Source organism: Paenibacillus senegalimassiliensis (assembly GCF_001486585.1).
GTDB lineage: Bacteria > Bacillota > Bacilli > Paenibacillales > Paenibacillaceae > Fontibacillus > Fontibacillus senegalimassiliensis.
Genome location: NZ_LN909044.1, coordinates 669,529 through 727,199, shown reverse-complemented (window position 1 = coordinate 727,199; position 57,671 = coordinate 669,529). Strand labels below are relative to the sequence as shown.

General features: G+C 49.2%; 38 protein-coding genes and 2 riboswitches (2 of these 40 only partly in view). Of the genes, 18 read left to right on the top strand and 20 right to left on the bottom strand.

All coding sequences use genetic code 11. From position 1 onward, the window contains the following. The 4 genes from BN3279_RS09095 to BN3279_RS09080 all read left to right on the top strand — a co-directional run. Positions 1–789 carry the 3' portion of an SMI1/KNR4 family protein gene (locus BN3279_RS09095; protein WP_059050294.1) on the top strand. 168 nt of this gene lie to the left of the window's left edge, so only the last 789 of its 957 coding nucleotides appear in the window; its start codon lies beyond the left edge, outside the window; its stop codon occupies positions 787–789. Positions 790–819: 30 nt separating this feature from the next. Then, positions 820–1,548: a GntR family transcriptional regulator gene (locus BN3279_RS09090; protein WP_059050293.1), complete on the top strand. Its 729-nt coding sequence runs from the start codon at positions 820–822 to the stop codon at positions 1,546–1,548. Positions 1,549–2,018: 470 nt separating this feature from the next. Beyond that, complete coding sequence (locus tag BN3279_RS09085; RefSeq protein WP_198343574.1) at positions 2,019–4,403, top strand: phosphoketolase family protein; 2,385 nt, start codon at positions 2,019–2,021, stop codon at positions 4,401–4,403. A 157-nt stretch (positions 4,404–4,560) separates the two neighbouring features. Continuing rightward, positions 4,561–4,938, top strand: coding sequence for an iron-sulfur cluster biosynthesis family protein (locus BN3279_RS09080; protein WP_059050292.1), 378 nt, complete (start codon positions 4,561–4,563; stop codon positions 4,936–4,938). Positions 4,939–5,108: 170 nt separating this feature from the next. On the opposite strand, the gene BN3279_RS09075 is transcribed toward BN3279_RS09080, so the two are convergent. The 9 genes from BN3279_RS09075 to BN3279_RS09035 all read right to left on the bottom strand — a co-directional run bounded on the left by BN3279_RS09075 (position 5,109) and on the right by BN3279_RS09035 (position 15,484). Then, a complete protein-coding gene (locus tag BN3279_RS09075) occupies positions 5,109–6,560 on the bottom strand; it encodes a M20 family metallopeptidase (RefSeq protein ID WP_082672993.1) in 1,452 nt (483 codons plus the stop codon). A gap of 2 nt (positions 6,561–6,562) precedes the next feature. After that, the gene (locus BN3279_RS09070; protein WP_059050291.1) at positions 6,563–7,132 is read right to left on the bottom strand and encodes a cysteine hydrolase family protein; all 570 of its coding nucleotides are present in this window, start codon (positions 7,130–7,132) and stop codon (positions 6,563–6,565) included. A gap of 31 nt (positions 7,133–7,163) precedes the next feature. Then, positions 7,164–7,736, bottom strand: a complete 573-nt coding sequence (locus tag BN3279_RS09065) for a cysteine hydrolase family protein (RefSeq protein ID WP_059050290.1) — start codon at positions 7,734–7,736, stop codon at positions 7,164–7,166. Between the two features lie 103 nt (positions 7,737–7,839). After that, a complete protein-coding gene (locus tag BN3279_RS09060) occupies positions 7,840–8,919 on the bottom strand; it encodes an ABC transporter substrate-binding protein (protein ID WP_059050289.1) in 1,080 nt (359 codons plus the stop codon). Positions 8,920–9,019: 100 nt separating this feature from the next. Next, on the bottom strand, positions 9,020–10,393 hold the full coding sequence (locus BN3279_RS09055; RefSeq protein WP_059050288.1) for an MATE family efflux transporter: 1,374 nt from the start codon (positions 10,391–10,393) through the stop codon (positions 9,020–9,022). After that, positions 10,380–11,183, bottom strand: coding sequence for an ABC transporter ATP-binding protein (locus tag BN3279_RS09050; RefSeq protein WP_059050287.1), 804 nt, complete (start codon positions 11,181–11,183; stop codon positions 10,380–10,382). The genes BN3279_RS09055 and BN3279_RS09050 overlap by 14 nt, the downstream gene beginning before the upstream one ends. Positions 11,184–11,201: 18 nt before the next feature. Then, a complete protein-coding gene (locus tag BN3279_RS09045) occupies positions 11,202–12,005 on the bottom strand; it encodes an ABC transporter permease (protein WP_059050286.1) in 804 nt (267 codons plus the stop codon). A gap of 37 nt (positions 12,006–12,042) precedes the next feature. Beyond that, a complete protein-coding gene (locus tag BN3279_RS09040) occupies positions 12,043–13,680 on the bottom strand; it encodes a PucR family transcriptional regulator (protein ID WP_059050285.1) in 1,638 nt (545 codons plus the stop codon). A gap of 67 nt (positions 13,681–13,747) precedes the next feature. After that, entirely contained in the window at positions 13,748–15,484 is a 1,737-nt protein-coding gene (locus BN3279_RS09035) for an allophanate hydrolase (RefSeq protein WP_059050508.1), read from the bottom strand. Between the two features lie 527 nt (positions 15,485–16,011). Continuing rightward, a riboswitch (guanidine-I (ykkC/yxkD leader) is annotated at positions 16,012–16,111 on the top strand. Between the two features lie 100 nt (positions 16,112–16,211). Between BN3279_RS09035 and BN3279_RS09030 the strand changes: the two genes are divergently transcribed. The 3 genes from BN3279_RS09030 (at position 16,212) to BN3279_RS09020 (ending at position 18,216) form a co-directional block, all read left to right on the top strand. Next, the gene (locus BN3279_RS09030; RefSeq protein WP_059050284.1) at positions 16,212–16,928 is read left to right on the top strand and encodes an urea amidolyase associated protein UAAP1; all 717 of its coding nucleotides are present in this window, start codon (positions 16,212–16,214) and stop codon (positions 16,926–16,928) included. Positions 16,929–16,958: 30 nt separating this feature from the next. Next, positions 16,959–17,618, top strand: coding sequence for an urea amidolyase associated protein UAAP2 (locus BN3279_RS09025; protein WP_059050283.1), 660 nt, complete (start codon positions 16,959–16,961; stop codon positions 17,616–17,618). Positions 17,619–17,736: 118 nt separating this feature from the next. Then, positions 17,737–18,216, top strand: a complete 480-nt coding sequence (locus tag BN3279_RS09020; protein WP_059050507.1) for a pyridoxamine 5'-phosphate oxidase family protein — start codon at positions 17,737–17,739, stop codon at positions 18,214–18,216. A gap of 107 nt (positions 18,217–18,323) precedes the next feature. Here BN3279_RS09020 and BN3279_RS09015 read toward each other — a convergent pair whose 3' ends face one another. The 3 genes from BN3279_RS09015 to BN3279_RS09005 all read right to left on the bottom strand — a co-directional run bounded on the left by BN3279_RS09015 (position 18,324) and on the right by BN3279_RS09005 (position 21,030). Beyond that, positions 18,324–19,256, bottom strand: coding sequence for a GGDEF domain-containing protein (locus tag BN3279_RS09015; RefSeq protein ID WP_059050506.1), 933 nt, complete (start codon positions 19,254–19,256; stop codon positions 18,324–18,326). Positions 19,257–19,340: 84 nt separating this feature from the next. Further along, positions 19,341–20,198, bottom strand: a complete 858-nt coding sequence (locus BN3279_RS09010) for an EAL domain-containing protein (protein WP_059050282.1) — start codon at positions 20,196–20,198, stop codon at positions 19,341–19,343. Positions 20,199–20,364: 166 nt separating this feature from the next. Further along, positions 20,365–21,030, bottom strand: coding sequence for a TetR/AcrR family transcriptional regulator (locus BN3279_RS09005; RefSeq protein WP_059050281.1), 666 nt, complete (start codon positions 21,028–21,030; stop codon positions 20,365–20,367). 155 nt (positions 21,031–21,185) lie between these two features. Between BN3279_RS09005 and BN3279_RS09000 the strand changes: the two genes are divergently transcribed. Together BN3279_RS09000 and BN3279_RS08995 are read left to right on the top strand one after the other, a co-directional pair. Further along, positions 21,186–22,046 (top strand): SDR family NAD(P)-dependent oxidoreductase, encoded by an 861-nt coding sequence (locus tag BN3279_RS09000; RefSeq protein ID WP_059050280.1) that lies wholly within the window; start codon positions 21,186–21,188, stop codon positions 22,044–22,046. A 147-nt stretch (positions 22,047–22,193) separates the two neighbouring features. Continuing rightward, entirely contained in the window at positions 22,194–23,039 is an 846-nt protein-coding gene (locus tag BN3279_RS08995; RefSeq protein ID WP_059050279.1) for a sugar phosphate isomerase/epimerase family protein, read from the top strand. 78 nt (positions 23,040–23,117) lie between these two features. On the opposite strand, the gene BN3279_RS08990 is transcribed toward BN3279_RS08995, so the two are convergent. From BN3279_RS08990 to BN3279_RS08965, 6 genes are all read right to left on the bottom strand, one after another. Beyond that, positions 23,118–24,335 (bottom strand): VWA domain-containing protein, encoded by a 1,218-nt coding sequence (locus BN3279_RS08990; protein WP_059050278.1) that lies wholly within the window; start codon positions 24,333–24,335, stop codon positions 23,118–23,120. A 2-nt stretch (positions 24,336–24,337) separates the two neighbouring features. Next, the gene (locus BN3279_RS08985) at positions 24,338–26,674 is read right to left on the bottom strand and encodes a DUF5682 family protein (protein WP_059050277.1); all 2,337 of its coding nucleotides are present in this window, start codon (positions 26,672–26,674) and stop codon (positions 24,338–24,340) included. Further along, a complete protein-coding gene (locus BN3279_RS08980; RefSeq protein ID WP_059050276.1) occupies positions 26,675–27,778 on the bottom strand; it encodes an AAA family ATPase in 1,104 nt (367 codons plus the stop codon). Then, positions 27,775–29,586, bottom strand: a complete 1,812-nt coding sequence (locus tag BN3279_RS08975) for a HEAT repeat domain-containing protein (protein WP_059050275.1) — start codon at positions 29,584–29,586, stop codon at positions 27,775–27,777. Before BN3279_RS08975 ends, BN3279_RS08980 begins: the two co-directional genes overlap by 4 nt. Positions 29,587–29,612: 26 nt before the next feature. Continuing rightward, entirely contained in the window at positions 29,613–31,046 is a 1,434-nt protein-coding gene (locus BN3279_RS08970; protein WP_059050274.1) for an SWIM zinc finger family protein, read from the bottom strand. A gap of 356 nt (positions 31,047–31,402) precedes the next feature. Next, on the bottom strand, positions 31,403–33,514 hold the full coding sequence (locus tag BN3279_RS08965) for a TerD family protein (protein WP_059050273.1): 2,112 nt from the start codon (positions 33,512–33,514) through the stop codon (positions 31,403–31,405). Positions 33,515–33,934: 420 nt separating this feature from the next. Between BN3279_RS08965 and BN3279_RS08960 the strand changes: the two genes are divergently transcribed. Then, positions 33,935–34,264: a nucleotide pyrophosphohydrolase gene (locus BN3279_RS08960; protein WP_059050272.1), complete on the top strand. Its 330-nt coding sequence runs from the start codon at positions 33,935–33,937 to the stop codon at positions 34,262–34,264. Positions 34,265–34,319: 55 nt separating this feature from the next. Further along, a complete protein-coding gene (locus BN3279_RS08955; protein ID WP_198343573.1) occupies positions 34,320–36,143 on the top strand; it encodes a DUF2075 domain-containing protein in 1,824 nt (607 codons plus the stop codon). 89 nt (positions 36,144–36,232) lie between these two features. Here BN3279_RS08955 and BN3279_RS08950 read toward each other — a convergent pair whose 3' ends face one another. Continuing rightward, positions 36,233–36,577 (bottom strand): helix-turn-helix domain-containing protein, encoded by a 345-nt coding sequence (locus BN3279_RS08950; RefSeq protein WP_059050270.1) that lies wholly within the window; start codon positions 36,575–36,577, stop codon positions 36,233–36,235. Positions 36,578–36,743: 166 nt separating this feature from the next. Here BN3279_RS08950 and BN3279_RS08945 point away from each other — a divergent pair, with 166 nt between their 5' ends. After that, positions 36,744–38,141: a helix-turn-helix domain-containing protein gene (locus BN3279_RS08945; protein WP_059050269.1), complete on the top strand. Its 1,398-nt coding sequence runs from the start codon at positions 36,744–36,746 to the stop codon at positions 38,139–38,141. A gap of 187 nt (positions 38,142–38,328) precedes the next feature. On the opposite strand, the gene BN3279_RS08940 is transcribed toward BN3279_RS08945, so the two are convergent. Further along, positions 38,329–38,745, bottom strand: coding sequence for a hypothetical protein (locus tag BN3279_RS08940; RefSeq protein WP_059050268.1), 417 nt, complete (start codon positions 38,743–38,745; stop codon positions 38,329–38,331). A 145-nt stretch (positions 38,746–38,890) separates the two neighbouring features. On the opposite strand from BN3279_RS08940, the gene BN3279_RS08935 reads away from it, so the two are divergent. The 6 genes from BN3279_RS08935 to BN3279_RS08910 all read left to right on the top strand — a co-directional run. After that, positions 38,891–39,079: a hypothetical protein gene (locus tag BN3279_RS08935; protein ID WP_059050267.1), complete on the top strand. Its 189-nt coding sequence runs from the start codon at positions 38,891–38,893 to the stop codon at positions 39,077–39,079. A 255-nt stretch (positions 39,080–39,334) separates the two neighbouring features. Further along, a riboswitch (cyclic di-GMP riboswitch) is annotated at positions 39,335–39,432 on the top strand. A gap of 43 nt (positions 39,433–39,475) precedes the next feature. Beyond that, positions 39,476–43,525: a fibronectin type III domain-containing protein gene (locus BN3279_RS08930; RefSeq protein WP_059050266.1), complete on the top strand. Its 4,050-nt coding sequence runs from the start codon at positions 39,476–39,478 to the stop codon at positions 43,523–43,525. A 21-nt stretch (positions 43,526–43,546) separates the two neighbouring features. Then, on the top strand, positions 43,547–46,840 hold the full coding sequence (locus BN3279_RS08925; RefSeq protein WP_059050265.1) for a fibronectin type III domain-containing protein: 3,294 nt from the start codon (positions 43,547–43,549) through the stop codon (positions 46,838–46,840). Positions 46,841–46,990: 150 nt separating this feature from the next. After that, positions 46,991–47,824 (top strand): hypothetical protein, encoded by an 834-nt coding sequence (locus BN3279_RS08920; protein ID WP_148466820.1) that lies wholly within the window; start codon positions 46,991–46,993, stop codon positions 47,822–47,824. Between the two features lie 13 nt (positions 47,825–47,837). Beyond that, positions 47,838–48,584: a hypothetical protein gene (locus tag BN3279_RS08915; protein WP_059050263.1), complete on the top strand. Its 747-nt coding sequence runs from the start codon at positions 47,838–47,840 to the stop codon at positions 48,582–48,584. A 42-nt stretch (positions 48,585–48,626) separates the two neighbouring features. Continuing rightward, positions 48,627–57,671, top strand: the 5' portion of a protein-coding gene (locus BN3279_RS08910; protein ID WP_059050262.1) for an RHS repeat-associated core domain-containing protein. The gene runs 666 nt beyond the window's last position; 9,045 of the gene's 9,711 nt are visible here — the first part of the coding sequence; its start codon is at positions 48,627–48,629; its stop codon lies beyond the right edge, outside the window.

The window sequence follows — 57,671 nt, the reverse complement described above, 5'->3', positions numbered from 1 at the left end:
CAATTTCTGACGGTAGTCCATGAGGGTGCGCAAGATGCGCTGTGGCATTATCGGCTGGGACTCGCTTATTACTATCTGGAGAAGTACGATAAGGCGCGTCAAGCATTCCAGGCGGCTGACCGCTTGGAGCCCGGGGATGAAGATACGCTGGAGTTCCTTCGCTGGATTGAGGAAAAAGAGGCCGAAGCCGCAGAAGCTGGAGAAAATCAGGCTGCAGGTTTAGACAAGGCGCAGGAGGTGATGGGGAGCGATGTTGAGTCCGGCACTCAGGGGAATTCAGCTTCGGTCTTATCAACCTATGAAGCCAGTCTTGATTCAAGCGGGTTTTGGGACGATGCTAATCCTGCGGCAGAGAAGTATGTATCGACTCCCGCTGCGGATGAACTGGTGGTCTCGCTGGAGGAAGAGCTGGTGTTCCGCCTGCCTGCTTCTTATGTTAGCCTGATGAAGACCCATAATGGTGGCATTCCGCGCCGCAGATATTATCCTGTAACGGATGTTCCGGCGTCCAAGATTGAAATCCTGGGAATTTTGGGCATCGGGCGGGACAAGCCGCACTCCTTGGGTGGAGCGGCTGGCAGCCGGGCTACGATTGAACGGGACGGATACCCGGAATTTGGCGTAGTTCTGTGCGACACTCCATCCGATACGGGAGTGGTCATGCTTGATTATCGCGAATTCGGAAATGATGGGGAGCCGGAGGTCGTCTATGTGGAGAAGGCGAGCAAGCAGGTGACGCGGTTAGCGGCAAGCTTTGCAGACTTTATCCAGGGATTAACGGAAGAGTAAGCTAATCGCAGACCTGAGAAGGGATAGGACATGGCACAATTAGTGTATAAGCAGATCATCGATGATCTGAAGAAGAGAATCTTTGCGGGCGAATATCCCAATATGAGATTGCCGGATGAGCGGAGCTTAAGCGAGACGTACCAGGTGAGCCGTAGCTCCGTGAAGCGGGCGTTGATGAAGATGGAGCATGACGGCATTATTTTCAAGAAGCGCGGATCGGGCACATTCATTAATCCTCTATACATCAAGAATGAATCGATCTTCAATTATGAAGGATCGAATCTGGGCGTGACCGACAATTTTCAGATGCATGGGCAGAAGCCAAAGGTAAAGGTATTGAGCTTCGAGGTGATTCCGCCAACAGAGGAGTTACAGCGTGATTTGTTCCTGGAGCCCCATGATTTTGTTTATAAAATCGTGCGGTTGCGGTTGTTTGATGATGAGCCCTTTATGATCGAGACCGGTTATATTCCCATCAAGATTGTACAGGATCTGAACCAGACCATCATTGAAGGTTCCATCTTCAATTACTTGGAGGATTCACGGAATTTGGCGGTCACGAAGTCGTTCCTGTCCATCTCCGCAGAGCCATCCCGTGCAGAAGATCGCGAATTACTTCGTCTGACGGAGCATGAGCCGGTCAGCATCATGGAAGGTGTATTCTTTCTGGATAACGGGACGCCATTTGAATATTCCCACATGCGATTCCATTACAAATATATGAAATTTAATACGTTCGTATCGGTTCAAGAGCGATAGGAGGCTATCCATTCGGAGGACTTGGAACCGAGCGAAAACGACAGAAGCGATGTCAGGGTCAAGGTGCCCAGGCATCGCTTCTTTACTGTTGTTCAGGGCACAAACTGCAATTTTCTCCAGTCGGGATAAGCGCAAGCTTTCTGGAGGATGTTAAGCCTAAGGTGAGAAGCTATACTGCTGCTTGGAAGATATTTTTTACACACCGTTGGGTCGGCCTTCGCTTGCTATGCTGGTGATTGGGGGCCAGGATACCCGGGTAAAAACAGATAAGCAATAATGTTGATTTAATCAGCAATGGCATGCTGCTTGGAGTAACCCTGCGAAATAAGTCCGTACAAATTTCATATTATGTTCATCATTTATTTAAATTGGACCGTATCAATTTTTGAAAAGGATTGCTATTATAATTATAGTACAGGTGAAAATTTTCACATAAACAGAGATGAACCTACTTTAAGGGAGTGGAGAGCATGGCATTATCCATGACAGATGTCGATTATTCTTCGCCAGCGTATATGTCCAAGCTGGACGCATACTGGCGCGCAACAAACTATATTTCGGTTGGACAATTATATTTGAAGGACAACCCATTGCTTCGCGAGCCGCTGACCGATGCTCATGTCAAAGTCAAGCCGATTGGACATTGGGGCACGATTTCCGGACAGAACTTTATCTATGCGCATTTGAACCGGGTCATCTGCAAATATGATCTGGATATGTTTTATATTGAAGGGCCTGGGCATGGCGGCCAAGTGATGGTGTCCAACTCCTATCTGGATGGCACCTACACGGAGATTTATCCGAAGATTACGCAAGACATTGCGGGGATGAAGAAGCTGTTCAAGCAGTTCTCCTTCCCGGGTGGCATTGCATCCCATGCAGCACCGGAAACACCAGGCTCCATTCATGAAGGTGGAGAGTTAGGTTACTCTCTGTCCCATGGCGTAGGAGCGGTGCTGGATCATCCCGATCTAATCGCTGCTATTGTTGTAGGAGATGGGGAAGCAGAAACAGGACCACTCGCGGCTTCCTGGCTGTCCAATCGGTTCATTAATCCGATTACGGATGGAGCGGCATTCCCGATCTTGCACTTGAATGGCTTCAAGATTAGCAATCCTACCATCTTGTCGCGAATGAGCCATGAGGAATTGACAGCTTATTTCAAGGGAATGGGCTGGGAGCCGTTCTTCGTGGAAGGGGAAGACCCGGCAGTCATGCACGTAGCTATGGCGAAGACGCTGGATGCCATCGTGGAAAGAATCCGCGAAATCCAGCAGCATGCACGCACAACCGGTGATACAACGCGTCCGGCATGGCCAATGCTCGTCTTCCGTTCTCCAAAGGGTTGGACTGGACCAAAGGAATGGGGAAATGTGCCGAACGAGAACTCCTTCCGCGCACATCAGGTGCCAATTCCGGTCGATCAGAAGAACATGCAACATGCGCCAGCTTTACTGGAATGGATGAACAGCTACCGTCCGGAAGAGCTGTTTGACGAGAAGGGGCAGTTAAAGGCTGAACTGGCTGCTATTCTGCCGAAGGGCAATCGCCGCATGGGAATGAACCCGGTGACCGATGCCGGGAAGCTGGTTAAGGAGCTACATTTGCCGGATTTCCGTCAATATGCGCTGGATAATGCCGTGCCAGGTGAGATTATCGCCCAGGACATGCTGGTATTGGGTAAATATGTGGCTGAGGTTGTGCGTTTAAATGAAGAGAACCGGAACTTCCGAATTTTTGGACCGGATGAGACGATGTCTAACCGCTTGGGTCCTGTATTTGAGGTCACAAAACGCCAATGGCTGGATACCGTGAAGGAACCTTATGATGAATTCTTGGCCCCTTATGGTCGTGTCATCGATTCGCAATTATCCGAGCATCAAGCAGAGGGGCTGTTAGAGGGTTATGTGCTGACAGGGAGACATGGATTTTTTGCCAGCTACGAAGCCTTCCTTCGGGTAGTTGATTCTATGATCACCCAGCATTTCAAATGGCTGCGCAAGGCGACCGATCAAGGCTGGCGTGCTGACATTCCTTCCTTGAATGTGGTGGCAACCTCCACCGTGTTCCAGCAGGACCATAACGGCTATACGCACCAAGATCCGGGACTGCTAGGCCATCTGGCTGACAAGAAACCGGAATTCATTCGCGAATATTTGCCAGCGGATGCGAATTCTCTGCTCGCTGTCTTTGACCAAATCCTGAATGACCGGCAGAAGATTAACCTGATCGTGTCCTCCAAGCATCCGCGTCCGCAATGGTTCACAGCAGATGAAGCGGCAGAGCTGGTAGAGAAAGGCCTGAAGATCATCGATTGGGCCAGCACCGATCAAGGTGGGGAACCGGACATCGTGATTGCTTCCGCAGGGACGGAGCCTACTATGGAGAGCCTGGCGGCGATCAACATTTTGCATGACAAGCTACCGAATTTGAGAATCCGTTATATCAATGTGGTGGATTTGCTTAAGCTTAGAAGCCAGAAGCTGGACCCACGCGGATTATCGGATGAGGAATTTGATGCCTTCTTTACGAAGGATAAACCGGTGGTCTTTGCCTTCCATGGCTATGAGGGCCTGATCAAGGACTTGTTCTTCGACCGTCATAACCACAACTTGCATGTTCACGGCTACCGGGAGAACGGGGATATCACCACACCATTTGATATGCGTGTGCTGAATCAAATGGACCGTTTTGATCTGGCCAAGGAAGCTGTCCTCAGTCTGCCGCAGCCTGAGCAATATGCTGCCATTGTAACGGAGATGGAGGCCATGGTGAACAAGCACCACGCCTACATTCGTGAGGAAGGCGTTGACCTGCCTGAGGTGGAGAACTGGGTTTGGAAGCCTTTGAAATAGGTGGTAAAAAGGATCGGCCGGGATAATCCCGGCTGGTCCTTTTTTATGTGTCGATCACACGGCAGGACAAGGTTCTGTAGTAGGATAACATCATAAGCTGTAGACTATGAGGATTTGAAGTTGGCATCAACATTCATACAACTGGGAGGCCAAGTCCATGAAGATTGAATTGAACGCCGTAACCGAAGTGCGGCTGCGTGAGCTGAAGGGCGAGCAATCGGGCTGTTATAAGCTTTATTATGATACGGAAAGCTGTGGCTGCAACGGGGTGCTGACCCTCCAGCTTCGGACGAAGCCGCTGGACACGGATATCGTCGTGCAGGAGCAGCCATTTGTGTTTGCGGTGGATCGCCAGCAACAGCAGCAGTTCGACCAGACGATGAAGATTGAAGCTGATCCGGCATACCCTTCCTTCAAAGTCACTGGTGATAGCGGGCTGTTCAGTTCCAACGTGCGCGTCCAGGATGTGCGCGGTGGTAAGGCGGCCGACGCTGACGGAGCGGCACAATGCGAAATACAGAACAGAACTCTTTGAGCTAGGCCCTTCCCTCTGAGCTTTTATCTTGGGGGCACGCTGGTTAGCGAGTGCCCGTAAACGTAGCAAAACCAGCAAGTGCCGGGGGGACGCTTGCTGGTTTTGCTGTGGGGGTGTCTGCGCTGGATCCGCAGGTCAGCGCGCAGACAATGGTATGGCATTCGCGGCGGTTAGACGCGCGATGAGGGATGTACCGGGGGAAGCACATCCCCCGGGATCGGGCAGGCATAGCCTTCGATGCCGCCCCGGCGGCGCAGCTCCTGCGTCGCTTCCAGCACGGCCGATGGCTCTGCCATCAGGGCTGCTGCGGTGGCCGCCATGACTTTGGCGGCGTGCAGCATGCCCTTGTGGGCGGCGCTCGACCGCCCTTGGGCCACCATCTGCCACGAGTGGAACGGTGTGTCACGAGTGAAGCACACGGTTTCGAGCTGGGCCGTGGGGATGATCCAGCTCACGTCCGCCACATCAGTGGAGCCTAGCATGCTGCCGGCTTCTGGCTCGTAGACATCGAGCGTCTCCGGCAAGGGCGGAGGGATGGGACTGCTCCCTCCCGATGGTTCCGCGAGCGTGGCGGAGATGGCGGCAGCGTAACGTTGTTCTCTCTCTGTAAACGCAGGTACGCCAAGCTGCTCGAAGCAGCGCTGCATCATCCGCTCCAGCGTAACGTTCGGAATGAGATTGGAGCAGGCCTTCTCGAAGTGGATGTGTACCTCGGTGCCGGTCATTAGCGCCGCCCCTTGGGCAATGTCGTTGATTCGGGCGTAGACGGCCTCGACATCGCGAACCTCGGGAGCGCGAATCAGGTACACGACCTCCGCCTTGGCCTGGACGACATTGGGGGAGAAGCCACCGGTATTGGTCACGGCGTAGTGAAAGCGGACGCTCTGCGGCACATGCTCGCGCAGGTAGTTCGCGCCCACGTTCATAAGCTCCACCGCGTCCAGCGCGCTCCGTCCCGTGTGCGGACTGGCGGCGGCGTGAGAACTGCGCCCCTCAAAGCGGTAGCGCACCTGGTAGTTCGCCGCCGATGTCATGGACACGACGGCATTGCCGTAGCCCGGGTGCCAGGTCAAGGCGGCATCGACGCCGTCGAAGGCCCCTTCCCGCACGAGGAAGGTTTTGCCGGAACCACCTTCCTCGGCGGGACAACCATAGTACCTGATGGTACCGGGAAGCCCGGTCTCGCTCAGGTACTCCTTCAATGCGATGGCGGCGGCCAGTGAGCCTGTCCCCAGCAGATGGTGACCGCAGCCGTGGCCATTCCCTTTATCATTGCCGGAGCCGTCTAGCAGCGGTTCGGGGTGGTCCACCCCATCCCTCTGGCTCAGCCCGGGTAAGGCATCATATTCGCCTAGCAGGGCGATGACCGGACCATCACCCTGCCCAAATGAAGCCATAAAGGCAGTCGGCAGCCCGCCGATTCCATGGCTGACATCAAAGCCCGCTTCCTCCAGCCTATCGGCCAAGAGCCGGGCGGAGCCAAATTCCTCAAATTTGGTCTCTGCCAGCTCCCAGATGCGGTCGCTCAGGGCGGTGAGCTGTGGGCTCAGCCGATCGATGCTGGACGCTATTCGTTGCTCGCGGGAGTTCTCCTCCTCAGGGGGGTGAGCATTTGCCATCATCGTTAGCGCGTCAGCGCCAGCACTTCTTCGGTCGTCATGTTCGCCCCGATTTGCAGATATTCCATGTTCAGCAGCGCCATATTGTGAGCCTGCCGACTAGTGCCGATCACTGCATCGGATACGACGTGGAAGTGATAGTCATGCTGATGGGCATCTACTGCCGTGAAGCGTACGCAGATATCGGTCATGCCGCCGATCAGGTACAGGCGTTTGACGCCCAGGCAGCGCAGAAGCAAATCAAGCTCTGTGGCAAAGAACGCGCTATACCGACGTTTTGTAATAATATATTCGCCCTCAATCGGGGCGGTCAGCGGATGGAATTCCTCCGCAGGCGTTCCTTCCAGACAGTGAACCTTCTCCACACCGTCAAGCTCGCGACCGAAATCGCTATGATCAGCACGGTGCAGCTCGCGAATCTGAATCACGGGCAATCCCAGCTTGCGGAAATGACCAATGACCTTCGGCGAGTTGAGCATACACGTGCCGCCTTCCATGATCGGAATAGCATCGCTCTCCGTGTCATTCTGAATATCGATAACTAGCAATGCGCTATTTTCGGGAATTTGGGTCATGGGGAATCTCCTCCTTTTTTTATACAAGCTCTTACCGGAACAAATCTTCCACAGAAATGATCGAACCAGCCTGATGGTACTCGATATTATCCAATGCTGCTTGAGCCACTTCATCACTGCTTGGCGTGCCGCAGGCTTCCTTGAACACATGAACGTGATAGTTGTACTGGTGCGCATCGATAGCGGTGTAATGGACGCAAATATCGGTCATACCACCGACCAGGAACAGATGCTCAGCCTTCAAGCCGCGAAGCAGAATCTCCAGGTCAGTTCCGAAAAAGGCGCTATATCGGCGCTTATCCACCGTATATTCCCCTTCAATGGGAGCTGTAGGCTCATAGTAGGTCGCCTCAGGCGTACCCTCCAGGCAGTGAATGTTCTCTGCTCCTTCCAACTCGCGGCCATAGTCGATCCGGTCCTTCCGGTGAATTTCCCGGATATGGACAATGGGCACATCCCCGCGTTCGCGGAAATATTCGGTTACACGCTCGACGTTCTTCAAGTATCGGTCCCGTTTGTCCGAGTTGCCACGAGGCTCCTTCGCCGGGTCTGAGTTCTGCACATCTACCAGAATGTACACGCTGTTCTCGGGAATCGTAATCATCAAAGCATCGCCTCCGTATTAGAAAATCGTAGAGTGTGCCGGACGGAGAGTCCCCGCCCGGTTCAAAGTCTGTATTAAGGTATAGCGCGAAGTGATTCTGCTACTACCAGAGAATATCGGCTATCACAAGCTGCTTCACGTCAAAGGGTTCTGCGATAATTCCGATGGAATGATAGAATTCAACCACATCCTCCATCGTGCTGTACAACCAGCCGCCTTCATCCATGCCTTCATGGTTATCGGCCAGGGTATAGAGGTGAACGGTCGGGAACATTTCCTTAACCTCAGCGGCGCTTACTTGCAGATCATCTGCTGTCAATTCTGCGGCAGCGGACAGGTCACTGTTAACGTATTGGGTTGCGTCCTCCACGGCCTTGAGTGTGTTTTGCAGCCAAGCTGGCTTCTCTTCCGCGGTCTTGGCGGAGACGACGATGACGTCGAGAATGGTGTTCTCCAGATCCGCCGTAGAGATGATGATGTTCCCTTTGCGGGAAGTGACGCCTTGCGACAAATAAGGCTCAAACGTTGTAGCGGCATCAACACTACCGGCCACGAAGGCGGCTCCGCCTTTACCTGGCCCCATATCCACCAGCTTGACATCGTCGATGGTTAAGCCCACTGTGTCCAGAGCTTTGGCCAGCATGTAGTGGGTAACATCACCGTATTGTGCGGATACGGTCTTGCCCTTCAGGTCAGCCACGGTCTGAATGCTGGAGTCCGAGACGATTCCGTCCGCTCCGGTGGAGGAATTATGCAGGTACACGATCTTTGGCAAGGTCGTGATATCCGAGCCTTCTTCCATTAATGCATTAATAGAAACGAGATAGGATTGCAGCGTGGTGAACGCGATGTCTACGTCCCCCGTCATGATGCTCATCAGCGGTGAGGTGGAACCGAAGGCTCCGATCTCCACATCCACTCCGTTCGCAATATCAAACTCCTTGTCAGCGAGGGCGTATACGCCAATGCCGCCGATAAATGGGGCATACGCCGTTTTGACTGGAACGGGAGCGGTCGAGGTTGCTTCATTTCCCCCGGCTCCTGCCGTGTTATTTCCATTTGCCGAGCCTGCTGAATTGGCTCCGCCGTTATTGCCGCAAGCAGCCAGTACGGATAGCATAGCCGTCATTAGCAGTAGTGTGACCCCTAGCTTCATCAACCCGCGTTTCTTTTGTTTCATCATGATTTCCCGCCTCCAATGCATTTTTTTGTATTTGATCAAAACCTGGCAGGGACTAGGGCATGTCTGAAAATGAAGTATTCATGCGTTTTTCAGAGACGCCTTAGTTGACCAGATTGCGAATCCATTTATTGCTCCGGATGCGAAGCCGGACGAGCACGTACTTGCAGATGTCGTCGATGATGACGAACAGGAACACGATGCCGATCGAAAGGTCCAGGAAATATCCTGTGAGGAAGGTCAATGGCAGCGAGACGCACCATAAGGTGACGTTATCGATAATGAAGCACATTCTGGTGTCGCCACCGGCGCGAAGCGTGCCCATAATGTGTACGAAGTTCATGCCTTTGATCGGCATAATGATCGCCAGATAGATCAGGAGCAGCGTGACCGTGCTGCGCACTTCCTCGGAGATGCCTTGATACATGCTTAGCAGTAGCGGTGATCCGGCAATGAGCAGAATCCCGGTGAAAATACCAAATAGTGCGGTGTAGGCTTCCATGCGCTTAACGAGATAGGGTGCCTTATCCTGCTTGCCTTCTCCGATGGTCTGCCCCAGGATAATCGCGGAGGCTTGCCCAGTGCCGATAAAGAAGGCGATCAGCAGTTGTTCCAGCACCTTGGCAATCCCGACAGCAGCACCTACGGTGTAGCCCATATGGTAGAAGACCACGTTGTACAGGGCGTAGCCGATACTCCATACGGTCTCATTGATGATGACCGGGAAGGAGGTTCTGAAGAAGATAGCCAGGAACTCTTTGCGAGCAGCCAGCAGATGGCGGGGGCGGGGAGCGAACTCGCCGAACTTGCCATACAGCATGAAGGCCATGATCCCCATCTCAATCAGGCGTGCCACTACAATGGCATAAGCGGCCCCTTGGACACCGAATTCGGGAAAACCCAGCTTGCCAAAGATGAATCCGTAGCTAAGGATGACATCTACCACAATGGTCAGTACCGTAACCCGCAGCGGGAAGCCAGGCCGGCCGATATTGCGGAACACCATCGTACAGGCCAGCGAAATCCCGGTAGGGAGATAACTGAGGCATACAATCTGTAAATAGGGGGCAGCCATGGCAATGACTTCACTTTCTCGCGAGAAGATTCCCACTACCTGCTCCGGCCAAAGAAGTCCAATCAAGGTGAACAGGAAGCTGACCGCAACAATCAGCGCGAAGGCCAGGGCGGAGGCGACATTCAGATGCTGACGGTCCCCCTTGCCGTAAAACTGAGAGACAAAAATAGTTGCCCCGCTAACAATCCCAACGATCATCAGATTGAGGATGAAGAAGACTTGTCCTGCCAGACTGGTGGCCGATACCTGAAGATCCCCAAGCTGTCCGACCATCAGCGAACTGAAGGTGTTAGTAATGCTGGTAATCATGCTCTGCAAGCCGATTGGCAGCGACAGCAAGAGGAAGCTCTTCAGGAAGGGGGTATCCTGGCGAAAGGTAGAGATCAGGCTAGTTGGCTGCATGGAGATCCATTCCGAAATCTCCGGAGTGCAGCAGTCCGTGAATCTTTTTGCGAATTTGAATGAATTCCGGCGTATCCTTCAGCTCCAGATCGCGCTTCGCGGGAAGGTCAATAGGAATGTCGGCAATGATCCGGCCTGGGCGTGCGCTCATAACATACACCCGCTGGGACAGGAACACTGCTTCCTCGATATCATGGGTGATGAAGATTACCGTGTGCTTCTCCTTCTCCCACAGCTCGCGGAGTTGAAGCTGCATATTGCCCTTGGTGTCGGGGTCCAGAGCGCCGAAGGGCTCGTCCATTAACAGAACCTCCGGATTGTTGGCCAGAGCCCGGGCGATGGCAACGCGCTGCTTCATCCCCCCGGACAGCTCCTTGGGCAAGCGGTCACGGAAATCGCTTAGGCCTACAAGGCCCAGGTATTTCTCTACGATCTGGTCAGCTTCACTCTTAGGCAGATTCTTGAGCTTGAGTCCGAAGCGGATGTTGTTCTCCACCGAAAGCCAGGGGAACAGGGTATAGGCCTGGAAGACCATGCCGCGATCGGCTCCCGGTCCAGTCATGATGCGATCATCCAGCAGAATGTCTCCCGACGTCGCTTCATCCAGTCCGGCGAAGATGCGCAGGAGCGTAGACTTTCCGCAACCGGACGGACCTACCACGCAGATGAATTCATTGTCGGCAATGTCCATGTTGATGTCTTGGAGCGCGAACGTTTCCGAACGCTTGGAACGGTAGATTTTGTTCAGTTGCTTACAGGAAATTTTCGGACCCATCGTGGCTTGCTGCATGGCTAAACCCCTCCTTGGTTAGATATCCTCGGCCCAGTGGAACAGGCGCTTATTAATGATGGCGAAGATCCGGTCGAACAACAGCCCGAGCAGGCCGATGACGAAGATGCCGCCAAAGATGATATAGGTCTTCATGAACCGTTCGGCAATCATGATGCTGTAGCCCAGCCCGGAACTGGAGGCAAGCATCTCTGCCATGATCAGGTAGGTCCAGGCCCACCCCATGACCATTCGCATCGTATCCATGACGCTAGGCATCATGGCCGGAATGATGACGTTCTTGATGACTTGTCCTTGGGAGGCGCCGAGCGTGTAGGCGGTGTTAATCAGGTCAATCTGGATGCCCTTGACGATATCGGCGATCATGGCGGTCATGGAGAACACGGCGCCTACGACGATGATGGTAATCTTGGCCGTTTCCCCTACCCCCGTCCATACCATAATCAGTGGAATCAGGGCGGATACCGGCAGGTAACGGAAGAACTCGATCAGCGGCTTCATAATCGCCCCGATGATCTTGTAGGCTCCGGAGAGCAGCCCCAGGGGAACGCCGATAATGACAGCGATCAGGAAGCCCATAAGCACGCGGTAGCAACTGATGGCGATGTCTTCCCATAAGCTGCCATTGCCGAGCGCTTGCCCTAAATAGGAGAAGGTGGCTTGAGGCGTTGGCAGAAAAATCGGATTAATGCCGGAGAAGTTGCTGCCCACGTACCAGAACGCGATGAGCAGCATAAAGGTGACGAGCATAATGGTGTTGAACAGCCGCGGATGAATATCCCGCCGGATGCGGAACAGGCTGCGCCGAGTTCGTGGCTTCATGTTTTTATTCCCCCTTTAAAATGGCCTTACATTTGCGTTATTCCCCCATCTCATGAATTTTCATGACGATCTGGAGCGTTAAGCGTGCTTCCGGGTCGTCGAAGGAAATGCCGAGCAGGGATTTGATTTTATCGAGACGGTAGACGATGGTGTTGTAATGGGTGTACATGGCTCCGGCTGTAAGCCGAATATTGCAGCCGCATTGGAAGTACAGCTTCAAGGTCTGAACGAGACTGGCATGATGCGCTTCATCATACTCGACCATCGGCTTCATGTAGCGGTTCAGGAACTTGTCGACATTGGCATGCTTGGGGAGCAAGCTCAAGATGGCATAGATTCCAAGCTGTTCCCAGGTGATCACTCGCGAGCTTGTCCTGCTGACGCAGGAAGCGGTGAAGAGGTTCTCGGTATCGATGTAACCCTGATGCACATCCAGAGCGGAACTGACCTCGCCAATACATAGGGAGAATGCATCCGTCCCGCATATTTGGGCCATTTGCCTGCACAGCGGCTCTACATTTTCCGGGGATAACATATCTTGATTCCGGTCTGTAGCTTGGGGGAGCAGGGCAACGATCTTGCCGCCAATTCCCGTGTAGAGCCCTCTGCCAGGGGCCAGCCGGTTCAATTCGGTAATCCAGGCGCTATCCGGTGCCGGGGGTGTATCTGCATGGAATTTAAGAATGGCCATGCGATAATCGCTGGAAGATAAGGCTTCATAGCCGTATAGCCTGCCTTTGATATCCAATTCTTCAGGACCGGGTATGACGCCGGCCAGCCAATCCTTCAGGAAGTCGTCGAAGTATTTGGCCTTGACCAGCTTGTAAGTGTTCTCCCCACTAATTCGGATGTTCAGTAGCGGCAGGATGCGAGAGATCGTGGACAGAACCAGTCCATCGCAGGGAGCGTAGGCTTCCGCTAGCAATACGAGGATAGGGTCTCGCTCCGTCTCCCACAGGTTGAAGATGTGGAGCTGAATGCCTCCGCCCGGCGCGTCGTGATCGACCCATTGAAGCTCACTATGTCCCGGTGAAGAACGTGAATCGAAGTCGCGCAGCCGCTCTGGAAACGGACGGAAGTAGGCTTCATGCCGAGGAGAGGCAATTAATTGCCCGAAGGCATCCAGAATAGCGAGCGGGTTACCAACCATGTCTTCAATGCTCTCAATAATCTGCGGCATATCGTGGCCGTGGAGCATCAGCTCGGATACTTGCTCCAGCCGATGCTGGAGTAGCATGACGGTTCTTGTCTCCAGCGAAATGACTCTCTCCATGACTTCGCGAACAACATTGGAGAAGATGGTTGATTCGGGAAGCTCGAATAGTGGCAATCCACAGGCCTCAGCGCAATCAATAATCTGCCGTGGAACCTCGGTAATGAAGCGTTTGGGCTTGATGCCCAGTGCAGCTACACCCCGGTCTACGAGCTTCGGAATAATCTCCAGGAACGCATCCATATTGTGGTGATGTGAGTAGCCGGTCGTTAGCAGCAGTTCGCTCTCTTGAGCCCAATTCTCAATATCCGGAACCTCCATAATATTGACGCGGCTAATAGTATTGTTCAGCCCTCTTTCTCCAGCCAGCAGTCTCAGGCCCGGAAGAGAAGTCATTTGGAACAGATCGTTGCAGCGAAAAGAAAGTGCGGCTGATTCCAGGGAATGTTCGGTCTTGTCCATCGCGTTCGCTTCCTTCCTATATAGGCTGAGTGAGCAGGGCTTAACATTTAAGGTAGAAGAGTTAACGTTATCCCTTCACCGGGTTCTCGTCTCGCTCTTTGTGCTGCTCGGCAAGGGCCCATCCTCCGTAACGGGTGATATCCTCGCTCTCTTGCTGAGCATAGGGTTCGCAGATGAAGCCGGTCACTTCTGCGCCACTCCGAAGCTTCACCTTGCCCAGACCGAGCGGAGCCGGCACTTGTCGTAGCAGATCGCCTAGGCGATGTAGCGGAATGCTCCATATCTCCAGGTCAATCGAGCTTCCCGGCTCGGAGCGAATCAGGCCCGGCTTGGGAGGTAAGGTGCCCAGCCGAATCAAGCGATAGCATGGCGCTGTCTGATCGGCACGAACGAAGGAGGCACCGCAGTCCAGCAACTGCTTCTCTAGCGGAAATCCGCGCATATGCAGTCCGCAGACAGCCAGTTCTATTGCTTCGGTGTTAAGGAAGGCTGAGGCAGCCCCTTTCAGGAAATGATCCTGACCGCGCAGGGAGAACATGGTGATGCCGAAGGGCAGATCATCATCCGCAAAGTCGGAAGGCAAGGCGATGGCGCTAAGATCCAGCAGGTTGCAATGGTTCGTATAACGTCCCATATCGCTGTTCGTAGACACCGGAGAAGCAGCAACCTGGGCACGGGTATAGGTCCCGCCACAGGTTGGCATCACGAGGATGGCATCCTGCATCAAGGCGTCAGTCTGTGCCTTGTAGCCCCGCAACTGGTGTAGTGCGGTGAAGACGGAAGCCGCATCGTAGCCCCGTTCCTGGGAGGAGCGAAGAATCTGCTCCGTAACCGGGAATATTTGTCCCGGGTGCGCTTCAACAAATTCACCCAGATCGGCCCAGCGCTCGGCAATCCAGGGACCGTCGTACAGGATGCTGGAGACTTGCCCGAAGATGTCGGTATCAATGTATTCAATCGGAATGCCCGATCGCTCCAGCCGTTGTACAGCCTGCTCCCATGCCTTGCGGTAGGCATCCTGGTAATCGCCGTAGAAGCTTAGCGGCTCCCCCGGGAGCAGCAGCTTTCGCGGGGGACTGGCCGGAATAGCTGACGGGGGAAGCGGACTGTAGCCCTGTGGGGAGCTAAGCGGCTTGCCGCGAATGACGGAGTCGATCAGGTAAACGTCGTCCAGTGCCGAAGCAAATACGGTGACACAGTCCAGACTGGCACAAGCCGGGATGACGCCGTCTACGGGCCAATCGCCAATGGAGGCTTTGTAGCCGATCAGATTATTCAGCGCAGCAGGCACACGGCCCGAGCCTGCGGTATCGGTCCCCAGGGAGAAGATCGCTTGCCCACGGGCCACGGCTACCGCAGAACCACTACTGGAGCCGCCGCTAATCAGCTCAGGCTTCAGCGAATTATGCGTTTCGCCATAGGGACTGCGTGTGCCCACAAGTCCGGTGGCGAACTGATCCAGATTTGTCTTGCCTACCGGGATGGCTCCGGCGGCGATCAGTCTGTCGACTGCTTCGGCGCTTTGCTCCGGGTTGTAAGTGTAAGAGGGACAGGCGGCTGTCGTAGGCAGCCCATCCAGGTCGATGTTGTCTTTAACAGCGAAGGGAATCCCCCATAACGGATATTGCTCCGGCTTCTTCTCCGCCAAGCGGTCAAGGTAAGGCTGAATAAAGGAAAGGGAAGGGGGGACAATCCAGATGTTCATGGCTTGATCGCGCTCTGCCCGTTTAATGATGGTATGAATCAGCTTTTGCGGCGTCATGGTTCCGCTTTGGTACATGGCCTTTAATGTGGCAATCGTCATTTTCTCCAAGTGGCAAAACCCCTCTCTGTCCAAACCTGCACATGGGTTTCTCAGGCAGTAGATGTATTTAAATAATTTCTTGAAAACGAATTAACTTTAAATGTTATATACATGTAAGTTATTCTGAATATAAGCTATTTTTGTGTCATGTAATTTGACATTTAAATTGTTGGCTCTAATTATCCTTCCGTTTGTCGAAACCTGTCAAGATGCCGAAGAGGCTTGAATTTATTTTCATGAATGCTTACTAGAATGGCTAAGTATTCCCGTTCGTATTTTGTGAACTCTTCACAAAAGAAAGAGTCTTTTATTGTGTAAACACTTGATAAATCAAGGTTTTTTATGTTGGGGTATAGCCGAAAACAGAGGTTTAGCTTCTAAGTAATAACGCTTTCAAATTGCGGGTGATTATTCTGAAAATGATTAGAAACAAACATAAAAAATATTTTCCGAATATTTTTTCGTTTGACAACATTCAAAATATGGCGTTATATTATCTAACATAAAAACTTCGACAACTGAATAACTTTGGAGTTTACTAGGGTTCCGTCTGGCAACAGAGTCTGGTCCGAGAGTAAACGGTCCCGCACGCCGGGGACTACACGGAAGGATAAAAACCTGGGAGATGTCGTAGAGTTGCCCCTATTTTAGGAGCGCCTTGAGATATCTCCTTCTGTTATATCTTCCTCACATCAGGCGAATACAAAGGGAACAGGAGTGAACGGCCATGAATATTCTCTGGAGCGAAACGATGCATCCGGGAGGCAAATGGTCCGGTGTGATTGGCAAGGGTAAGCTGATCCGCCTGACGGCGATGGAAGAAGGGGCCAACGTGACGATGCTGATGTATCACGCTGCAGATTTGACGGAGCGCTACAATATGCCCGATACGTTGAAGGCGCAGCATACCGCCCATTTGACCAAGGGGCATGTGCTGATGAGCGACAATGGCCGAGCGCTGGCCAGTATTGTTCAGGATGACTTGGGCTGGCATGATCCGCTGGGCGCCTATACGACTCGTGAGTCGACGGATGAGAAATACGGTGTCAGCCGTTATCAGGAGCGGCGCAATGACTGGCTGCGCAGCGGACAGGAGAACTTGGCAGTAGAACTGACCCGCTGTGGTCTGGGTAATCGTGATTTGTCTCCTGCGGTCAACTGGTTCTCCAAGGTTTACTGTGATGAGGAAGGTAATATGCATTTTGCCGAGGGTCATTGTAAGGCGGGACAAGTAGTCACGTTGCGTACCGAAATGGATATTTTGCTGGTTCTCTCTAATACGCCGCATTTGCTTAATCCGAGTAAGGTGTATCCCTCGGTTCCGGTCAAGCTGGAAGTATTGCCGGCCTTACCTGTCGATTCGCAGGATTATTGCGTGAACTACCGCCCCGAGAATCGCCGGTCGTTCAACAATACCTGGAACTATTACGCGCTGCAAGGCTAAAATACGCATACTTGAAGGAGGTTGAAGACGATGATAAAGGCATTTAATCACGTGGAGAGCCCAAGGACTGCTGAGGCGGCGGTCTATGATCGGGTCGTTCCGGCCGGAGAGGGCTGGATGCATGAGTTGAAGCCGGGGCAAGTGCTTCGTATCGTCGATATGGAGGGGAATCAGGCGGCGGATACGTTATTTTACGATGCGGATAACCCGGAGGATCACTATAGTGCCGTGCGGACAATTCATGGGCAGAACAACCTATATTTGACCACGGGCTCGAGGTTGCTGGCGGAATCCGGCAAGGAGTTGGTAACCATCGTTGCTGATACCTGCGGTCGCCACGATACGGTGGGCGGGTCCTGCTCTTCCCAGAGCAACACGGTCCGCTACGCCCATGAGAAGGGGTATATGCACAATTGCCGGGATACCTTCATGCTGCAATTGTCCAAGCATCCGGAAGGACATTTGTATAGCAAACGGGATTTGTCGCCCAATATCAACTTCTTCATGAATGTGCCAGTCACGCCGGAGGGTGGACTCACCTTCGCGGACGGCGTCTCGGCGCCAGAGCGTTATGTCGAAGTCCAGTCCAGTTGCCGTTCCATGGTGCTCATCAGCAATTGTCCGCAGTTGAACAATCCGTGCAACGCCTATAACCCTACGCCGATTCGCGTTTTGATCTGGAACGAGTAGCACGGTCCCTTGCCGCCTTGCCTGGTCTATTTTCTCACCAGAGATGGTTAATTATGCTGCATTTTGTTTAATCTATAGGATGAAATGCACATACCTTTGCTGGGGAGGGAACATCATGATGAACAATCAAGAGCATCGCGAGGCCGTGGAAACGGTCAGACATTTGATTAAAGGTATTGAGATTGCCATGCTGACAACGGTGACGGACGAGGGGCTTGTGTCGCGTCCCATGAAGACGCAAGAGGTTGAATTTGACGGAGATCTCTGGTTCCTCACCAAGTCGGACACGGATAAATATGGTCAGTTGCAGCAGCATCCCGAAGTGAATGTCTCTTATGTGGGCAAGTCCTACGTATCCGTTCGCGGAAAGGCCGAATTGGTCTATGATCGCGAGAAAATCAAGCAATTCTGGAATCCGGCATATGCGAGCTTTCTGCATACGACCAGTGATGATCCGGAGTTGGTGCTGATCAAGGTGAAGGCGGAAGCCGCGGAATACTGGGAGACGGGCAATGTGGTCAAGATGGTCAAGCGGATGTTCTCCCAGATCACCGGGAAAGAGAGCCGGGAGGAATTGAACAAAACCGTGGAGCTGTAAGTAAAGAAAGCTGACCTTGGGGTCTTTCCGATTTGGAGAGACTTTCAGGGGCAGCTTTCTTTTTTGTGATAAAAAAAGGATAGTCTCACGTTCATACTCCAGGGCTGCTAATTCGCCATGCTGATGCTACCTGGACGTGCCTTGCAAATCTTCTTCATACGAGTCGCTTCCTCAACAATCTCGTCCATGTTATGGAACTGGCGGCTTTGATTCGTGACGATGGCAATTGAGATAGCTACGAGCGGAATCGGGCCGTATTTGCCAGAGCGTCCATCGCCCATAACAAAGTTGTTCTTCAAATCTTCCTTGCTGTAGAACTCCTTCTTAAGTAGCTCAAACCCCTCAATAACCTTGCTACAACCAAACTCATAATTATAATGGTGGAGAATAACGATATAATCATCTCCGCCGATATGTCCGAGGAAGGAGCCAGGTGAGGAGAACTGTTCCCGCAAGAGGGATGCTGTAGCTTGAATAAGTAGATCCCCTCGTTTGAAACCGTAGCTGTCATTATACGATTTGAAGTTATCCAGATCGACATACAATACACTGAATTGCTCCTGACGAGCGGCCTGCTGTAATCGGTCATCAATAATTCGGTTGCCAGGCAAGCCGGTTAATGCATTGAGGAAGATGGCCATTTCTGCCCTAACGTTCGCGACCTCCAGCAGTAAGCGCCGAATGCTGACAAATCCGTAAAGGAGTCCTTCCTCAACGACCAGGACACCGTCGTACAATTCTTCTTCGGCGCGGTTCATGGCGCGGATGCTGATGTCGGTAATTGGCTCGTTTCGCTCTACGATGAGTGGCTGATTGTTCATTACCAGGCTGACGGGCCGTCCCATATATAAGTTGAATCCATATTGCGTAGCCAGCAGTTGATAGAACCGTGTACGCATCAGTATGGACAGGCTACCGCCTTCACCTACAACCGCGATTCCCTCCAGCTTGGGATTTTGCTTAAACAGAGTGTTGATTGTTCCGCATTTGGTTTCTGGCTCGACCACGGGGACCATCTCCGCAATTTCGCCGATATTCATCAACAACACGTCCGACCTCCTATAAGTGCAAGTTCAAAAAGCCAAGTTTTTAGCACCAAGAAGCCTGGATGCCATTATCCCCCCCTACATGGGCAGGGGAGGTGTGCTACCCATTTCTGTAGCTGGTCTTCCCAGGGCATAACCTTGTCCATAATGAATACCTCTTTGGTGAAGGAAAGCTAGTTCTTCGCGTTCTTCAATTCCCTCGGCGATAATATGTGTGCCGGATTCATTGGCAAACTCTTGCAGCAATTGCACGATTCGCTGTTGATTGGCATTGAGGTGAATGGAGCGGATGAGCGATTTATCCAGCTTGATGAATTCGGGTCTAAGGCTAACGATGGCCTTGAGGCTGTTATAGCCGGAACCGGCATCATCGATGGCGATGCGGAATCCCTGCGCACGGTAGTGGGATACAATGCTCTGGAAAGCAATATAGTCCTGCACCGCCTGCTTCTCTGTGAGTTCAAACACTACCTGCTGCGGAGACAGGCCATACCGGGCTAGCAGATGAATCGTCTCTCCGCTCCGGTAGCTTGGGTCCGAGAGCACCTGTGGATGGACGTTGACAAATACGACCGTATCCGCCGGTTTGTGCGCTAACAGCAAGGCCAGGCGAAAACGATTAAAGGAAATATCGCGGCAGAAGCGCTCGAAGGCAAAGGCTTGATCCGTATGCCCGATAAAGTCGTAGAAGGCTTCTGTATGTGGGAACAAGGAGGATACGGGCGGGCGGTTAAGTACCTCATAGCCAAGGCAACCGCCTCCTTGTAAGTCCAGGATGGGTTGGAAGTAAGTCGTTAAGGTCTGATGACGAATAATTTTTTGCAAGGCGTGGTATTTTCTACAGGACAGCCAATACTGCCGGGTAGAGCGTGAGAAGTAGGTCATGTAATTGTACAGCCCGCGGTTGTCCGCCGCGGTTGGGAGCGGCAATTTCATGTCGGATTCATCCTTTATGCCCAAGAATTCGGGGAATGGCATACCTAAGGCCCGTCCCTATAGTCCCATCGTAACACTACCTGGCATAATCGGTATCAACGTAGCGTTAACTTCAAGTAAAATCTACAGTTATATCCGCTCCCTCAGTAAAGCGATGTCTGATTGGTCAGTATAAATTTTGCGTAATCTTCTGTGCCATGTACTCTATTCTCGGAATAATTCGGGTGTCATCGACCGTTTGCAGCCGATCGGGCTTGAACAGTTGATATTTTTTTAGCTGATAATACTCAAATAATGCTTCGTAAACGGTCAAATGATGTTCCATCAAGTATTTAACGTCCAGCAGGCTTTGTAACATCCGGTCTTGTAAAACAATCAAATTACCGTTGATAGGATTGAAAACTCCCTCGCGTATGCCCTCTTCATAGAACTCCAGAACCTGGCGATCCCATTGCCTCATGGCGCTTCTGAGCTGTTCCCCGCTCCCTGAAGAACTAAGGTCCAATTCCTTGAGAAATGTATCGGTGATGGATTCAAGCAGCAGTACCGATTGTTCGAAGATCTGCTGGAATCGATCCGCGAACATCTTCTCCCGATCTGAACTAACAGTCACCTCTTGAATGTATTGCACCATCACTTCCACAACATAGGAGATGAGGTCTTCTTTAGTTGAGAAATACTTGTATAAAGTCGCGCGGCTTACACCCATAATCTTGGCGGCCTCGTCCATACGCAGTGAGTGCACCCCGTTTTTTCTAACATATGGAAGTAACTTCGTAATAAGCTTACGTCTGGCTTGGTCCTGTTTGTCTTGAATAGAAGCGTTACTCATCAGATGCTCTCCCTTTACTTTTTATTTGATTATACCTTTTTTTGAGCTTGAGTACACAAAGTAAACAAAAAGAACGTTTTTTGTTTACTTTGTATTATTTATTGTGCTAACATAACATTAATTTGGTGGTGGATAAGAAAAGGAGGAGATCAATAATGAGTAAAAATAAGAAGGTAGTAGTCATTACGGGGGCAAGTGACGGCATAGGGGCAGCCGCAGCTCGGAAGCTTACGGATAACGGCCATACTGTAATTGTGGTGGGCCGATCGCCGGAGAAGACCCGTGCGGTTGCAAACGAACTTCATGCTGATAGTTACGTTGCCGATTTCACCCGGTTTGAAGACGTGAAGAGACTTGCTAATAAACTCAAGGAGCGATATCCCCGCATCGATGTGCTGGCCAATAATGCCGGTGGAGTGTTTGGCGAGCAGATCAAGACGATTGATGGATTCGAGAAGACCTTTCAGGTCAATCATCTAGCACCATTCCTGCTCACCCGTCTGCTACTCGATACCTTGATCACATCCCGGGCAACGGTGCTTCAAACTTCCAGTACCGTACGGTTTACCAAAGAAATCGATCTCAATAACCTAGATCATGATGGGAACTATGACCCGGTGCGAGCCTATGGTGCGGTTAAGCTAGAGAATATTCTTTTCACGATGGAGTTACATCGACGCTATCATGATGCAGGAATTTCCACAGCGTCCTTTTACCCTGGGAATGTGGCAACCAATTTCGCCTCCGCAACGACCAGTCCCATCATGCGCACGGTTCGATTCTTTGGCTTACTGCCAGGCCTTGGTAGGCTTATTCTCTCTACACCGGAGCAGGGAGCGGACCAAATTGTCTGGCTGACAGAAGGCACTCCTGGCGTGGACTGGCGCTCCGGGGCTTACTACTATAAACGCAAAGAAAGCGTCCCTAACAATCCGCAAGCGACGGATGCTAACCTCGCTAAGTTATTCTGGGAACGCTCTGAGAGCCTCCTGGGTGATCATCTTAAGGGGTACTGATTATCATTGGAGCTAGTAAAACTGAAAAGCTCGCACGGGCAGGAAAGTCATCGATTTCCTGCCTGATGCGGGCAGCTATTGTGCTATCTTGCTACATCTACTATTGTTTTGCTTATATAGTAAATTTTTAACGAAGGAGGAGTAGGTGTGTCGGCAGGTATTCTAGCGCATTTATTAGGGAAGCAACCCTACCGGGAATTGGCAGCCAAGGTAGCTGCTTACGAATTTCCGTATGTACAGTTAGCCTTGTCCAAGGCCATTTCGGATGTGGATTGCTCACTGGGCAAGCTGAGTCCGGGACTGGCTGCTGAGATTGGAGGGGCTTTTGCCGATCGCGGCGTGAACATTGCGGTGCTCGGCTGTTACGTTAGCCTGATTGAACGGGAGGAAGACACCTGGCGGCATAATGTAGAGTGGTTTAAGGAGCATTTGCAGCATGCCCGGCAATTTGGTGCACCGATTGTGGCTCTTGAGGTGGGGAAGCCAACGGATCAGGATCATATGGCGGAAAATTGGAAGCGGCTTCATCGGGCGCTCGCGGAACTGGTAGAGGAAGCGGAACGCTGGGGCGTCACGATTGGCCTGGAAGCGGCTCAAGGGCATCTGATTGATTCACCGGAATCTATGGCTGCTACGCTGGAGCATTATCCGTCCTCGTGTGTTGGGGTGCTTCTGGACCCCTGCAATCTGATGAATGCCGGGAACTTTGCCCGCCAGGACGAGATTATCCGTAGCTCCTTCGACCTCTTTGGCTCCCGGATTGTAAGTAGCCATGCGAAGGATGTAAAGTGGGAAGCGAATGGTGAATTATCGGGTACTGCCGCAGGACTTGGCCAGTTAAACTACCCGCTGTTCTGGAAGCTGCTGGAGCAATACAAACCGCACGGCTTTGTAACGCTGGAAGGGGTGGAGGAAGCACAATGTGGAGCGGTTGCCAGCTTTGTTCGGGAGAGACGGGCTGCCGCGAGAACGGAGTTATTGATAGGTAAATAAAAAGACAGCCAGCAGGGGAGGGAGTTCGTCACCCTGCTGGCTGTTGCTATGATTTCCGACATGCCTAAGCTCAGCAAGCTATACAGCGCCTTGCGTATTGCTGATTCGCTTCGACAGCTCGCCCAGGTCCATGCCCTTCAGGGCACCTTCGACCAGCTCCGGCAATAACGCAGGCGTACACGCGAAGCAAGGTGTGCCGTCCCTGCCAAGCTGGCGGGCGATTTGCTCATCGTAAGAGGGCTTGCCTTGATCGGACAAGGCCAACAAACACATGGTTTGCACGCCTGCTTCTTTGAGCTCACGCATCCGCCGAACCAGCGCCGCTCGATTGCCGCCTTCGTAGAGGTCGGATACGATAATCATGATCGTTTTTTTCGGCTCCACAATAAATTGCTCGCAGTAGTTCACTGACTTGTTGATATCGGTTCCACCGCCAAGTTGGACGCCGAACAGCATATCAACCGGATCATTGGCGCATTGCTCTGTCAGGTCGACGACTTCGGTATCGAACACCACGACACGGGTATCCAGCGAAGGCATACTGGCAAAGATCGACCCGACCACAGACGCCCAGATGACCGAATCGGCCATGGAGCCGCTTTGGTCGATGTCGACGATGACGGTCCATTCCTTACTCTTGCGACTACGGTCAAAGTAATAGAACTTTTCCGGAATCAGTTGCTTGCGCTCTGCATTGTAATTTTTCAAATTCCGCTGGATGGTGCGTTTCCAATCGATCCCGCTTAGCGAAGGCAGGGGAGAATGCTGCCTGCGGTTCAGGGCTCCGGTCACCGCCCGGCGCAGGTCGCTGTCGAGTCGCTTAATCAGGTCATCTACTACGCTTTGGACAAGTAGGCGGGCCGTCTCCTTGGTCTTCTCCGGAATTTTGCCCTTCAAGGAGAGCAGGGTGCCCACAAGTTGAATATCCGGTTTCACCGCAGCGAGTAGCTCCGGCTCCAGCAAAAGCTGACTCCAGCCTCGACGCTCCATCGCATCGTTCTGAATAATGGATACGATGTCGTCCGGGAACAGGGAGCGCACATCTCCTAGCCAGCGGGACAACACAGGAGCAGAGGGTCCTCGTCCTCCCTGGCCTTTGCCGCTTCCACCAGCCCCCCGGCTATCGGCCTCGCCTTGTGTGGTCTCATCATAGATTGCGGCCAGGGCTTCATCCATTACTTGATCCTCACCCTGAAGGGCCGCGCCAGATCCATAGCCTTCGAGCTGTGCTTCCGCTGATTTGCCCAGGATGAGACGCCAACGTTTCAGATCATGTTGCTGCACGTGATTACTCATCGTTATATATCCTCAAAATCAAAATCGTTTAGTTCGTCCAGCATACTCTGTTCTTCCTCCTTCAGGTCGCCGGTCAGCACCTCGGCGGCTTGCTCGGTATTGACTCCCCATAGCTCGCCCAGCAGCTCTGCGACCATGTTCTTCTCATGGACGGTGAAGACGCTGAACGCCCGGCGCAGAAATACCAGGGAACGCTTGAATTCCTCATCGTCCAGGCTGCCGATGTAGGCGTGAAGCTGCTCCCATAAGCTCATGCGGGACAGGAGGGCATAGCGGTTGCGCATCGCCAGCCCCTCGAACCAGCCTGCGCCAAGATCCGCGGGAATCCCCGGCGACAGTCGGCGGGATACCTCTGCTCCAGCCTCGCTGGCGGTAAGCTGTCCTCTCTCTAGCAGAATGGCACAGGCCAGCCCGGACAGCTTGGGATTACGATCATCCCGCTCAGCCAGATCCCGCAGTTGATTCAGCCATAGCTCCTCATCGACCTGCTCGTGGTGATCGAGTGCTATGGCATTGAGTTCGTGGATGGCTGCGGCCATCGGTGTGGCCGCTTCATCATTACACTGGCTGGCCTCCACGAGGAACAAGGCGCCGCGCATGAACAACTGCTCCAGCAGTGGGATGAGCGGATCGGTATCGACCTGTCTCAAGCCGCTATAGCTGATAATGATAGATAATTCCCGAGCGGCTGCGGCGATTTGAATGACATCCCGGCTGTCGGCGGCCAAATGCTGGAGCGTCATCTGGGCGGCCTCCATCTGCTTGGTCATCGAGCACAGGCAGGCTACTTTGATCAGCGTTGCTGCATCAGCTATGCTGGTGCAGGCCTCCAGCTTCTGCTGTAAGGTGTAGGCACAAGCAAGCTCTACCGTCTCGCCCAGCAAGGTGGACTCGACGACGGCAATCTCCGTCTCCGGGGTCCACTGAACAACCCATTCCTCCTTCCAAGAGGCATCTGTTTGGGGTCTGGGCAACTCCTTGGCAAATGGAACGGACAGTAGAACCAGCCGGTGAAGCAGGGTGGAGCGGTGTAAATCGAGAAAAGCAGCCGCAGCCGAGCTTACCCTGCGGTTCTCACGCAAATCCAGCGATAGATTGGTGGCTACCGGCGTTTTGTACTTATCCAGCTTCAATTGCTTGAACAAGCGGTTAAGATCCTCCTGGACCGGTGTCTGACTGACACCTTCGGCTAATTCACCGACAGCGGTTCCTACATCCAGCCGGGCCAGAGGTTCGGCCACGACGGCCAAGTCGCCATGCCCCAGCAGGGTACGGGCGGCATCACGCAGATCGTGCAGCGTAGGCGCTGTTCCGCCATGCAGGGAGGCCAGCGCCTCTGCCAGCCGTACCGCCTCGATGACCTCTGCTGTGGAGCGGTGAGTTCCCCGCTTACGCAATAATCGTGCTGCCGTAGATAAATAACGATGGGGCAACTCTGCCAAGCTGTCCGAGCTCATCGCTTCCCACATCATTTGATAATAGTTAGGTGCTGTATTGCCCGCGCCGTACCCCGACATGGAAGATAGCTTGTAATAGGTGTACGGCATCAAGGTCAGCTTCGTGCTGCGGGCCGGGAGTGCGGCCAGTTCTTCATCGGTCATGACATTACCGGTCTGCCGAAGGGCAGAGGCATGATAGGCACCGCAGATGACCACAATGCGCTCCGGAGCGTGGCCAGATGCCATCGCGGCCTGAATTTGGCGAGCCATATAGGCCTCGCGAATGGCATTATAAGCGTACTCTCCGGCACGTTCCTCGCGTTCCCTTCCTTCAGACCACTCGCGCAAGGAACCGGACAAGGTTAAAATAGCTGCTTGGTAAGCGTCAGGGTTCATATTGTGCTCGTAATGCCGTTCCCAGTACATATCGTAATCGGCTTCTCCGGCCAACTCGGCAATTGACTGATACAGGGCATGGTGGTCCGATAAATAGCTGCTGCCTGGGTCCGCAGTTGCTTCCTGCTTGAAGAGTGCATCTTGGAGCCCCAAGGTTATTGCCGATGGCAAATCGATAAAAGAAGCCTCCGCTCCGTGCTGCTGCGCCCATTTCATCGCCTGCAATTCTGGTGAATATTCGGCGAATGGCCACAGGACGGTTCTTACCGGGACCTCCTCGGTAAAAGCCAGAATCGCCACGGGAGGCTTAGTAGCCTGATTAACCAGGTGACGAATTTCGCCAGTGGCATCGGAGGGCCCCTCGATCAGCACGGCCGTCGGGGAGAGGGCGTCCAGACGCTCCAGCAAATGCCGGGCCCCACCCGGGGACAAATGACGGACGCCGAAGATATGAACCTGCCCAGCCGCCGCTGGCTGAGCCTGCGATGTCAGGCGGGCGCTCACTTAATTCAGCTCCTTGCAGGCCTGGTACAAGCCTCGCCATTCACTGCCGCGCTTCTTCATGACGTTATCTAAATATTCCTTCCAGACCAAGGAATCCTTGGCATCATCCTTGACGATTGCCCCCTGAAGACCTGCGGCCAAATCTTCATCGGTCAGCTCTCCATTGCCAAAGCTTGCGGCTAGCGCCATGCTGTTGGTGAGCAGGGAGATGGCCTCTGCCGTAGAAATCACACCTGCCGGGGATTTCAGCTTCTCCTTCTTATCCAGCGTCATCCCGCTTCGCAGTTCGCGGAAGATGGTGACGACCTTCTCCACGGCTTCATCCGCCGGAGGAGCCGCCTGTAGCTCATAGGAGGCCGCAATCTCGCCTACGCGCTTCTTCACGATTTCGATCTCGGTGCCAATGTCGGCCGGGGCCGGGAGCACGATGATATTGAAGCGGCGCTTCAAGGCCGCCGACATTTCATTCACGCCGCGATCTCGTGTATTGGCTGTAGCAATAATCGAGAAGCCTTTGCGGGCGCTGTGCTCCTCGCTGAGCTCAGGGACCGACACCGTCTTCTCGGACAGGATCGAGATCAGGGCATCCTGCACCTCGGAAGCGCAGCGGGAAATCTCTTCAAAGCGGGCGATGCTGCCGCCATCCATGGCTCGCATGATGGGGCTTTGCACCAGGGCAGCCGGTGTCGGTCCGTTAGCCAGCAGCATGGCATAGTTCCATGAGTAGCGGACATGCTCCTCGCTGGTTCCCGCGGTGCCTTGCACGACCAGCCCGGAGTTGCCACAGATGGCTGCGGCTAAATTTTCGGACAGCCAGGACTTTGCCGTTCCCGGTTCACCAATGAGCAGTAAAGCGCGGTCCGTCACCAAGGTAGCAATGGCCATCTCCACCAGGCGATTGTTACCGATGTACTTTGGCGTAATGACTGTGTCGCCTGCCTGACCTCCGGTAATGAAGGTTAGCACGGCGCGCGGGGACATCTGCCATCCGGGGGGAATGCTGCCGGTATCGTGCTTCTTCAAGGCTTCCAGCTCATGCTGATAGAGCAGTTCGGCAGACTGTCTCAATACGTTCTTGTTCACATCGGTATTCGCGGTTGTCATTGGCTCAGCTCCTTAATGATATATTCGAGAACTTTATGACTCGTATAATGATAATAAGGAAGCGCAGCTTCCAGGGTGCTGACGGCGCTGGCAGGCAGGCCAAGCATCAGCTTGATCAGGTAAGGAGAAACTAGGGAGCTGTTATAGATTCTCGCCTGACCGATGGTATCCAGCAGCAATTGCTGTCGTCCGCTCAGACTGACTCCCACATTCTCAAGACCGCGCAGGATTGTGGCACCAGGAGCGGTCTTCCCTTTATGACGCCCTGCCAGCCGATCCCTCATATATTGCTCGGCACGAGCATGGCCCGGCGAGGCGAAGGCACAGACAAGCTCGATATGGCCCTGGTCAATGAACCAATCCAGCCAGCGAGGGTCCCAATCAGCCTCAATTTCTGCATAGGGTAGGGGTTGGCGCACGCTATACAGCCCTAAGTTCTCAAGCCCCTCCAGATGAAGCTCGGCTTCCAGTTGGGATTGAACATAGACCAGATTTTCAATGGTATAGGTCAGGGTGTCAATGCTTGTGGTGTACTTGTTCTTGCGGTTCTCTATCCCTGCATATCGATCAAATAGCTCGGCAGGAGACAGGTGCTTCCGCGCTAACTGGAAGGCGACCGGCAGGAAATTGCTGTGGTGCCGGGTAATGTGGGTGAGTTGGTCCAGTGCTCCGAGCGTACCGAGCTTCTCAAAGTATTCACTGGCATAGCCGGAAAGGGTATGAATACCCAGCGACTTCAAATATTTTAAATGCGCTATGGCATAGATGTAGACTTGCTCCAATTCATTATCCAATTCACCGTCGATGGCTCGTAGTAGTGCGACTACCCGCTTGGCTACGGCCTCTTTCTTGTTCGGCAGCACGCCTTGCTCTACTGCTGTAGTTAGCTCTTCTTTCAGCATCGCTATAAAGCGGGGGCTGAGTTCTGAAGACGGATGAGCATAAAGCGCCTCAGCTACGATCTCCTGATCCTTGCCCTTGAAGGAGGCGTGCAAATGCTCCAGTCCTTCGGGTAATCCGCCTGCGGCCAAGGCTTTATAGGCAGCTTCACGCACGGCCTTCTTCTTGTCCTTGGTCCAGGCCATGACGGAGGACAGGTGCTCCGGCTGTACCAGATAGCCAATGGCCGCTACACGAATGTCATCGCTGCCTTGCTCGGCAGCCTCCAGGATGACACCACTCATGGTAGAACCGCACATTTGGCATAGGACATTCAGGCGACGAACCTCGCTTTTACCTCCCTGCAGATCCAATTGCTCTTGTAGTAAAGGGACAATTTGCTCGCCATAAGCAGGCAAGATATGCTCAGCGGCATAATCGGCTAACTCGGCATAAGGGTCGCCAAGCGCATTCAGTGCTAGTGGCAGCAGCCGCAGGTCCTGAAAATGCCCTTGCTTATAGGCCTCAATCACGATTTCATAACGCCCACTGCCGGTGGTGGTCAGGGCAGTCTGGATGGGCGCAAGCTGGCGGTAGGTCAAGGTGGTGGTCAAGGTCAACCGGTGATCGGGCCGGGTCTCCTCGGGCTTACCTTGAGGTTGCACGCTGCCTTGCGTAGCCAGGACGGCATGCAGCAGTGCACCGATATGCTGCAGCTTGGCTTCAGAACCCGTCTGGGGGTCAGAAGCAGGATCAATCAAGCTGGCGATTCCTTCGCCAAGCTTCTTGAATACGGGCGCGCGTTCGCCTAATTGCTGGAACTGTGGCAACATTTTTTTTAAACGGAAATCATCTGTGGCAAGGTCGCTTCCTGCGATGTACAGGCGCCTAACCTCCTGCTGCAATTCTTGCAGTAATGGGATACTCATGACCATCCTCCTTTTCTCCGGTTGAATTAGTATAAGAGCCGAATTTGCTGCCCGCCGTGGATGAGTGTCAAGGGCTGTACGGCTAGTGTGCCAGTGGCGCTCTCGTAGCGGAACATCACCAGCAGTTCAGAGTTATGAAGTAGCTCCTGAGGCACGTATGGGAGGTATTGCAACGTTCCCTGCGGGGAGGCCCCGATATCTGACAGCTTAAGCTGTTGTCCACTTTCGTCGGTAATGACGTATTCCCCCTGATCGGTTAGCAGCATCTCATGGACATGGAGCAGTACAACTGGCTCTGGATCGGCGAGCGGGCTTTTTAGCTGGTTCTTCACGGTCTTCAGGACATCGGCATAGCTCCGCTGGGATGCGCTGGCGATCATAGCAAAGTCCTGTTCTGTCACATCTCTGGAGGTGAATTGCTCGTAACGGACGCGATGGTTCAAGTCACCCGGGTAGTGGTAGAGCGCAGGAACCTGGACCACTTCCCAGAAGCTGTCCTCCTCCTTCAGATGGCGAGCTGCCCGGTAGGGCCGATACTGGATGGTGCGGTGAATTTCTTTGTTCTCGTAGTTCAGCCAGTAGCCTGTATCCACATACTCCTGTCTGGCGGGATCATCATAGCTGATGAAGGCGAGTTGAATTAATTCTGTAGCTCCTGATTGCAGATCATGAGCCGCGAGGTCCGACAACTGCCAGGCATGCCCCAGCCATTCTTCAATGGTCGAAGTAGGATCTGGGGTGAACTGCTCATTGTCCAATTTAGCTTGAATATGAGTGCGTCCCCGCTTGATGAAGGCATGCAATCTCGTAAATTGCTCCACAGCTAGCGTGTAGCGTAGCTCTTGCTCGGCATCACTAGTCAGAATGACGCTAAGCTGGCGCAGCTCATATTGGGCACCGGGCAAATAATAGTTGCCAAGTTCCTTGATCTGACTGTTCATATGCTTGAGCGTTTTGCTATCTATTGTGCCAAGACCGGAGCGAATCAGCGGCTGAATCAGTCGCTCGAGCAGGTCAAGTCCTTCCAGTTGTGCATTTAGCTTCTTCTTGAGCGCTGAGATATTCACTTTCTTGGGCTTGCTTGGTGCAGTGGCTTCTTGTTGCTTCTTCTCTTCGCGCTTCTCGGCCTTTTCCCGTTTGGAGGCGATATCCTCCGGGATGGGAGCTTCTGTAAAGGTCTGCCCCTGAAGATAGGCATATAGTAGACCTAGGGAATGCTTGCAAGGAAATTGACGGCTGGGACAACTGCAACGAAATACCGGCTTATCCGGAATCACGAAGTCTGCGGAAGTCAGATAGTTGCTTTTCCCGCTGCCGCTGCATTCACCGAAGAGTAAATCTCCTTCCGGGGAATGATTCAGGCTGACGAATTTCTTCTTCTGGACCAGGGCCTGCCCGTTCTTGATGGCTGAGCTGTTGGGGGCCAGGGAATCGGCATAGGCCGCCGTAATCTCGATCATGAGTTACCTCCTTATGGCTTTGTGATATGTAATAATTAGAAGTAATAAGCAGAGGGGCTAGAAATCTGGTGAACATTAGGAGCCTGCGGCCGATATGGGCTTACACTCGCTGTTAAACTCAAATTTTATTGAATAATTTGAACCCGACAAGGTAAAAATTCGAGTTTAAAGGCGACCGCTCCGCTGTTTCAGCTCCATACCGGCTCTCCGGCAATCTGTTCATTACGTTTTACAGCAATACTAAGAAAAGTGTAACATCATTAAATGCCGCATCAAAGACATCCGTTGGCATCTGCAAGTAAATAAGCAAAAGGGCCTTATTCCCGAAAAATCAAGGAGCTAAGGCCACTAAAAAATCAAGAGATGTATTCAGCAACAATGGTTGAAGTATCGAACGGAGTAATTCCGTCTTTTAACGAGAAAATGGTGTCGGCTTCTTCCCGGTTGTAGGTCTGCTCCCCTCTGGCCTGAGCATGTAAGGAGAACAGGTCGTACAGGTTCGGCTTGACTACTGAGGTCATGGCCTGACCCATCGCTACCATACCCGACAGATTGCCCTCGACATTATTGGAATAGGCCGGATGGCGGCGGAGGGCCAGGTCGCACCAGATTACCTCACATTCCCACAGATCGAGAATGACAGGAATGGAAATCTGCGTATCTGCCGCCAAATCAATGCAGTCCTCCACCGTAGCCGGATCGAAGATTTCTCGCGAATTCGGCTTTTTGCGCATCATCCAGCCAGCAAAGCATTCCGGTAAATTGCAGAAGGGCTGCAAAGTGAACGAATTAAGATAGGATACGACATAGCGGGCCCCATAACGCAGGACGGATGCAATATCGATATCAATAAATTCGCAGGCCCCCTGTGGTGCAGTGACAATATCACCGCTATGGAAGGCTTTGTACTGGGCGGAGCGCAGATTCGTATAAGATACATGCTCCATGTAATTCCAATTCGTATCATAGATGGCAGCGGATAAGTCGATATCTACGCGGTCCGTTGGCACGCCGTCCACCATGCCTTCCTTCCACCACAAGAAGAAGCGGATCGTGCTGCCCTCTGGCATAGCGACTCGACTTCCGCGACTCAAGGTTCGCAATGCTTTACTGGCCGAGCGCATGGCAAAGGGCACGTTATGCTTCTGCAAGCCGTCTTCAATAAAGACCTTGCCCAGGGACGGGAGCTGGTGGAAACGTTCGATCAGGGTTTGCTCACAGAGCTCTACAATTTCCTTACATATATATAAGGCAAGCTCAGGTAATGTATTCGGAATAGCGATAGCTTTACCTACGCTGCCCTTTGGAAAAAAGGTACGCCATGCCTGCTTCGTATGACGATGCTTGAAGTGAGTCAGCACCTGTAATAGCACCGGAGTTGAGACGTGCTCTGCAATCAGGCTGAACGTGAGCACAACCTCATAGGGCTCGGAGTGTGTACGCAGTAAATGATCTAGACGGCGGGCGAATTCGCCCGGACGTTCTGCCAGCAAGGATGTAGCCAGCGGGGCATTATGCCATCTTAACGCTTGCTCTACCTGGCTGCGGAAGGTGATGAGCTTCTTACCATTACGAAGGATGTCAAAGGCCTCGGCGCATTGCGGATACCGCTTCTGATATTCGGAAGGATGCAGGATTTCGCCAAGACGAATCCAGCGTTCCTTGTATCGCAGCATATCCTCGGCGGGATTTGGACATTGCTCCAGCAGGGCCAGCAACAGCTTGCGTTCCGACCGTTTGAACTTGCGGAACACCGTGACCGCAGCCAAACTAACATCGCCGTCAGACAACGCTACGGCTAAGCGCAGTACATCGGTAGCGGTTTTGAAGTAACGTCCAATGTGCTGAAGGTCTGCTTTACCATATTTTAAGAGCAGGCTGGTGATAAATCCTACGTTCTCTTTCAAAGGAATTTCTTCAGGCAGCAGTTCCAATATATGATCGTCCAAGGCAACCAGCATTTCCAAGTGCTCTTGATCTGCCTTTGAGATGGAGCTATTTGCGGCGATGGTTTGTTGCATCATGTTATAGAACTGCTTGGTGTTGCCAAGCTCGATGATTTTGAGTGACTTGGGGAAAGGGCTATCCGGCTCCTTGGTCTGATCGTTCACCTGCTCAGTCTCGTCCGGCAGCAGCAATGTGTAATAATGGATAATTGCATTAATGTAAAGCTCGGCCTCAGCCATTTCCATCACTTGCTTCGGGAAGCCGGGGTACATAGGCCGGTATTCATAACCTGCCTTGACCATGGTTTTGAGCTGTGCTTCGATAGCCTGATAGGTCGTTGTGAACTCCGTAATATCCAGTGTGAGCAGGGCATCCATAAGCGGCTTGGAGAAGGTAAACCCAAGCTCTTCTATATTCTTGAGGGCTGCGGCCAAATAAGATATGGGCAATTGATGCACCCCAGGTCGGACAACCCATTTACGACTCTTTTGCAAATAAATTTCATTATATACGGTGGACATGTCGCCACCTCCTTGTTTATAAGTGCACAAGCAGGGAACCTGCATCTCTAAATCATCAAGTTGGTTAGAAGGAAGAAATGCAATAGCCTGCTTGTGCCGCCGGGAAGTCGGCCACCCTAAATGGTTTAAGTCAATAGAAGGAAGGATGACCATAGCCTGGCGATAAACTTACTTTAGCAAAGGAAGATTATGCTGAACACGGCAAAAGTATTACGAGGATTGAATACTTGCTGATTTGTATTTTACGATTTGACGAATCTCTCGTTACGTAATAAGTTTGGAAGTAGTAAGATTTAACCACGGGCCAAAGCATGGTCAAACTAAGCAATAACAAGAGGCGGCCCCGAACAAGGGAGAGAACCGCCTCTTTTTTGTTTAAGCGGTTCAATAATTCTATTACGGAATGATAGGAGCACGGATATGGAAGAGCTAATTAAGATGATGCTTGCTTTTCGGGAAGAGCGAAATTGGGGGCAATTTCATAACCCCAAGGACTTAGCGATCTCGTTAAGTCTGGAGGCTTCAGAACTGCTCGAGAATTTTCAATGGAAATCTTCGGAAGAGACGGTAGCCACCAAAAGACAAGAGTTAGCCGATGAACTGGCCGATGTACTGATTTATGCATTTTTCTTAGCCGAGGCCTTGGATCTAAACGTCGAAGACATCATTCGAAGCAAGATGAAGAAGAACGCTGCCAAATATCCGGTGGACAAGTCCTTTGGCAAAATGACTAAATACAACGAGCTATAGGAGTGTAGGCAGAATGATCATATATAGTAGTAATGCATTGCAGTTTCGCAATTCCGTGGATCGCAATCAAATTACTGTAGAGATTGAGCAAGCATTCATTAATAAGATGGGGATGAAACCAAGCCCCGGTGAAAAAAGAGCATGGAACAACTCTATGAGATTTATGGAGAGTGTCATTCGCAATGCTAACATCGCTGATGACTGCGGGGTGATGATTGAATACAATATTCCGGCGACCAGTAAGCGTATTGATTTCATTGTGGCAGGCCAGGATACGGAGGGCCGGGACAACTTCGTAATTGTAGAACTGAAGCAGTGGGACGCGGCTCAGGCAACGGACAGGGAGGATGTGGTTGTTGCATATATTAATGGTCGGCAGCGAGAAATCCCACACCCCTCCTATCAAGCATGGTCCTATCGTCAGTTTCTAGACGATATGAACGAAGCTATTCACAGCAGTGACTTAAAGAGTTATGCCTGTGCTTATTTACATAACTACCGTGTGCCAGAGCCTGATCCACTTCAGAGCGAACGTTATCAGCACATTATCCGGGAGGCTCCGCTATTTATGGCGGACGATACAGCGAAGCTTCAGGCATTTTTGCATCAACATATTGGTAAAGGTAATGGCATTAATCTACTATATTTAATTGAGAATGGTAAAATTCGCCCTTCAAAAAAGTTAATCGATCATATTGATGGATTGTTCAAAGGGAACACTGAGTTTATTTTGCTGGATGAGCAAAAGGTAGCGTATGAGACAATTATTAGCTTGGCCAAAGACACGAGTCAGAAAAAGACAGTCATTATCAATGGCGGGCCGGGCACCGGTAAATCGGTAATCTCCATGAACGCACTAGGCGGTTTGCTGAAGCAAAAGCTAAACGTTAAGTTTGTTGCCCCCAACGCTTCCTTCCGAACGGTAATGGTAGAGACTCTAGCCAAGCAGCAGCCAAGGAACAAGGCGCGAGTCCGGGGGTTGTTTGCCGGTTCGGGACAATTCGTCGATACACCAGAAAATTTTTTCGATGTCCTAGTTGTTGATGAAGCACACCGTCTGAAAGGGAAAGGAGCTTACCAATACCGCGGTATTAATCAAATTGAGGATATTATTAAGGCTTCAAAGGTCAACGTTTTTTTCATTGATGAGTTCCAGAGAATTCGACCAGACGACATTGGGACAGTGCCTCAGATTAAACGAATTGCAGAATTACACGGTTCGGAAATTCACGAATATACCTTATCAGCTCAGTTTCGCTGCTCTGGAGCCGAAGGTTTCATCAATTGGGTAGACGATGTACTCCAAATTCGTCCGACGGCCAACTTTAGTGGATGGGATCGGAAAGCTTTTGAATTCAAATTGTTTGATACGCCAAATGAGGTCTATGAAGAGATCAAAGCGAAGGTAGCCAGTGGGTACAAGGCCCGAATGCTTGCGGGGTTTGCTTGGGATTGGACTAAGGATACCGAGGGTAACCGTAACGGGGAAGTTGCCGATGTTACCATCCCTGAGCATGATTTCGAAATGCCTTGGAATGGCCGTTCCATTTCCAGTACCTGGGCGATTCAAGAGGCTGGGCTTGAGCAAATTGGCTGTGTTCATACCTCCCAAGGTTTGGAATTTGAATACATCGGTGTAATCATTGGCAATGATCTTAAATATGATCCGACTACAATGAAGCTCTATGCTGATTACAACGAATACAAGGATATCATGGGCAAAAGAGGTCTAAAGAATAATCCTGAGCAACTTACTAGTTTAATTAAAAATATTTATAAAGTGTTGATTTCCAGAGGAATACGGGGATGTTATCTATATTGTAGGAATCAGGAATTAAAGGAGTATCTACAGGAGCGCTTGGCAGTTATACAACAATAACAGAGAAAGAACCATCTTTTTGAGATAGCCATGACAACAATGATAAAATGGCAGCTTGAACCTAAATAGCCTTTCCCACCCGGGAAAGGCTATTTAAATGCCCTTAACACTTCTTCGTTCACTCGCCGTAACGTTTGAATCTGTTCCTCGGTCAATCCCTCCGTACTAACTACGAATTGATCAATAGCCTCCCAGCGCGGGGAATCCTCACGGATCTGCTCAATATTGAAGTAAGCCAGTTCACGAAGCGTAACTTGTAACGCTGTTAGCACTTTCTCCAAAGTATCAATGGTAAAATTCCGTTCTCCCCGTTCAATAGCACCGATATATCTATAGTCCAAGCCGGATAAATCCGCCAAATTTTGTTGAGTGAGGCCTTTAGCATTTCGTATAGCTCGGATTCGATTTCCTAGAAAATTGCGCAATTCCGCCATTTCATCACCTCAATATAAGCTTAGGTGACTTGGAAAGGTTTATGCAGGGCACTGAATATAGTTTTTATAATTGAAATACTATTTATATGTAGTATAATTGAGGAGAAAGTAGGTATATATGGAAATTTAGAGCCTTGCGGTTTCTTATTTATCAAGGAGGTACTCCATGGAACCTGAAACTACGGTCAGGCAGCAGCTAAAGGATTACTTGAGCGGGTCAGGGCTGACTTTGCAGCAGTTCTCTGATATTTGCGGAATTAATGCGGGGACTGTCAGCGCGATGTTAAGTGGGCAACGCCAAATATCCATGCATAATTTAGACCGTTTGACGATGGGCATGGGTTTAGTGGAAGGCTCTCTTTATGAAGTGTACTTAGAAGATTGCTTACTGGGCTCGCCCCCGGATTGGAGACGAATGGGGCCTTTCATCCATCGTTGCGCCGAACTGGACAAGCTGGATTGTCTTGAACGCCTTGTTCATGCCTTGGCGGATCATTTGGCTTATATTCCTCTCTTGTTTGATACCGCGGAATTACTGTGGAATGAGAGGAAGAGAAATGCTGCCGCTTTGCTATATTTGTGTGTCGCAGAATGCGAAAAATATCAACACTCTGAACGATTGGCGGTGAGCCGATATCGGCTATTTAAGATGGAGCTTGGCGCTGATCAGGAAAGAAATCTACGGGCGGCCGCTTGGTTCGAGGAATATATTGATCGTTTGAATGAATCGAATCAGTTGGATGCAATAAAAGATTTGGCTGATGTATATGCATCGTTGCATCGGTGGGACCGGGTGCAGTTCCTGGCTGAGGAATTGGAGCGTAAGGCTTCCATACAGCGCCGCCACCGCCCGAAGCGAAATCGAGAGGAGGTGGAAATCAGCCCCTCCCGGGAACTGCTGTTTTATCTGCTTTACGCCTATTTATTAATGGCTAATGTATGTGAGGCTCATCAGGAGTATGAACGGGCTTTACAATATGTGGATTTATATAGCCATGGGGAGCTTTTAGACATAGAGGAATTTGGCGAAGCAGAGCAGCAAGTTGTGAAGCAGTTCTATCAGTGGGGGCAAGGTAATGCTTATTTGTACCGTTTAATGTCCGGTGAGGTAGAGGCTTTAGCTGGTTATGTAGAGTATGTTGCTCATTATGCTGAAGAGAGCATCCCGGCCATGTATCGCATTTTGCAGGCAGCTAATCGTTTTGGTTTAAATGTGGATCATTTGCTGGAGCACTATGGACCGAGTTTAGTGTTTGAGGAACGAAGCTCTCGTCTAGGAACCTACAATGCACAAATTGTGGCGGATCAATATATCCGGTATGTTTCCGAACTTGCACATTACCATTTTAGGGCTCAGAGGTATGAGGCAGGGTTTGGGTATTTGCTTGAGGGTTTAGAACTTGCCATCCGTTACAATCATGAGTCCATGTTGATCCACTGTATTCGATTGTTTGAAAGATTTAGACATGGGGCATCCGAGAGTGGTCGTAAGCAATATAAAAAATTATTATGTGAGGTGCAAACCAATGAAGAGAAGAAGCTTGTTGTTGCCAAGCGTGCTTAGTTGGGCAATAGCGGTGGGAGTGTTGGCTGATCCTGGCATCATCAAAGTGTTGATTCATGGATTGGGCGGCTAGGTTCTGCGGCTACTTATCTTGAGGGCCGTTGTAAGGTGAAAAGAGCGTCAAAATCACCCTCTTAGATGTTAAGGGGGTGATTTTTAAATTGCGGATAGGAGTGAAGTACCTAAATTACTTTAGTGTAAAATCAAGAGAGAGTTGAATTTCAGTTCCCCGTTTAAAATAAATGGTGTATTCTCCCGGCTCCCAACTTAAATTCCGCAGTCTCATTTCAAATGCAGCTAAATCGGCAGTCTCTCTCATCTTCTCCACTTGAAGAACTCTACTTTCACCACGTTTTGTTACATACAACTGAGCCTGTAAGATCTGTTCCTTTTTGTCCGGGTAGATAGCCATAGCAATAAGCCTGGTGTCGTTTTTGAAACTCACTCCATCATCATCCATTTTGGGCAGCTCTTGATTAGGGTTATGTCCAAGCTGGAGATCGTACGTTTTGTTACTTATAAGACCATGATATAAGTTTATAGCCAGAATACTGACACAGATCAATATCAAAGCGATAAGAAGACCACTGATTTTTTTCTTCAAAATAGAAGCTCCTTTTACAATTGACTAGTACAGCAGCGTATACATTAAATGATATCTTATCTTGAGTTCTGGCTAAATGATAGGAGTCATATGAATCCAGAGATTGTAAAAGATATGCTAAACTAAATGAAAGGAGATGATCATCATGTCTGATTTTAACCCAGGTCCCCCAGCGAATTCGACCGATCCTGGCGGACATAAAGCCAACCACGATGTTAATGCTCATCATTACCATACCCAGGGAGCTTCAGGTTTTTGGAGACAGGTGACCAATCTACTTATTATCGTAGGCATTGTTGCCGTTGTCATTCTCATTGTAAGGTGGGTCAACTAAACCATAGATTTATTATAAAAAGTAGCATGCAATTTATTTGCGTACTACTTTTTTTGTCGTTCACTCACATGCGTCACGTCCCTGGTATTTAGGCATCAAGAAATAAATGGAGCGAAAAGTAAAAAAGTCCTAGTAACATAAATTAGTTAAATATTATTATTTTATTGGTAATTGTGGGATTAACAAAATTGGTATAATATATTTTTCATGGGAGTTTCGATCCATAAAATTGATTCAAAAGGAATAAATTCAAGCGAAAGACAATGGCAAACCCGATCGAAAGACGGGGACGCAAAGCCACGGGCCTAGGACATTGGTTGTAACTCCAGTGTGACGGTAGCCGGGTTACCTAATTGGCTTGTTTTTTTTATTTTTAGACAGGAGCTGAACTAATTAATGAAGAGTACTAATTCTAGGGCTTTATTACTTCTCTGTTTCTCTCTGATGATTCAACTTATTTATCCATGGAATTCTACTTTAAATGCCTCTTCAAATCTCTCGTCATCTCTTCCATCAATTAAAGTAGACTTTTTGGCTAAAGGGGCAGAGGAGACAAAAGGATATCTTCCTGATTATGGAGATTTGTATGAAGAAAGGAATGGAAACCGTTACGGCTGGTCCGCAGATCAGACTGTAACAACTGTGACATATAGTACATATGAATGGCCTCCTCTTGAAAATTCATACATACGTTTACAACCGGATTCTGTATGGGAGATGGATCTCCCTAACGGTAGATATGATCTTACAGTCGCGGTTGGTGATATGGAGAAGGAAAGTCTTAACATTCTTCAAGCAGAGGGGGTGGCTGTGTTAGATCAGGTAGATGTTCCCGCAGGGGCGTCCTATCTGGCCAGTACAATAATCAATGTAACAGATGGTAAGTTAACTCTAACGGTTAATGATGAGTCTGCTACAACGGCTTTGCAGTATTTGGAAATTGCTCCTGCCCTGATTTCCATTAGGAATGAAAGGGAAATGATTAAACCGCGTATTGAATTGCCTGCTGAAGATAACGTTATTACAGGCAATCAGATTATATTATCTGGTAATCAACGCAATGAGCATCATATGATTCCGGCGTTCTCTGTCCCTGAACTTCAAGTGGAGATAGGCAGATATATGAAGAGGGAGCTTGATGTTCTTCAAGCAAAATGGCAACCTTACGAGGAAGCTGAGGAAGTTATAAGAACGGGGCAGTTAAATCTCGATAACTCGGTCACGTTTGGCTCGCCAACTCATCCCGTTTATCTGGTGACAAATGGAATAAATATGAATAAAGATTTGACGCTGAAGGTTTACGGAACACTCAGCGTAACAGGGGACCTTAACGCCAATCAGGGAGGCCAGATTATGGTTCTTCCTCCAGAGAAGGACTTTGAAGCTGGGGCTAACCTGATTGTATCAGGGGCAATGCATTTGAACAGTGATTCAAGTGTATACGTTACTGATGAAATGGTTGTTGGGAATTTGACTTATAATAGTGGATCCCTGGAAATTAACGCACAGCGTCTTATTGTTGAGAATAGTTTGCACATCAATACTAAAGTTGAGATGAATATTCAAGATGAATTGCTAGTCGGAGATTTAGTGTCCAATAACGATGTAGCGGATCTCATGATCACCTCGGGAGATTTCTTCGTCAGAGATACCGTTCATATCAATAATCGCCTTAATGTAATCACTGGAGGCGTATGGGCTATCGGAGGAGACATTACCTCTAATCACCAACCGGAGGTGACCTCCGGAGGTAACGAAGGGAAAACCAAGCTGAAGTACACTCCATACGGTTTAAAAGCGGAGTACTTTCCCCAAGAGAGTTTGTTGGGTTCCCGTACGGTGATGCTTGATTCTAATATTCATTTAAGAGGCATCCTTCCTATCAATTTGTCATCTTCAAAAGCTTCTGTCCGTTGGACAGGCCAAATCCAGTCCTATACTTCAGAAGTATATACGTTTAGCACTGAGACTAATGGAGGAGTTCGACTCTGGGTTAACGACGAACTGTTGATAAATACATGGGATCAACATGGAGAGGATAATCAACGAGGTCAGATTAGGCTAGAAGCTGATCAGATGTACAATATTCAAATGGAATTTACCACGGACAACAACCAACCACTTGCAGTTCTTTCATGGGAGAGTGGTTCCATTCCCCAAGAAGTAGTTCCGCAAAGCCAACTGAGTCCTTTTGCTGTACCAAATCTTGCTCTTAAGCCCTCCGCGGCAGATATTGATCTGAGTTGGACTACCTCCTTTAATGCGGAAGGATATGAACTGGAAGCAGATGGTGCGGTCATTGTTCTCGGAGATCAAGATAGTTATTCTCATTTTCCGCTTGATTCCGGTACCTTGCACGTCTACCGTGTGAGAGCCAATGATGGTCCGCTTCACGGAGAGTGGTCGAATATAAGGGAGGCGTGGACACTTCCGGGAATTCCTAACAATCTCCGGTTAAATTCAACTAGTAACGAAATTCAATTGGTTTGGGATGCCGTCACGGGGGCCAATTTCTATGAAGTTGAAACAAGCGGGGATATTGTAAATAACAACAATTCAACTGAATATACCGAGCGGAACTTAAACCCTAACATGCAGCGTGCTTTTCGGGTTAGAGCTGTAAACTCTAGTGGTTCAGGAGGGTGGAGCGAGGTCGTAGCTCATGCTACTTTGCCAGGAACCTCAAGTGGACTCCGGGCCACTGCGAAGGACACGTCTATCGATGTGAACTGGGACGCTGTTTCAGGTGCCAAATGGTACGACCTTGAGGTGGATGGTACAACTAATCAAGTCATTGGAACGAGTTACACCCATGAAGGGCTAATGCCAAATACAATCCATACTTATCGTGTTCGGTCTGGCAGCGAACTAGGCAATAGTCATTGGAGTGAGTTAGTGACGGTAGTGACGTTACCTTCTATTCCACAGAACCTGAAGGCTGAAGCCGAAAGAGATCAAATCAATTTGGTCTGGGATCCTGTATCAGGAGCAACTAGCTACGACATTGAAGTAGATGGATCAGTTATAGATAACGGAACTAGTATCTTTTTCGCCCATGGCAAGCTCTTATCCAATACGGAGCATACCTACAGAGTGCGTGCACGTAATGGGGAAGTCACTGGAGAATGGACTGATCTGATTACCCGAGTTACTCTGGCTGACTTTCCTGTAAATATACAGGGTAAAGCTACAGCATCTACTATTGAACTGACCTGGGATCCCGTCATAGGAGCAATGGCGTACGATGTGGAAGCTGATGGGGAAATATATAACCTTGGACTTGAACTCTCTTTTGAACATAAAGACTTATTACCGTATTCCGAGCATCAATATCGGGTTAGAGCTAGAAGTGCAGGTGGTGAAGGCCCTTGGAGTGAGATGGTTATAGTTATGACATTACTAGGTATTCCTGAGCATTTCGCTGCTAATCCCTCAATGAATTTCATATCGCTCACTTGGGATCCTGTATCTGGGGCAACAGGATATGATGTTGCAGCAGATGGAGAAGTCATTGATGCAGGCGATGTTCCAGGCTATATCCATGATGGCCTGGAGCCGAGCTCTACCCACGTATACCGGGTAAGAGCAAAGAATGGGTTTATATTCGGACCGTGGAGCGAGGCTGTGGTTCAGACAACAGGATTGGGAATTCCTGTTATTCAGGAAGCGATTCCCTATAGCGATAGAATCACAATAAAATGGGATGGAGTGGAGGGGGCAACCGAGTACGATGTTGAAGCCAATGGAGAGGTAATTCATAGCGGCTCTGAGGTAACTTTTGAGCATCTAAACTTACCTTCAGGGGCTACTTATACTTACCGGGTTCGAGCAAGAAACGACATCTCGATAAGTGAATGGAGCGATCCCGTAACTGTAACCACAACAGCAGAGGTGGTCAGATTTATTTCAGACCACGCTACTAAGAATTCTATTGATTTGAAGTGGAGTTCGGCGGCGAATGCAGACAGCTATGATTTGGAGGTTGACGGGGAGGTCGTGTCGGGAATTTTTGAGACTAGTTATATGCATCAGAACTTGGAGCCCAATACAATCCATGTATACCGAGTTAGAGTCCACAGTACCAACCAAGCGAACGAATGGTCGGATTTTCTTGAGAAAAGAACGATTACCGAAATGATCGCAGACGTTGGGAAGGACAATATTTTTAACCTGGTCGTTGTTGCACCTCCAAAGGCCGTCGGTTCAAATTCCAAGGTTACCGTAACCTATGATCCCAGTGAAGTAGAGGTATTGGACTTAAGCACTTTAACTCCGATAGCTGAACTTCATTCAGGCCCTATTGAGAATGCCGACATGAGTATTGAAAGCTTTATTCCAGGGGAAATTGTGATTCGAATTCAGGGGTCAGGGTCAACCTTCGTGAATGGAATTCGCTTCCTAGCTATAACTAATAACCCTTCCAGCATTACCTATTTTGTCGAGTAGTCCCCATGAAGGAGTGAAACCGTGAAACGTTTGTTTTTAGTGGTCTTTTGTCTGTTACTTATCCTCTCTACCGTTGCTGTTCCTTCTCCAGTGTTGGCGAAGAGCAGCATCGATATCGTATTTATTATAGATAAGTCGGGTAGTATGGGGCCTTCGATTACCGCTGTTAAGAATAATGTCAGCGACTTTGCCAATAAACTGGCTGCCAGGGGCATATCCTATCGTCTAGGCTTGGTAGTTTATAACGATGAGGTCACACGCTATAGTCTGACGAGCAATGTTGAAACGTTCAAAACTCAGGTTGGCCGAATTACAACCGACGGGGGCATTGAGAATGGACTTGATGCCATCATGAAAGCGGGCCAGGAATATCCATTCGACGTGAACGCCAAGAAATACTTCATTCTTATAGGAGATGAAGTTGTTACAAGTGATCTTGGGTACACGGTCCCCAGTACAACTCAATACATGAGAAATATGCAAATTACATTAACGGCTATTGGTATTAGCGGAATTCAATCACAGTTTCAGCAAATGTCTAATGGCACGGGGGGCATGTACCTTGACTTGTATAGCGATTTTGCGGACAGCTTAACCAAAATCTTCGAGCAAATTCAGCAAATTCCTACTTTGGAGGTATTATCTCCATCATCCGGGCAAGTGTTGAGTGATTTAAATACGGCCTTCATCCCTACTGTCAAAGTTACCGACCCGGACAGTGACAGGCTACAGTTAGCTTATTATGTGGATGCAGAGACGGCACCGAGAGATACCAAAAGTATAACGAATTCAAGAAATACGCAAACCGTAAGCTTCAATGCATTAAATATTGGCTCCCTTTCTGAAGGTCAGCATACGATGCGATTTACTGCTAATGATGGATCGGACACCGCCCAGGATACAGTCACAATTAAGGTAGACAAGTCAAATCCTGTGATGAGGACGGTGACAGTCACTCCGACAGCTACTACAGTTCAAATTAAAGGTTCAGCGACGGACAGTGTTTCAGGTCTGGCCGCTTCACCTTACCGATACACTACAGGGACGAATGTAAGCTCATGGACGACAGCAACAACTTACACACAATCTAATCTGACGCCAGATACAACATACAACATCAAGTTTGAGGCTCGCGATGCTGTCGGCCATATCGGAGCGACAGAGCAAACGGTTCAGACTCTGGCAGCGTTGCCTGCAATAATCAAGAATCAAGTGACAGAGAAGTCGGTAGTATTATCTTTGCAAGATAATAATCCGGCAACAACTACATATCAGGTCATGTCAGGAATTGACTATGTTGGCTCGAACGGTATGTTAACCAAAACCCCAACATGGATTACTTCCACAAATAAAAAAATTACTATTCATGGGCTAGCAGCTAATACGAACTATTCCTTTAAGGTAAAGGCACGTAATAAATCCGGATTGGAGACTGCATTTGGTAACTCTCTAAGTTTAACTACTTTGGCTAGTCCTCCAACCACGATTAACGCTGAGCCCGAACAGACTGCAATCAGGCTAAGTTGGCCCGGCACTCCAGGTGTCTCTTATTTCGACGTAGAAGCTGATGGTTCCATCATGAATGTGGGATCTACGACGTCATACACACATGGTGGGCTTTTACCCAATACGAAGCATAGCTACAGGGTAAGGGCTAACAATGCGGGTGGGACAGGCAACTGGAGTCAGGCAGTCACGGTATTTACCTTGCCTGACCCCCCAGGCATTCCAGACAATATTAAGGTTGTTCCTACGCAAACAGAGTTGCAAATTTCTTGGGACAGCGTGGCGCGAGCTGATAGCTATGATGTGGAGATGGATGGAAGAGTAATAAGTGCTGGGGAGCAACCCCAATTCATTCAGGGTGGTTTCCTGCCAAAAACGAGCCATACGTTTCGAATCAGAGCCCAAAATGCCGGAGGCATTGGAGAATGGAGTATTCCGATAAACGTTGACACACTACCATATCCGCCAACTGCTCCAGATGGGCTGACTTTTGAAGCAGCTATCCATCAGATCACCATTCAATGGGGGGCTGTAGAGGGAGCCACTATGTACGAGGTTGAGGCCGATGGACTCATTCTCGACAACGATAATCAGCTTAGCTATACAGATGCTAATCTGTTGCCGCTGAGTGGTCATACTTACCGGGTACGTGCGGTGAATGAGGGAGGGAAAAGTCCATGGTCTGTTCCACTCGCAGTTACGACATTACCGGAAAAGCCAACTACACCAACGAACGTTATGACGACAGCCGATCAAACTTCGATTACGGTGATGTGGTATCAGGTTCCACATGCTGACAATTACGAAGTTGAGATTGACGGTGGTCCAATTGAGACCGTCCCGACTACTCAATTTGTTCATACGGATTTAACCTCTGGGAGTACACATTCTTATCGGATTAGGGCTCGTAATGTGAGCGGATATAGTGAGTGGACCAAGCCCGCGACCATGAATACATTTCCTGAGGGAGAAGCAAATCGTTCTTTAACGAATATGGGTGCTATTGTAACTAATCATGCCATTACAATTACTTGGGATACAGTCGAGCAAAAAGCCAGATATGAGATTGAAGTAGACGGGGTTCTTCGTGATCTTGGTTCAGACACTATCTATCATCATGGTGGTTTAAATGCAGAAGAAACGCATGCCTATCGAATTCGCTTGAAGGAGGAAGATGGGCAGGGAACTTGGGTAGCTGTCTTATCGTTGTCGACTCTTCCAGATCCGCCGGATGCACCTTCAAGTTTAACAGGATTTCCGACGACGAACTCCATAGAGCTTCATTGGGAACGAGTCGAAGGGGCCACAGGATACGATTTGGAAATAGACGGGCAAACCATGGATCTCGGTCCACTTGATTCTTATACGCATCAAGATCTTCAGCCAGGAACATCCCATATGTATCGCCTCCGGGCAAAAAATGAAACCGGGGTCACCGCATGGAGTTTAGCTTTAAATGCGAGCACGACCAGCCCTACCTATATTGTCGATGTTAAGCGGGGGCAAAGCTTTGATTTGTCACTGTTGGCCTTTAATGTCCAGGATTTTAGCGAAATGACCTTTGTTGTTAAGTACGATACCAGCCAGTTAGAAGTCACAGACCTCTATCAATATACTCCTGAGCTAGACTTAATTTCGTCGGGACCGATTCCAGGTTCTGATGTGGAAGTGACTTACTCTGCGGGACAGGCTGCATATACAATCAAACGGAATGTTGTACCGGGAACATCCTGGTCAGGTGAGGTGTGTACTCTAACATTCAAATCACAAATTGATGGACAGGCTTCGATTGACGTATTTGTTGAATAATTCTGGAAGGTCGAGGTTGGTAATGTGAAAGGAATCAGCAAATTAAGCTACAAAACTTTGGTATTCTTAGTCATCGCAGCTCTGGTCTTTCCAACTGTCCTATATGTATTTACGCATAGACAAGAGACTAGGACATCAGCATTAGGGGATTTGGAAGGCTCAGTAGAGCAAATTGTAGCTGACATCTCAAATTTGACTGGAGCTAGTTCAGAAGAAATTACGCAGCTTAAACAATCCGGCTTGTCTTGGAATCAAATTCTTGAGCGTCTTAAGTTTGAGAAAGGGAGCTATACGCAGGAGCGAGAGGCACGTAGCTCCCTCCTCACAGAGAAGAACATGGAAGAGACCGTAATCAAGCTGAGAAGTTCCGGGTTTTCCGATGAAGATATTCAGGGTGCCAAACTAATAGCAGAGCGGGTCGAATTTCAATTGAAGGAGATTGTGGGAGCATCTGCAGTCCCTTCATCGCCGGCTATCCCAGTTGCCGGAGAATTAGAACCCAAAGGGGACAATTTGAAGAAGGAAGCAGCTCAAAGCTTGGCAGAAAAATATGACTCGGCAGCAGCCGTTTATTATTTGCTTGCTCTAAAAGAGGAGCTTGGTGATACAAGTAATGTTATGGATGAATACTTGCTCTCACTTCAGTTTGACTTGGACTTGCAATTTTATATGGAAGATCGGGATGCTTATTTGAAGGATAAAGAGGTAAAGACGGCTGGACACTTGCCAGATTCAATGATTACGGTGGCTTACATTGAAGAGCTACTGCTTGAGCAAATCAATCAACGAGCGGTTATGAATTCCGGTCATAGCCCAACACCATCTACTGGTATAAATCAGAAGAATTCTACTGCTTCTGAAGAGGTGAACATAGACAGGCCTAGCGAGGGCTTTAGTGTTCCGGAGGTTCCTAACGTAAATCCGGTGAACCCATCCGAACAAATTCAACAGGAACTGGATGCCTTAAATCCTAACCTGCCATAAAGGAGTAACTTTTATGAAATGGAAAGTCAATAAATTAGTTTTGATTCTACTGGCTATTGCCGTATCAGGAGTTGTTTTTCAAATAGGCTCCGTGCTTGCGCAATCCGGGTGGATTGGAGGATCAGCGAAACCTACATATGAAGAGTGGCTCACCTCCCTTGATGTTCACGATAAGTTTAAGACTGAATTACAACAATTAAATGAATCGCATCACCGGGGCGATTTGATGGTAGCTTACACCTTCCTTTTTCATCAATACGGAAAGATGGACCAATTAGAAGCGCTAGTCAAGCAAAGGGAGAAAGGCGCTTCTTGGGAGAACGTGTTTGCTAGCTATCAGAATGAATATAAAACTTTTGTGCCTCAAGCTTTTGATACGGAGTATCTGGAGAGTTTAACCTCGTCCACCACGATAAATTCAGATGATATCATGATTGCCGACAGGCTATCTTTTGTATCGGGCCTATCTGTCAAAGAAATACTTTCTTCAAAGCTAGAAAGCGGGAATACCTGGAAGGACATTACTGCTGAACTCAATATTGTTAATGGTTCCTCGTCGCTTCCAAGAGTAGAAATTACTGCTGATCAACTGGAGCAATTCACTACGGAGGACTTTCCGGAGGACAAGGTAGCAGAAGCCTTTGTCTTGGCTGATAAGGTTGGAATGGAGCCCAAGGATGTGGTAGCCAAGATGAAGAAAGGCGAGTCTCAAGAGAATATCATGGCGTCCGCATGGAGTAGTACGTTTTCGTCCAAATAAAGCATGCTTGAATGAGTTGCGATTGATCAGGAGGGAATAGGGTTGAAACGTTGGAGTCTGGTTGCTTTTTTAACATTATTATTTATGACGTCAGTTGGTTCAATTGCTTCGGCGGAGACATTGGAGGATCAGCTTAATAATTTGGTTGGGCCTCAGCAGCAATATAACACTAAATTGTCGCCAGTTTACCTGCGCACGAATACGATTGAAGAGTCTATCAGTCCGCAGAGCGGCAATTTATCAATTGTTCAGACGGACTATGTTCTGCCTGGACGCAACGGGCTCGATCTTGAATTCAAACGAATTTACAACAGTGGAAATGCTAATATGCAGGATATGAAGGTCAAGTACGTGAACGGTGCTTGGGTCGATTATGTTGAATCCAATAATGATACGCTCACTTTTACCGAGAATCGTTATAATTTGGGTGTGGGCATGCGTTTTTCTTTTCCCACGATGGAGATTAAGAAAAACGATGATAACACGACTCATAAATTTTTGCATACCGAAACGGGAGATGTGTATCGTCTAAGGCCGTATACCATGGATGGGAAAATTGTATATATGCCTGACGGACAAACTGTACAAGATGTTGTCGTTCGTGAGTCGAGCGAATTCAACAATGGACAGACCGATGGAGCTTCTCAATACGTAATGACGGATAAGGCAGGGAAGAAGACATATTTTGATACAGATGGGCTCATTCTAGGGATTGTGGATCGTTACGGCAATAAAATTGTATTTGAGAATACAAAGCTTAATTACAAAGTTAACGACAAAACGATTACTAAGAAGCTGATCAGTAAAATCACTGATACGGTGGGTAGGGTGACCACCATAGAGTACAAGGAAGACGCGAGCTTCAAGGTTGGAAAAATTGAGAATAAGGTTTATGGACCTGATGAATCTTATAAAAACTCACAAAATCCCAACAATACGGATTCCGGCGATTTACAGGGGGAATTTCAGGTTATTGTACATTTGCCTAGTGGACAGAAGCTTGTATATGACAAAACGGCTGCTTTGGTAAATAGCGCTAAAAATGTACTGCGGACAAGATTGCAACGCGTATTTGACGTGGACGGAAAGCCCAAATACCATCTTTGGTATGAACAGCCTGACCTTGGTTTTACTTATGTGAACAAAGAGAAATATTCTACATTTAATCGTTACGAAAATCTGACGCAAATCGATTACGTTAAGACAAATCGAATTACCCGGTATATCTATGGTTCCGCCAAACGTGGACTAAGTGAGGACGGGAGTATGGAATACCGGAAGATATTTGAAAAGCGAGAATTAAGCAAAAAAGGCTACGATTCCACCCAATCCAAATTTGAGGATAGATTCAAGGTTGATGTTGTTGATAAGTTGACCTATAGCTATACGAACGAATCTGATGGGTATGGATTTACCGGATATAAGAAAGATGAATATGAGTACCTCAAGGATACATATCGGTATTACACAGAATTGACAGATGCTCGTGGCAGCAAGACGAAATATACATATGATGGGCTAGATCAACATGTTGTGACCGAACGAACAGGCAATGACCATAAAGAAGTCACCAGGAATGAGCTTGATGACATGAAGCTGGTGAAAAAGACAGAAAACTTACTTTATGAGGTGAAGAACGGACAAGCTGAAGCTGACCCTGTTCGTAAGATCGAGAATTTCAGATACGACGAGTATGGTAATCTTACCAACTACACGGGCCCTGAAGCGAAGCGGAATGAGCAAGGGGAACCGTTAGATACTGAACATACGGTGGTTTATGCATACGCCTATGATAAATACCATGCACTGACTTCCAAAACGTGGAAGCAGGATCAAAACACGATGGTTCAAGATATTTATGAAATTGATGATAAGGGCAATGTAGTCCGCGAGACGAAGGTGACTTCAGACGATACGGACCAATGGCTTGTCACCAATTATAGTTACGACCAATATGGAAATGTAACGAGCCAATCGACTCAATCGGCAGGTCAGACGTTTACTACCTATTACGAATATGGCAGTGATGTCAGCGGCCATGATGTCAAGGGCGCTTACTTGACGAAGGAATACAGCGTTGTAAAGGGGCAGACGGCGGCAAAACGCTACGCCTATGACTGGAACACGGGTAATGTCACGGTAGAAATAGATGCGGGTAATCATCGGAAGGAGTACCAATATGATGCCCTTGAACGGGTAAAGGCCACTATATACCCTGATGGCAGCAAGCATACGTATGAGTATGAAGAGAATGGGTATGCCAATTTCAAAATACGTCAAATTGATCCTGAACAGCAGGTATTTCTTTATGAATATGATATTTTGGGCTATCAACTTCAGGAGAGTGTGCAGAGTTCAGATAATCAGTGGCTGGTACTCTCTTCTGTCCAATATGACTTTAATCACAATAAAACTGAAGAGAAAGATGCCAACGGAAATTTCATTCGTTATGAGTATGATAGTGACAATCAACTGCTTAAGAGAACGGCTTACGATAAAGGCGGAACGATTAAGGGCTCAGTTCAGGTTAATTATCGAACAACTTCAGTTGGGGATGCGCCATTAATATTAACGGTGACGGATGAGGAAGGGTATCCCCAAACCTTTTATTACGATATTCTGAATCGACTAATTCGGACAGATACGACACCGGATCGAAACCGTATTCTAACAAGCTCTTATCAATACGATTATACGGGAAATCTTATCGCTGAGACGGACGCCATGAGTTACTCAGCTCACTTGCGTTACGACAGTATGGGACGGCTATTGTCCAGGCAGGATCAATTGGGCAATATGACATCCTATGCTTATAATGCCTTTAATCAGGTTACCGAACAAGAAGAGCCTGACGGGAAGATAACGACAAATTTGTATGATGAGTTAGGGCGTATATCGGAAAAGAGAATTTCCAAGAAAGGTTCAAGCGATTATTTTTATGAGGCCTATGATTATGATCTTTCTGGTAACCTTATTTCGTTGCAAAAAGGACAGGTGATTTCAGGCATTCGTCAGATTGCCGCCGATACAACCTATGCTTATGATGATTTGGACCGTCTCATTGGTGAATACCCTAAAATAGATTCATTAAGAACGGGAACTATTCACCATGAGTATGATAAAAATGGTAATCGTATCAAGACGATTGAATACACAGATGTGGCGAAGAAGGAGTATAGTCAGAAGACTTGGGCTTACGACTATGCTGGACGAGTTACGGAAGAAACAGGTCAGTATTCGCAAGCTTCACAGGGAGGGGAACACCCCGCATACGGTAGCTATCATCATATCTATAAGCGGGATGCAGCAGGTAACATTGTCGAACAACAGCGTGATAACGGAACTTCATTTGATACGGTCACCTTGGCATATGATTATCGCAACCAAATTGTTGAGCGATATGAACCGTATGGAAATCAAGCCAAAGGTAAGTACACACGGTTCAGCTATGATCGAGCTGGCCGGGTTACGGTTGAGACACAGCGTGTTCAAGGGACAGAGCTAACAACCAGCTATGTCTATGATGGGCTTGGCAGACTGATTCGCAAATCGGATCCACTTGGGAATGCTTCAAGATACGTCTATGATGCTAACGGCAATCTGATCAAAGAGATTGATCCGAGATATTCAGCGTTGACGGAAGAAGAAGCTCCGGGGTTTGAGCATAAGTATGACGGACTTAACCGACTTGTAAGTACATCCGCTTTTGACGGAAAGGTCAGGGAGGTTATTTCGTACAAGCATTATGATGGACGGAATAACATCGTGCTTGCCACACAAGGCGAGGGCTATAATGATGCAGATCCAACTTCTTCCATCGGAACGGTATTTGAATACGATGCGTTGGATCGCCCGATACAGACGATTTCCGCACAGACAGCTTCCAATAATCTGAAGAGTGGCTCTATCGCGATCTCCAAGAAGAGTTTGTACGACGGAGCGGGTAATTTGCTCATGGAGATGGATGCATTAGGGGCGACAACAAAGTATTCTTATTATTTAAATGGTCTTCCGAAGGACAAGACATTTGCTGACGGAAGCAAGGAGGCTTATGATTACGATCCGTCCGGCAAAGCATGGAGAGAGATAGTTGATCGTAATGGAGGGTTTACCAAGCAGCATTTATCCATCTTGGGCAAGCCTGCGCGGATTGATTATCCTGACGGAACGTCCGAGTTGTTCTTCTATTCTCCGAAGGGAGAACTGAGCAAGAAGGTCGACCAGGCTGGAAACGAACAGAGAATGGAGTACGACGCATCTGGCAACATGACGGTTAAGCTGGAATTCATATCTGCTCAGGGTTCCACAAAATTATATAAGCGAACGGAAATGAAATATGACGAGGCGAATCGTCTGCTTACAACGGAAACCTTCCGTCATGAAGAACAGGAGGGTGCGGCAAAGGCCCCGGTGATTACGTCGGTGAGTGACCGGGTCACGAACGTGTATGACAAGGCGGGGCGTATCACTCGGACCTTTGATCAGGACGGACGGGAGAGTCTATATGAGTATGACCGCGCGGGAAATATCGTATTGGAGAAGCGTAAGGTTTCAGATAATAACTACGATATGATCCGTTACGAGTACGATGTGCAATCTCATCAGGTCACCAAATCTATTCTCGTACGTATGTCTGAGCTGGCTCAGGAGGAGCTTAAGGGAGCCCAGTTTGACGACGCTTATATTGATCGGGTCTTATCCAACACTCATTATGTGTATAACGAGAATGGTCAACTTATCAAACAGATGGATGCCAAGGGAAAGGCCACCTTATTCACCTACGATCTTGATAACCGTCTGATCATGAAGACGGATCCTTTAAACGGAATCACGAGTTATGAGTACGACGGTAACGGACAAATGGTGGAAGAAACAGATGCCAATGGTGCTATCAGATCCTACGAATACGATAAGGTTCAGCGTTTGGTTCGCAAGAAGGAGCCAGCGGCCGGAGAATCCACGGCGATTACAAGATACATCTACGATGCGGCCGGGAACCTGATTAAGGAGATTGCTCCCAACCAGTATGATGCAGCTCTGGATCAGGGGGTTCGTGTGCTAGAGATGGCTGGTGTTGCTTATAAATACGACTCAATGAATCGCCGTATTGTTACCTATTCCCCCGAAGGGAAAGCCGTGGAGTATGTGTCTTATGATGCGGCGGGACGCCCGAATAAATGGGTTGATGGGCTGCGATATACAGGCAGTATTGTTGAATCTTCAGGTATGACTACTGAGTATGATGGGCTTGGTCGTAAAACGAAAGAAGTGGATGCGTTAGGTGGAACTGTCAGCTATAGCTATGACATCCTGGGGCATGTCATTCAGATGACAGATAAACGCGGCTCCACTACGAAGTATAGCTATAATGCCGATGGTACCGTCTCAACTATGACGAATGCCGATGGCGGCACAGTGAAGTACATCTATGACCTCTTGGGTCGCAAGATATTGGAAACTAACCCACTGGGTATTCAAATGGGTTCTACCTACAACTCCTTTGGCAAGGAGATGAGTCTGACCGATGCTTATGGCCATATGACGGAATCGAAATATGATTTGGTCGGAAATTTGGTGTCTTATAAAGACAAACGAGGCAGCATCAGCTTGTATAAATATGATGCGAAGGGACAACTCATTCAGAAGAAAACACCACTGGAAGCGGATAGCAGCGGAAATATGATTTTTGCGGTGGAAACTTATTCCTACGATCCAATAGGACGCCTTTTAAAGCAAACGCTTAGCAGTTCCAGAGATCAGGCGTTTCTACGCGAGACGGCCTATACTTACTATCTAAACGGGTTAGTACAAACCCAATCGGATAACAGTGGCGGGTTAACGGAAACTTTCTATGATTTGAATGGGAATGCAGTTCGGACGGAGGTATCTCGTTCTGCTAATGACAAGGATACAGAACAATTTGTCTACGACAGCTCCAATCGAATGATCCAGCGCGCTCAGCTCATAGAGAAGCGGGCATTGAACACGTATGCAGTAGAGGAAGACTCACACAATACTGTTGACGTGGGCCTGATAGAGCTGGTGACAAGCTACAAGCATGATCTTTTGGGTAATATTATTGCGGAGACCGACCCACAGGGCCATGAAACTACTTATGTATATGATGCTTTAAATAGATTATCATCGAGAACGCAAAGATTAGCCGGACAGGAGGCAGAGGTTAAGTATACCTATGATCTGGCTGGCAACCGGGTATCAGAGACGAACGAGCTCGGCTTTACACGCAAATTTACGTATGATGCAATGAATCGGGTAGCAACAATCACCGATGCGGAGGGGCACACCTCTTCTTATGAGTATGATTTGGCAGGCAATAAATCGGCAGAGACTGATGCATTGGGTAATCGAATCTCTTATACTTATGATCAGCTTGATCGCCCTCTCTCCATTATTGATGCCTACGGTACCCTCGTGGTTTATTATGTGTACGATGCCGCAGGGAACCGAATTAAGGATATCGATGCCTTGGGCTATCAGGCCGGGAACTCGGATCAGAGCCGTTACGGTGAAACCTATGTGTATGATTTAGCAGGCAGACGTATCTCGAAGACAGATCGCGAAGGCTTCACCACAACTTACAAGTACAACCCGGCAGGGGAACTGCTGCAAGAAACCAATCCGCTTGGGCATACTCATTCTTACGAATATGATAATGCTGGCAGATTGATTAAGGTTACTGATCCCCTGGGTGTCGGTGTAAGCTATAGCTACGACCTCGCTGGTAACAAGCAGGATATGACGGAAGGCCGGGGGAAGGTCACTCGTTATGAGTATGGGTCCTTTGGACTTTTGATTGGATTAATCAATCCTGATAACAAGCGAGTAAGCTATAGCTATGACTCAGCGTTGAATATTGCAGAGATGATTGACAAGAATGGTAATCACACCCGCTACACCTATGATCATCGGAATTTACTTCTATCCAGTATGGTGGAAGAGACCGGGGATGCCATTCGCTTTACGTACGATCTGGCAGGTAACCGGCTATCCATGGAAGACGAAAGTGGCAATACAACTTACGAGTATGATAGAAATAGCCGAGTCACAGGTATATTCAAAAATAGCTCTAAACAGATCTCGTATACTTACGATGCCGTTGGCAATGTCACTAGCCTGGAAGATAAAAAAGGGAATACAACCCATTACAGGTATGATCAATCAAACCGGATGTCATCTGTGGAGTCCGCAGGCAAAGTGTCCACCTATACGTATGATGCCGGGGGAAATCGTACATCCATAACTTATGCTAACGGTGTACGGGAGACCTATACTTTTGACAAGAACAATCATTTGCTAACCTTGCAGAATGTGGCTTCTGGTGGCTCGTTACTATCTTCCTATACGTATACGTACGACGTAGCAGGGCGACAAATGTCGAAGGCAGACAGCTATGGGACAACCAACTATGCTTATGATGAGGCAGGGCGTCTGACGAAGGTTGAAACTCCAGGCAAGACAACGCTTTATGCTTATGATAAGAGCGGCAACCGTCTCTCAGCAGTAGAAACTTATACCTCTGAACAGCCTAGTGGATATACGGATCCATCCAATGGAGATAAGGTCTCCTATCTGATCAAGAAAAGTGAATATATTTATTCCAGCGCCAACGTGCTGCAGCAGTTGGTAGAGAAGATGCTCGATGGCGAAGGCCAAGAGAAGCTGGAGAAGACAACGGCTTATGTTTACGACAATAATGGCAATGAAGTACGGCGGCAGGTAGGCTATATTCGCTCGCATAACCGGGCTATGAAGCAGGTGACGGATGCTAATCCGTATGGCGATGGCTTGACGAACGAGCTGTATGAACTATTTGAGAAGACAACCCATTCGTATGATGGCTTTAATCGCCTGAAACAGGCAGAACGCATTCAGGGCGGAACTCGCTACAGTGTAGAGTATACCTATGATGGGGATGGACTACGGACGCGCAAGGAATCCCGCAGTTCCAAGAAAGACCAAATTGAGGTCACTAATTATCTCTATGACCGCCAATATGTCATCCTGGAGACAGATGGTCAGGATCAGGTATCCGTGAGTTACGTACGTGGAATCAATTATATCGCGAGAGCGAATGGTTCTTCCAAGACCTCCTATTTCTTGTTTAACGGTCATGGCGATGTAGTTCAAACCGTTAGTGAGCATGGAGAAATAGAGAACCAGTATGATTATGATCCATTTGGAAATATGCTGCTCAGTGTGGAGGAGGAGTACTCGGTGTCCATCCGCTATGCGGGTGAGTTCTATGACACAGAGGTAGGCTTATACTACTTGCGCGCACGATACTATGATCCTTACCTAGGAAGATTTATATCGGAGGATACGTATAGAGGACAGGAAGATAGTCCACTGAGCTTGAATTTGTATACGTACGCGTTAAACAATCCAATTACCTATGTGGACCCGTACGGTCATGCGGCGGTGACGTTAAGAGATCTGGCCAAGGCTACGGGAGCGAGTCTGTCCTATAACGCCAAGACGAAGGTAACGACCGTGACGCTTGCCCCTGGCGTAACTGTTAATTTCAATGTAAGCAGTAAGTCAGATCAGAAAACAAAGGGCTACAGCGTTCAAAATGGGCGGATTGTGCTGGATAACAAACAATATGACAAACTGATGTCCCAATCGTATACCAAGGCCAAAAGCTCGATCACCGGCGGGAAAGTCACGGTCAACTCCAAAGTGGAAACTGCGGTGGGAAGTAATAGTAAGATTGTAGCGTACACCAAGGTAGACCGAAATTATGATACGAAAGTCAGTGTGGTAAAAGGTAGGGTAGTAAAGGAAACGGCCAGCGTATTGGATACGATGACCCAGAAGATATCGGGCATCAATTTAACTAACAATAAGGACATGGTCACGGGCAAAAGCCTGGCGAAAAGGACAACGGATCTGATATCCAATATTGCCAGTGGATCGGGAGGCGCGATATCGAAGCCGAAGGCAGCTGTAATAGGATTGTTGCTGGAGCAGAGCGGAGACCGACTCAGTGAACACCTTAAAGTGAAATATAGTGGAAGTATGACAGGAGAACAGATTCAGAGAACAAATGAGGGTTACTTTGGGTCG

Coding starts and splice junctions, on each gene's coding strand:
- BN3279_RS09055 (WP_059050288.1), bottom strand. CDS start 10,393: ATGCAGCCAACTAGCCTGATCTCTACCTTTCGCCAGGATACCCCCTTC.
- BN3279_RS08965 (WP_059050273.1), bottom strand. CDS start 33,514: ATGTCCACCGTATATAATGAAATTTATTTGCAAAAGAGTCGTAAATGG.
- BN3279_RS09005 (WP_059050281.1), bottom strand. CDS start 21,030: ATGAGTAACGCTTCTATTCAAGACAAACAGGACCAAGCCAGACGTAAG.
- BN3279_RS09010 (WP_059050282.1), bottom strand. CDS start 20,198: ATGAAATTGCCGCTCCCAACCGCGGCGGACAACCGCGGGCTGTACAAT.
- BN3279_RS09045 (WP_059050286.1), bottom strand. CDS start 12,005: ATGAAGCCACGAACTCGGCGCAGCCTGTTCCGCATCCGGCGGGATATT.
- BN3279_RS08950 (WP_059050270.1), bottom strand. CDS start 36,577: ATGGCGGAATTGCGCAATTTTCTAGGAAATCGAATCCGAGCTATACGA.
- BN3279_RS09080 (WP_059050292.1), top strand. CDS start 4,561: ATGAAGATTGAATTGAACGCCGTAACCGAAGTGCGGCTGCGTGAGCTG.
- BN3279_RS09030 (WP_059050284.1), top strand. CDS start 16,212: ATGAATATTCTCTGGAGCGAAACGATGCATCCGGGAGGCAAATGGTCC.
- BN3279_RS09075 (WP_082672993.1), bottom strand. CDS start 6,560: ATGATGGCAAATGCTCACCCCCCTGAGGAGGAGAACTCCCGCGAGCAA.
- BN3279_RS08935 (WP_059050267.1), top strand. CDS start 38,891: ATGTCTGATTTTAACCCAGGTCCCCCAGCGAATTCGACCGATCCTGGC.
- BN3279_RS09085 (WP_198343574.1), top strand. CDS start 2,019: ATGGCATTATCCATGACAGATGTCGATTATTCTTCGCCAGCGTATATG.
- BN3279_RS09070 (WP_059050291.1), bottom strand. CDS start 7,132: ATGACCCAAATTCCCGAAAATAGCGCATTGCTAGTTATCGATATTCAG.
- BN3279_RS08945 (WP_059050269.1), top strand. CDS start 36,744: ATGGAACCTGAAACTACGGTCAGGCAGCAGCTAAAGGATTACTTGAGC.
- BN3279_RS09025 (WP_059050283.1), top strand. CDS start 16,959: ATGATAAAGGCATTTAATCACGTGGAGAGCCCAAGGACTGCTGAGGCG.
- BN3279_RS09000 (WP_059050280.1), top strand. CDS start 21,186: ATGAGTAAAAATAAGAAGGTAGTAGTCATTACGGGGGCAAGTGACGGC.
- BN3279_RS08915 (WP_059050263.1), top strand. CDS start 47,838: ATGAAATGGAAAGTCAATAAATTAGTTTTGATTCTACTGGCTATTGCC.
- BN3279_RS08970 (WP_059050274.1), bottom strand. CDS start 31,046: ATGATCGAGATTACGGCGGCCTATGCCGATTCCCTGGCCCCCAACAGC.
- BN3279_RS09060 (WP_059050289.1), bottom strand. CDS start 8,919: ATGATGAAACAAAAGAAACGCGGGTTGATGAAGCTAGGGGTCACACTA.
- BN3279_RS09020 (WP_059050507.1), top strand. CDS start 17,737: ATGAACAATCAAGAGCATCGCGAGGCCGTGGAAACGGTCAGACATTTG.
- BN3279_RS09035 (WP_059050508.1), bottom strand. CDS start 15,484: ATGACGATTGCCACATTAAAGGCCATGTACCAAAGCGGAACCATGACG.
- BN3279_RS08930 (WP_059050266.1), top strand. CDS start 39,476: ATGAAGAGTACTAATTCTAGGGCTTTATTACTTCTCTGTTTCTCTCTG.
- BN3279_RS09090 (WP_059050293.1), top strand. CDS start 820: ATGGCACAATTAGTGTATAAGCAGATCATCGATGATCTGAAGAAGAGA.
- BN3279_RS09050 (WP_059050287.1), bottom strand. CDS start 11,183: ATGCAGCAAGCCACGATGGGTCCGAAAATTTCCTGTAAGCAACTGAAC.
- BN3279_RS08975 (WP_059050275.1), bottom strand. CDS start 29,586: ATGAGTATCCCATTACTGCAAGAATTGCAGCAGGAGGTTAGGCGCCTG.
- BN3279_RS08990 (WP_059050278.1), bottom strand. CDS start 24,335: ATGAGTAATCACGTGCAGCAACATGATCTGAAACGTTGGCGTCTCATC.
- BN3279_RS08960 (WP_059050272.1), top strand. CDS start 33,935: ATGGAAGAGCTAATTAAGATGATGCTTGCTTTTCGGGAAGAGCGAAAT.
- BN3279_RS09065 (WP_059050290.1), bottom strand. CDS start 7,736: ATGATTACGATTCCCGAGAACAGCGTGTACATTCTGGTAGATGTGCAG.
- BN3279_RS08980 (WP_059050276.1), bottom strand. CDS start 27,778: ATGACAACCGCGAATACCGATGTGAACAAGAACGTATTGAGACAGTCT.
- BN3279_RS09040 (WP_059050285.1), bottom strand. CDS start 13,680: ATGGACAAGACCGAACATTCCCTGGAATCAGCCGCACTTTCTTTTCGC.
- BN3279_RS09015 (WP_059050506.1), bottom strand. CDS start 19,256: ATGAATATCGGCGAAATTGCGGAGATGGTCCCCGTGGTCGAGCCAGAA.